The sequence below is a fragment of the Saezia sanguinis genome (genome assembly GCF_963921665.1).
GTDB lineage: Bacteria > Pseudomonadota > Gammaproteobacteria > Burkholderiales > Burkholderiaceae_C > Saezia > Saezia sanguinis.
In genome coordinates, this window is sequence record NZ_CAWUGC010000003.1 from 1 (window position 1) to 57,671 (window position 57,671).

The window sequence follows — 57,671 nt, forward strand, 5'->3', positions numbered from 1 at the left end:
CAATGGCTTTGGCTTCTTCAGAGCGGGCAATGACGCAGCCATCATTGTTGGAGAGTACGACGATAGGACGGCCCTGCAAACTTGGCCGGAATACGCGTTCGCATGAGGCGTAAAAATTGTTCCCATCTAAAAGCGCAAACACAACATCACCTCAACTTCAGGCAGATTGCACTGTATGTATTCACATGGGGTAGCTGATTAGTTCAGCATCGGATGCACCATATGAACCTGTATCATTCGTCAATTTTTCGCAAAATCTCCAGTGGAACCCAACCACTTTGGCCATCAGAGGCGCGGCAGCACCACGCCCAACCGTTCATGGATTTTGAAGCCGTTAATACATCGCCTTCGTCAGTATCCAGTTCACTCGCCGTGTAATCTTCAACAGCTTTGCCATTACAGGTATCAATCCATTCAATGATCTGACCCGGAATCCATCCTTCCTGTTGGTCTGCTGTGGAGCAGAAATACCAGTTATCCCAGCCTTCAGGGCCTTCATATTTCTCTCCAATGACAAGAAGAGCTCCCTTGGCAAAGGTGATTGGTTCGGGGAACTCACTGCGGTGCATGCCAATAGCGATGAATTTCACATGGTCTCCTTGGAGATGAGCATACAGCCTTATGCTGTATTTTTATACAGTATATTGCAAACTGATGAAATTTTCAGCTAGACCTGGAAGCGTTTGATACAGGAGGTCACGACACCCCAGATTTCAACGGTCTGGCCTTCCTTGAAGGTGATCTCAGGATAGGTGGGGTTGGCAGGGCGAAGCCGGACTTTGCCGGGCTTTTTATAGAGATACTTCACAGTGAAATCGCCATCGATCACAGCGACAACGATCTGGCCGTGGGCTGGTTTAATTGCCCGGTCTACAATCAGGGTATCGCCGTCATCAATGCCGGCATCTCTCATCGAGTCCCCGGATACCCGCAACAGGAAAGTGGCCTGGGGGTGTTTGATCAGTTCTTCGGTGAGGTCAATCCGCTTGACATGGAAGTCGTCTGCAGGTGAAGGAAATCCGGCCTGCACGGATGATTCCGCCATCGGTAAGGTCAGCGAGGTAGGATCAATCGAAGTGGGGTTGTCTTTTCTACTGCTCATAGACACTGCATATTATGCCTGCGGGCCTGTATTCAAGATATGGGCGTGGTCATAGTACCGCGATCAGGATTTATTTTGCGGTTTGATCAGCCGTTCACCCTGGTTACGGGCATTGCCGACGGCACGGTCAACCTTGTACCAGGTAAAGTGTTCTGATTGCTGAGAGGCTTCTTCCAGGATTTCTTTGGCCCGTTTAGATGTGGTCGATGGATCCAGCCATTCACGGGCAAGCGCAGGAGGGAGGACGACAGGACGGCGGTCATGGATATCCACCATGCCACCTTGAGCGTCGGCCGTGATGACGACAAAGCCGTCATGTTCAACGTGGCCTGAGAATTCACCAATGGCGGCAAAGAACATGGGTTCTTCGGTTTTAAGGTGAATGTAATAAGGCTGCTTTTTGCCAGGTTCTCCTGTCCACTCATACCAGCCATTGGCAGGGACCACGCAACGGTGCGGCCAGATCGGACGGAAATACTTTGAGTCTGCAACAGTCTCAGAGCGGGCGTTGATCATCGGCGGACGGTTATCTTTGGCCCAGGCTGGTTTCCAGCCCCAGCGTGAAGCTTCAATGGAAATGCCGCGTTCGGTGCTGCAAAAGATTTTGACCAGTGTGGCAGGCGCGACGTTGTATTTTCCGATGGGGATGTTGTCATAACCGCCGAAGAGTTCTTGCTGGGGTTTGAGTGCTTCAAGGTACTCGAAAACTCCGGCAAATTGGACAAAACGACCACACATGTACCCACTGTAAACGATTTAAAAAACAGCGCTATTTTTGTGGGATACGCAAAGATAAATATTACTTGGCTTATTTTAAGTTTCCTTTAGAATGCAAAATTATGAGCGCTCAATTAAGGAGACAAAATGAATAAGACGACTTATGCAAAATTTCAACAGAGATTAGTAGAAATCGTTCATGCTTATCTGAGGCAAAATCCTGAAGCATTGCGTTTAACACAGTCGCATACCGGACATGGAAAAGACAACACAACGCGGCGCAATTATGCTCAGGAGGCTTTAGATACTTTGGTTGGACTTTTGAACGGTTTGAACAACGACGATATTGAAGGTTTTTATCACTGGTGCGGGAAAAATGGCTTAAATACGTAAGCTTTTCTAGAGCTGGGCCGCTATGTCTTTTGCTGTCTTACTGTAGTGGGTATTCTGCAATACTCTTAAGTCACAGTGTCTGCTGATCTTTGTTTGTGTTATTAAATAAACATAAATTTAGGATCTGATGTATAGTGGGTAGCTGGAATGGTTTGTTACTTTAAGTGATTTTTTACTGATTTGTTTAAGGGGCACCATATTTTTATATTTTTTAGGAGCTCCTTAAATGAGTAACAAATTGTACGTTGGTAATTTATCTTATTCTGTTAGTAGCAGTGACCTTGAAAGTGCTTTTGGAGCATATGGTTCTGTTAGTTCTGCTACTGTTTTAATGGATCGTGATACTGGCCGCTCCAAGGGGTTTGGTTTTGTAGAGATGAGTAATCCTAGTGATGCCAAATCTGCTATTTCAGGTCTAAATGGAAAATCATTGGATGGCCGAGATATGATCGTTAACGAAGCAAGGCCTCGTGAAGAAAGGCCTAGCAACGGAAATAGAAGCGGCTTTAATAGAGAAGGTTACGGTAAAAGATGGTAACCTCATCAAATCAATAAAAAGATTAAGTTATAAAAAAAACCACCATCAGGTGGTTTTTTTATTCAAGCGACAAGAAATTTGATTGTGATATATACCGCTTCTGATGCACTCAGGAAGCCTTAAAATTTTTCCGCAATTATTTTATCGACTTCATTTTGGCGGTGGCTTTGGCCTTGTTAACTCGACATGCACCTGCGCCGATTCGCAATCGTCTGTCTGAATGGGGGAGTGAGGTAAACCTGGCGAACGTGATCATCAGTACTCGCTACACGATGGTAAACCCGTTTCCGGGGTATGAGGCGTATGTTGTGGTGCAGCTTCAGTACGGTGGTGGACGGATGAAAAACCCCCGGTAAAGATGGCATATTAGGTCATGCGCCTTGATCGGAACTATAGTATGGCAAACCAATTATAGGAGCAGACATGGGCGTTTCCGATTTTTTGTACATGGCGATCACGCTGCCTGTTTACTTTGCCTTTACGTTATGCTGTTCCATGGCTATAACGTTTATAGCATCTAAACTACTTAACAAGCTGACGTTCCAATTTTTATACAAAAGATGGGGTGTTGCCGCGCTGTCCCTGGTTTGGTACTTTATTTGCCTGTTTTTAACAATACTGCTGACCTGGATCATTTTTTACGCGTTGCTGAGCCTCCTTCCAGTCTCGCTCTCTCTATCCATAGCCGGGACGTTTACATATATAGTAGTGATGGCTTATGTAACATCGTTGATCGCTTCGTTTTTCTTCTACAGGTGGGTGTTCAAAAAAACTGTTTAATCAATGTTTGAAATTCAATTCTGCCTAGTCGTCGACATCACAGACGGCGATACTCTTAAGGCCTGCTGTGGCGAACCTGGAAATTATGAACAAGTGAGGGTGCGCATTGTTTTGCCATAGATGTGCCTGAAAGCAGGTAGGCATTGCTTGGGCCTATGTTCAGTGCGCTAAAACCATCAGCATTTATACGCGGTTCAGGAAGATGTCAAAACCAACAAGCGCGACCTGTGGGTAGATAAAAATACCATTCCACCGCGGGAGTTGAGAAAGAACGGGAGAGGTCAGTGAAGAAAATACTAGCAGTGATATTTTGTGCTTTTGCGATGGTTGGATATACCAAATCATCACCATGCTACTCTCCCAGCGACGTATGCTATAGCGCATATGTTAGCAAGGTGCTGGGAGGCTTTATGCTTAAAATAAGGAAAGATTCAGAAACCGATTTATAGAATATGAACTGTCTTTTGAGGTGGTTTTTTATTCGCCGGATAACGAGGCAGCCGTCTATGATGAGTAGGCGGCTTTTTTATGGGGCAAAAGAAAAGAAGAAATCGTGCTCACCAAAATTTAAAAAATCATCTCAACCGTCAGGAATCCGAAAAGCATGTCGGATGTGAAGATAGCTGCAGCCCACACAGCGAGGGGCAGCTCAATCAACGGCCGGATAAATGGCAAATTAAGTGACAGATGAATGAAATCAATGGGTGTGTACGTAAATGCGATGCAGATATCTGGCCACTGGAGCAGAAAACCTCCTGTTCTACTCGTGAACGCTCGCAGATAAAAAATCCCGCCGTAAAGGGCGGGACAGGGATTTAAGTTAACAAACATTAACTCTGTGTATAAAGAATGGGCTCTTGATACGCAGACGGAGAATACATCTATCAGTGAAGGCTGTCAATGGTATGTAATGTAAAGAAGTCTCATTCACTTTATGTAGTGGCAAAGGCATCAACAGTACTTCAGTTAATTGCAGATCAGAGAAAAATCAACGCCTCACATATTGTGTCTGATAAGCACAACCACGTGGCTGATAAACACGAAAAGTGTGACTTATTTAACGCGTATGAAATCTATAAGCCAAATTGCGCTTGATAGAATGAAAAAAAAGTGCACAAAGAGTACGAGCTCATAAAAAGTGCAATAACAGGTTGGAGATCAAATGAACGGAGCGCATAAAACGGCGAGGAATCAGTCTTTAATGCGATGCGTAATGGCTTCAAAGATAGCAAAAAGTCATTGGTCAGACGCAGCAATCAAAGGCGGGTGGGGATAAAGCTTGCCAATTTGCTGGCGCGACGTCTACGCGTCTGAGCAGTTTGTCCGTTGGGGCTGGACTGGCATTGGGCTATAAGTCTTGGCTTCTGAAATCACGATGACCAATGGACTTACAACAAACTGCATTCCTTTACTAACAGTTCTAACAGTTCGCATCATAGCGGGATAAGTCATTTACGACTATGTGCCCGTCATCGTTGTTCTTTAATTTTGAGCTGCTGGATTGCAATATGGCAGCCACGCAGGGGCAACTTCAACGTTTGATCATTGCAACCAGATATTATTTTCAGGTATTTTTTTGAGAAATAAAACGCTGATTCTTTCTAAGAGATTTTCAAAAATTCAATGGGTATGAAGTTTTGTGTATTTTATATGTGAAAAGAGAGCAGGAGAGATGGAAATGAAAAAAGTTATTCCAAATTCATTGCTGTTATCTTGTTCGGGCGCTACGCTGCTCGGCCAGGTGGTTCCATCTCGGCATGGGCTGGCAGTGGTAAGGAGGTTGCAGTTCTGTGCAAAGGAAGTGGGAAATATCTCATTTTCTTTACAAAGAAAATAGAAATTTTGAGATCAGGCAACAAACGGACAGTGCACATTCATCTATTCAGATAGATGGGTGTCGCCAAACGGGCCGAACCATTTATCGGTGGTTCATATTTGGAAAGCTCGTTTTGGAGGAGACAAAATGAAGCTTGCCAAAGAGCTGCAGAAGTATCTTGATCGAAATGGTTTCATCGTAGATGTACAGGGCCCAGGCCTTAAGGCGCTGGTTATCGATAGAGACGGGAAAGTCATCAGCACAGGAGCCACAGTGCATACAGCAGTAAGAAAAGTTATTTGGTGCGATACATGTTATTGCCAGGAGCATAAGCCGCGAGGTGTGCGCAAAAAGACCGTACGATTTTTGACAGATGAATAGTTTGATCTCACCTTGGGAGCCATAGCATCAACATGGCCAAGTGCTAAAAGAAAGGGCTGAATATGACTGAAAGTGCAGATGAGAAAAGAGCAATTAAAGAACAGGTTACTGATTTGTCACTGGTGCAGGGCAGAGAGCTTTCTATCCTTTGGGATTTAAGTCAGGCAAGAAATGAATTGAGCCGTAAGGATTTCAGCCAGGCATTAATGCACTACCAGTCTGCTCTTTCATCGATATTCAGTTTGGCAAAGTATATTGATAACAACAAGCTTGAGGCACTGCTTCTTGAGATAAAAAGAGTATTGGAAGACATCTACGGCAATGGGGCGCACATTATTACGGGCATACCGAAGTCAATGTTTGAAGAGACTTTTAGGACTGCCAACAAACTTGCAATGAAGAATGGTCTTGATATGCGTACCGATGTGACTGTGCACAACATCCAGATTTTCGAAGACGTGATGGAGTTGGTCAGGCGCTTTCCCAGAGATTCAATGCGAAAAAAGAAACAGGCCAGGCTCCGAAGGGCTGAGTAGCAACAGAATTTTTGTGATGGGGTTTATTCGAAAAGCTCGTTTTGGAGAAAATAAAATGCAGGATTGGTTTTCAAATCGGCTTGTTATCAATGGTGCTCAAGAGCATGTCACTGAGATGAAAAAACTTTTTAGTGCCAATTTGCGCCCAATTCACCAAGAAGCGATTCAGAAAAGTAGAAAACTGTTTGTTGCAGGATGCGCGGGGTTGCTCAGGACCATAAACCCTGTCGGATTCCAGATATATCCTCAATTGGTGCAGGCAGGAATCGGTGCCAATACACCCCAAAACAAAGCGTTTACAGATTGGCTGATTCTGCTGAAAACAGAGCCGGATTTAAATACCAGCATATCCAAAGAGATATGCCTTCTCTATGAAGAAAGCGGATTGGATTTTCGCAGTTGGCAGACGCTGAGTCATACCGAGCAAAACATTGTCAGTGCGCTTTTTTCTCAAAAAAGCGGTGACTGGTTTGATCTTCCGTTCACAGAAAAAGAGATAACCGCACAGCAATGCTGGCAGATGCTTGATGAAATGCCCATATCGTTTGGATTTGATATGCGTTTCCTCATTCCCACGCAGTTGTTTGCGGAAATAAATGGAACATCTGGGAACCTGTTCGATTACCAGTCGACTTTTCACTTATACCATGACCTCTATGAAACCAGATGGCCTCATGGCCTGAATGTGAGGATCAGCCAGCATACAAAGGCAGAGATGGAAATTGACTTTGATACTTTATGGAGCCCGCCTGGAGAACGGGTTATTTCCTCTTTATCAGAAATGTACGGTTGTGACGTCATGCATACTTTTTCGGGGGGAATTCAAAAAATAAGGAAATGTTAAAAATTTCACATATTCCCGTTATCTATTTCGAGAAGACAACAGAAACCAGGCTTTACGTTGCACATCGAAAACGCTATCGTTCCAAGCTAAATGCCACGCATTATGAATTTCTAAAAATGCAAGGTACAAAGGAGTAACTTTACAAATGAAATTAAGGGCAAATCAACCATATTCTCAATCAAGACAATATAAAAATCTGGGGATTCTAACTTCTGCCATTGCAATTGCATTAACCACTGTCGCAGAGCAAGCGCAGGCGGCACAAGTGGTCGCCAACGGCACTTCTGAGACTGCATCGGGGACGTATGATACGGGCACGACCACAGGTACTGCCGGCTATGGTATCTATACGCTCAATAACGGTGTGGTAACCAGTACCGGAACGGTTAATATCGTGACTGGCGGAAGCAGTGTACGTGGCGTTTATGTGGGTACTGGCGGGCAAGTTACGCTTGACCATGATACAACCATTACCCAGACAGGTACCTCCAGCAGAGGGGTTGAAGTTTCCGGAACCACCTCTCTTTTCATTTCGAATGGTGCTTTACACATCAATAGTACCTCGTCAAGCTCTTATGGTGTTTATGTTTCTCAGGGCAAGGCTGAAATGAACGGCGGTGGCAGTATTACAAGCTATTACTATGGCCTGTATGCTGCAAACGCAGCTAACGTGACAGCAAAAGACATGACCATTGAAACCATTGGCACCACTGCGGCTGCTTATATTGTCAGTGGTTCAACTGTGGATTTGACCAATGTGGCACTCATCAATACAGGCAGTTCGAATACGGTTCAGCTATCAGGTGCAGGCAGCAAACTGATTATGAACGGGGGTTCAGTCACGACAAAACTGAATACAACTGCCGGTGCTGCACTGGCTGTAGAACAGGGTGCGGAGTTTGATCTGACAGGTATTGCGATTAATACAAGCACGGATAGTGGGGAAGGCATTGCAGTATCTACCGGTGCTTTTGGCACCATCAGAGACTCGTCGATCACCACTTCAGGCGGGTCCGACGTTGTTGGTGATGCCGGTGCCGGAGCGGTTGGCGTGCGTGCCTACAATGGTGGTTCGGCAACTGTTATCAATACAGATATTATTACGAGCGGTACAGGCAGTGATGGTATTGAGTCACGCGATGCCGGTTCACAAGTCACAATGGTCGGCGGTTCGGTTCAGGTTGCTGCCGATGGAACCATGGGGGTCAGTGCCCGTACGGGAGGTATTGTCCAGATCGGCAATGGCACCCTGGTCACAACATCAGGTCAGGATTCATATGCGCTGTACAGCAGCACAGCAGGCTCTTCTATTGTGGCCGACAATACCAGCGTTGTGACAACAGGCAGCAATGCACATGCTGTGGTGGCTGAGAGCGGCGGGCAAATCCAGCTTAATCAAAGTAATGGGCAGCTAACCAGTACGCAAGGCAATAGCTTATATGCTGAAGGTGGGCAGATTACCGTGGTGCTTGATGGCAGCACGGTACAAAATAACGGTATATTGATTGATGCCCGTGCAGACGCTAGCAATCAGGCGGGCACGGTTGACCTGACCGCCAGTAACCTGACGATGGGCGGAGACATTCAGGCAGATGCGACAAGTATTGTCAACCTGAATTTGCGCAGTGCTGCCTGGAGCGGCAAAGCCACAAATGGCACTGCTTTTGATTTGGACGGTGGCAGTACGTGGAATATGACTGCCAGTTCAGATGTGGCGTCGTTAAACCATGCCGGCGTGATCCGTTATGCCAGCCCTGTCGGCAGAAATTTCAATACATTGACCGTACATAATCAATATACCGGCAACAACGGCACCGTTGTTTTAAATACGGAACTGGGCGCAGACGCTTCGCCAACAGATCGACTGGTGGTTGAAGGCAATACGGCAGGCCAGACCATACTGCAAGTTGTCAACGCAAATGGTGCTGGTGCACTCACCGCAGCAGATGGTATTGAGCTGGTCAGTGTTGCAGGCCAGTCGGACGGCTCATTTAGACTGGGCAACCGGGTTGTTGCCGGGGTCTATGAATATTCACTTTATCAGGGCGGTGTCGGGGCCAATTCAGACAATGGGAATTGGTATTTGCGCTCGACCGGGCAGGTACGCTCAGAAACCGGCGTCTATTTGCGCAACATGGCTGCGGCCAGCACCATGTTTGTTCATACCTTACATGACCGCTTAGGGGAACCCCAGTTTACCGATAAGTACCGGGAGGGAGAACAGGCGCCGGCAGTCTGGGTGCGCATATCGGGCAACCAGACTGACAGCAGGGCTGCAAATGGGCAGATTGATTTGGATACAGACACTTACGTGGTGCATCTGGGCGGCGACCTGGCCCGGTGGAGCAGTAACGGTAATGACCGCATGCATTTTGGTTTGATGGGAGCATATGGCCGCAGTGATATCAACGCAGATACCAGACAGCTCTATACAAACAGCGGATTTAGTGGGACTGCCAGTGGTAAGGTGGATGGCTATAGCGTTGGCGCCTACTTCACATGGTATGGCAATGAAAATAAACCAACAGGTCCCTATATTGATCTGTGGGGACAATATAACTGGTTTAACAATGAAGTCAAAGGCAGCGGACTCGCCAAAGAAAGCTATGACAGCAGCGGCTGGACTGTTTCTGCCGAAGGTGGTTATGCCTTTATCACCATAGATGGACAAACCCGGCAATGGATGATTGAACCACAGGTGCAAATCGCCTTCAACAGCTACAGCGCAGATGATCACCGGGAGATCAACGGCACTTGGGTGAGTAATGGGGATGAAGACAGTATGATCGCCCGCGTGGGTGCCCGTTTTTACAGTCGCGACAAATTGAACGAAAACGCCATCCAACCGTTTGTTGAGGCTAACTGGTGGTACAGCGACCAGCAGAACTCACTATCGTTTAACGGTGTGGCTCTCAGTGATGATACACCCCAAAACACCTATGAACTGAAGGTCGGCCTGCAAGGAGAGATTGCCGACGGCTGGCAGGTATGGGGCCATGTCAATGGGCGCTGGGGGAATAACGGTTATAGCAGCTATGGAGGCATGGTTGGTGTGAAATATAACTTCTGATGTTCAATACTTCTCAAAAGTTAATGAAGTGTTGAGCCCCGGAAATTGGTTGCCCATTATGAATTTTTGATATTGAAGGTTTGCCGATAAGGCCTCAAGTCCAGATGATGGGGCAACCAGATTAAAGAACAGGTTAGATGTATGCATATGCATCTAACCTGTTTTTCTTATTACATGGGTCACGCTGACGCCATTCGCCCGGTTTGTATCGGTCAGCGGCTTGCAAAGCCACTGTATAATTCATTTTCAGCAAATTTTTATTGACAGTGAGCTACCTGATGGCAACCGAAGATTTAATCAATGGGCGATGCGGCTGGTGCGGGACGGACAGCCTGTACATTCAATACCACGATGAAGAATGGGGCCGGCTTGTCACAGATGACAAGGCACTTTTTGAATTCTTCATGCTGGAAAGTGCCCAGGCCGGTTTGAGCTGGATTACCATTTTGCGCAAACGAGAGGGCTACCGGAAAGCCTACTATGATTTTGACGTGCACAAAGTGGCGCAAATGACCGAGCAGGATGTGGAGCGGCTCATGCAGGACGAGGGCATTGTCAGGAACCGGCTCAAACTCAAAGCCGCCATCACCAATGCCAGGCTTTTTATAGCCGTCCAAAAAGAATTCGGCAGTTTTTACAACTACACCCTGTCTTTTTTGCCGGGGCAAAAGCCGATTATCAATCAGCTCAAATCGCTCAAGGACGCACAGGCATCCACGCCTGAGTCAGACGCCATGAGCAGCGACATGAAAAAGCGGGGTTTTAAATTCTTTGGCTCAACAATCTGTTATGCTTATTTGCAGGCCGCAGGGTTTGTGAATGACCATCTGGTGGGTTGCTTTTGCAGAAAATAGAACCACTGATGCTCGTTTAAGAAGAAATAACTTTCTCAGTGCTCTTCATCGTTCAATCTTTTGCAGGTGGCTGGTTTGATGAAGTTACGATCGCTGTTTAAAAAAAGTGATACAGAAATACTTCTGCTTAAGCAAAGCACAAAAGCAATCGTTTTTTATGTGAAAAATGGTAAGGGCTTGCTCTATGAAAAATGCGGATCCTACCAAAATCATGGGCTATGCTGCCTTTTTTGGGGTGCGGTTCCGCTGATTAAATTTCATGGCGATGAGTACATGTGCCCTACTTGCGAACAACTGGTTTGCGCAGGGTATGGGCTGGACAGCACAGAAGAAAGCAAATTACTGCTTGGCCAACTGGGTGAAAAATTAAACGCACCCTATACCGATATTGAAACCTCATTTAATCACTTAAAACCCCTGTTGGGGCTTTTGCAAACAGGGTACTACCAGCTCTCAGATGAGGCACTTTTTCCTACGGATGGAAACGGCCGTTTTTTCTGGGCGATCGATAACACACCATCGGTAAATCCGGCTACAGCCCCAACCTGGGATGCTGACAGATACAGCTACAGCTCGCCTAAACCGCACTATCTGCTGCCAAGTCAGGTGCCTGAGCGGTTCAATATGCACAGGGTGCAGCACTACCAGCAGCAGGACAGTTGCCGTGCGGTTGCTTATTACCACTGTGGCAGCTACCTGTGTACATTGCTTGACGGGCACCATAAAGCCACCGCAGCCGCCCTTCAGGCAAAGCCGGTCAATACCCTTGTCATTTCAGGCCCGCAAAGCATTGTCTACCCGCATGACAAACTCAAGTATTTTCAGTTTTCCCACTTCACCTTAACAGAAAAAGAATGCATCACCAGCTTTAAACAGTTTGTGCGACACAATGATTACAAGCGGATGACGGACGAGGAAACGCAGACCGTCCTGAACCTTCAGAATGCCGCGTTTGACTCCTATCCGTGGAGTGACGATATACTGGCCACATCGGCCCACTATCACGATGCAACGGTACTTGCCGCATTGGAGTTTGCAGGAGACTTATCCGAAAAACGCCTGCATGATATCCTGGCGAACAAGGAAACGGTCTGCGCTTCTACAGTAGGCTACATCATGAACGCCCTTTTTATAACCCAATCCCAGATGGCGGCTCCATTTGCCATGCAGATCTATCAGAGCGGGTTATATAAAGAGTCATGGCAAGATCTGTTTACACAGCTCAGCCAGCATCCATCTGCGGAGGTATCCGAGTTTTTCCTGGAATTTCTCATTGATGACAATGGCGAAAGGCCATGGCTCACAAAAATAGCGAATGCCTATTTGGATGCATTTCCTGAAACCAGCCATTGACTGGCGTGCCTGCCAGACGTAACCTCAAAGGCAACCCCAGAGAGGCAGAGAGGGAATACCGGCAGAGTGTTTTCAGAATGTCCGGCTGTTTAACTGCCGCGCAGTCATCAGCCATCAGCCATCAGCGATCAGCCAGCGGTCAGCGGCACTTCCACCAGTTGTATATGCCTGGGGCCTCTGGGTGAAGCGCCGTAGTAGCGCCTGAACCAGGCGAGCCCGCTTTCTCCTGCCAGATTAACGCGGTAAACACCACCTTTCTCGGTGGCGTGGTACATCCAGATATTCTGGCCGTCTTTCAAAATCAGGCCGACATGGTAAAACGAAATGCCGCCTTTGAATCTGCCGTCCGGTTTGGAGATGGCAAAATAATATATGCGGTCAGCCTGCAACCGGGACAGTATGGCAGCGAAGTCGCTGCTGTCAACGTCAACGCCTCGTAAATCGAGCGCATTCCATAAATGGCTGTCCACGTTTTGGTTTGCATACGGGTTGGGGATCAGTTGACGGGGCAGTCCGTCCGTCAGGTTCAAAATCAGGTCAATTCCAAAATCCCAGTCTTCTCCCATGGGGGCTTCCGGGCCGGAGTCACCCAGCCGGTCGCGCTTGGCTTCATTGAGTGGCAAGGCCTGGCCCCAGATGGCGCGGCTGATGGCGGTCGTCAGGCCGCTGCAATTAAGCCCGGCAGATGCAAATTCCTGGCTTTGATCGGCCCAGCTTGTCCAGCGGCCATGCTCGTCCAGTGCGCCGTCAGCCCGGTAAGGCAGCCCTCTGAAACATTCCATCTTGGCCAGCGGTGTTTGTGCTGTTGCCACACAGGCCTGCGGCGTTTCTGCGCTGGCATGGGCCGACCCGGTCAATAAAACAAAGAAAAATGCGCAGACCCAGATACCGGGCTGGCTCAAAGAAAAACGCATATCGAACTCAAACTTCAAAATGAGGCAATCTGACCACAGGAAAGCATGGCCTTACTGTGCTGTATTCTGCCATCATTCGCAAGATGCAGTTGCCATCCCTATTTTGATGATATGTATGTTGGCAGGACTGCCGGCCTGTTTTTTTATTGCTCTTAACCAGTTTTTAATATTTGGCCGATATCCTTTCATACATGGACGCATTTTTCCTCTGTGGGGAGAAATGCCAGGCTAACCCGGACATGTCTGTTGGATGTGTGCCGTCATCTACTGATAGAGAGGTAAAATATGTTGAAAAATTCTGTGGTTCAAAGTCAATCGGGCAAGCGTGTTCAACCCGGTGTGAGAAAATACGGTTTTATCATGGCGCTGGTGGCGTCGCTGGCGATGCTGGTGCCTGCGGCTGATGTCATGGCCAATGAGGTGAACCGTGTCAATAATGTGGGCGGGTTCAGCGGGCCCGGGCCTGACCTGGTAACCGTGCAGCAGGCTTTGGCCATGCGGGATGACGCCCGGGTTTCCCTGCAGGGCAGCATTACCCGCAGTCTGGGCGATGAAACCTACATGTTTGTTGACGCAACCGGCAGCATTGAGGTGGAGATTGATCACCGTGTCTGGCGCGGGCAGCAGATCACGCCGCAGGATGTGGTGGTTATCTCCGGTGAAGTGGACAGGGAATGGAATCACGTGTCTATCGATGTTTCTTCGGTGGTCAAACCGTAACAGCGCAACACAGGCTTGTGCCGGGGCACTTCGCTTGCGAAAACCGGCAGAGGCGGTTAACCAGGGGGCCGCATGCGTATTCTTCTAATTGAAGACGATCCGATTATTGGTGACGGTATCAAGGCCGGGCTGACCGATCTTGATTATGTGGTGGACTGGTTTACCGATGGCCGCATCGGCCTGCAGGCGGGCAAGAGCGCCGACTACGATGCGGTTGTGCTGGATTTGAGCCTGCCTTCGGTGGACGGGCTGGATATTTTGCAGGCGTGGCGTGCCGGTGGGCAAACGTTTCCGGTGCTGGTATTAACGGCGCGCAGCAGCCTGGAAAACCGGGTGGAAGGGCTGAACCTGGGGGCTGATGATTACCTGGGCAAGCCCTTTGCGCTTGAAGAGCTCAATGCAAGGCTGCGTGCGCTGATCCGCCGCAGCAACGGGACGGCGGCTGCGGTTCTGGTGCATGGGGATGTGACATTTGACCCCGAGCGGCGCCTGGTATGCAAACAGGGCAAAGAGGTTGCACTCAGCCCGAAAGAGATGATGCTGGTGGAGCTGTTTTTGCTGCGCAAAGACAAGGTGCTGTCCAAGGAGCAGATTGAGGAAAAGCTTTACCCATGGGGCGATGAGATTGCCAGCAACGCGGTTGGCGTGCATATCCATCACATCCGCCGTAAACTGGGTGAGGGTTTTATCCAGACCGTTTATGGCCTTGGCTATACCCTGGGAGCACCTGAATAATGGCAAAGCGCACCTGGAGCCTGCGTTTAAGGCTCAGCCTTTTTTTTGCCGTGCTGCTGTTTGTGGCATGGTCGGTGGCGGCGGTATTTTCCTGGTGGCAAAGCAAGCGGCACATTGATACGTTCTTTGACACGCAGCAGATGCTGTTTGCCAAGCAACTGGCTTCAGCCGAATATGTGTCTGTGGCAGGCCATCTTCCTGATACAGACGACATGCTGTCTGACCATGGCGATGAGGGCGATCAGGAGGATGACGCCCTGGCGTTTGCCGTGTTCCGCGCTGATGGCACGCTGTTGCTCAACGACGGGGAAGAGGGCAAACACTTTCCATTCATGCCGCATGCCAGTGGGTTTATCAACATGCATGTGGATGGTGACCCATGGCGCATTGTCTGGCTGACTTCGCTGGATGGGCAGGTGGTTGTTGCTGTCGGGCAGGAGCTTGAATACCGCGACGATATGGCGTTTGCCATGCTTGCCGGCCAGATGCTGCCCTGGGTGTTGCTGCTGCCGGTGCTGCTGTTTGGGCTGGTCTGGATGCTGACGCGCGAACTTGCACCGTTGCGCGGTGTGGCGGGCAACCTGGAAAAACGCCCGCCTGAAGACACTTCCCCCATTGAGATGGATGTTCAATCTGAAGTGCGGCCACTGGTGAATGCGCTCAACAGCCTGTTTGTGCGCATTGACGCCATGCTCCGGCGCGAGCGGGTATTCATTTCTGATGCGGCGCACGAACTGCGCACCCCCCTGGCGGGGCTCAGTGTACAGGCACAGGTGGCGCGCAATGCCAAACAAGCTGAAACCCGCGACCATGCGCTCGCACAGATGCAAAAAGGCATTGGCCGCGCCAGCCGTCTGGTGGAGCAGTTGCTGACGCTGTTCCGGCTTGAGTCTTTGGATGCCGGAAAAAAACAGGCCACCCCCCAGCATTACCTGGGCCAGGCACAGCTGAGATGGGACCAGCTTGTGCAAACGGCGGTCGCGGATTTTGAAGCACAGGCAGAGGCCAAAGGCATCACATTGTCTGTATGCGATGAATCCCAGGAACGCACCGTGCTGGGGCAACCTGAACTGCTGGAAATTTTACTGCGCAACATCATTGGCAATGCAGTCAAATACACGCCCGAGGCAGGAGAGATTGCCGTCTGCCTGAACACCACGGGGCTGACAGTGAGCAACACCAGCACCGGGATGGATGCGGCCACGGTGGCACGGCTGGGCGAGCGCTTTTTCAGGCCTCCGGGGCAAGCCGAATCCGGCAGCGGGCTCGGGCTTTCCATTGCACAGCGCATTGCACAACTGCACGGGTTGAACATGGACATCAACGCCAGCCAGGGGCGGTTTACAGTAACGGTGGCGTTTTCCCCTGCCTGAGCACCTGAGGTTGGCAGGCCCGCCGGTGCTGTTGCAGTCAGCGCCTTATCAGAGCGATGTCAGTGCGCTATTAACGCAGTTGCTGCCATTGCGCAATGGCAGCAGGCAACTCCGCCAATGTGGGCATTTCTGCAATGGGTGCGGGCGCGCCTTCGGGCGCCTGTAGACCAATGCGGTTATGCCAGAATGTCGGAATACCGACTTTCGCGGTGCCAAACAGGTCGTAAGCAGAACCCGCGACAAAAACCGCTTCATCCGCTTTGGTGCCGGCAAGTTCCAGCGCCAGCTGGTAAGGGCGCGGGTCGGGCTTATAAAATCCGGCCTGGTCTGATGTGACCACCACATCAAAAGGCACCCCGACAAGCTCTGCGGCCATATGTCCCAGGCGGTTGGAGCAGTTGGTAACCACGCCCAGCCGGTACTGCTGTTTTAATGTGCGCAGCACAGCGGCTGCTTCAGGCCAGGGGCGAAGGTTTTTCCAGTTGTCGTCAAGTTGCTGCGCCAGGCGGCCATCCAGGCCGGCTTCCAGCGCGGCTTCTCGCACCAGCGTTTCGTATGGGCGGTACGCACCGCAGCCATAGGTGAGTTTCAGGTAAGTCATGCGCCACTTTTTTCCCAGTGCTTCTGAGCCGGCGGTTTCGTTCCAGACCTGCCACGAATCAAGCAGTGCGGTGAGCAGGTCAAACAAAATGATGCGGGTGGTGCTGGCAAGTGAATGGCCAGGTAATGATGGGTTGGCTTGGGGCTGGCTCATGACTCTTTCCTCCAAATGAAATGATGACCTGGGTTAAACCTCATCCACCTGTGCGACAGCGTTGATTTCAATCAGGGCGCCGTAATGCAGCGTGTTGCAGGGCACAATGGTTCGGGCAGGTTTGGCATCTTTCAAAAATTCGCTGTAGACCTGATTAACCACGGGCCACAGCGCGATGTCGGAAATAAAAATCTGCACATTCAGCAGGTTTGGAAGCGATGACCCGGCGCTGATTAATACCGCTTCCACATTCTTCAGCGCCTGCAGGGTCTGGGCCTCAATGCCTTCGGGCAGTACCTTGGAATCCAGCGGAAAAGGCAGTTGCCCTGATACAAATACAAGCTTGCCTGCCACTGTGGCATGGCTGTAGTGGCCTGCGGGCAATGTGACCTGGGGGCTGTTGATTGTTTTCATATAAACCTTTGGTGTTACGAGGGTGTGTTAACACGTTCTAGCCAGTATAGCCAGCGGATGGTTAAGAGTAAATTAAGTATTGGTAACTGTTTCATTAAGCAAAATTGAAATGAAATCGGCCATGCATATATTCTTTTTGAGATGTGGCTATGCAGAGCGGCTGTGCATTCAGCCACGCTTTTTGGCATGGCTTTGCCAGGGCGGCACAGGTGCAAACTGCTGTTTCAGCATAACCATGAAAGCGCGTACCCGTTCCGGGATGCCTTTGCGCTGGTGTGTCAGCGCAATGACCGGCGCATCGGGCAGCTTCCATCTGGGCAGCAGGCGCACCAGAAGGCCTTGTGAAATGGCCTGCTCAACATCCCACTGTGAGCGCATGACAATGCCCAGCCCTGCTTGCGCCCACGTGCGCACCACGTCGCCGTCGTTGCTGGTCAGTGTGGGCGCGATGCGGATGGTCTGTTTTTTGTTTTTCTGCTCAAAACTCCACAACGTGTTGTCTTCGTTGTTTTCCAGCAGGGCAATGCAGGGCAGGTTCAACAAGTCCTGCGGTGTTGACGGTGTGCCGCAGCGCTCAAGCAGTGCTGGCGCCGCACAGATAAAGCGCTGGTTCGGTGCAATGGTATGCGCAATGAGGTTGGAGCTGGAAAGCTCCCCGATGTGCAAAACAAGGTCAAACCGGTCCTGCTCTTCCAGCAGGGGCTGCTCTGAGAGTTTCAGCAGCACTTCAACATCCGGGTACAGGTGGTGAAACTGCGCAACAATGGCCGTCAGGTATTTCCTGCCAAAGCCAAAAGGGGCGTTGATTTTTAAGCTGCCTACCAGCTTGCCGTGCTGTTGCATCACCTCTTCCCAAAGTGCCTTGTGCTGTTGTAGCAAATGCGCGCCTTTGTGGCACAGCAGCTCACCCTCTTGCGTAAAGTGCAGCCGCCTGGCGGTGCGGTCAACCAGATGAATTCCCAGCCGCGCTTCCAGTTGCTTGAGCCTTTGCGTGACCGCAGAAGGGGTGACGTTAAGTAACCGCGCCGCGCCGATCAGTGTGCCGTGTGTTTTGATGGCGAGCAGAAATTGAAGGTCCAGTGTATCAATCATCATGCAACCTGATTTAAGTTTAGAAAAACTAAACCATAGAGTTAAAAAGTATTAATTTATACTTAAAGATACTCTGTTTATACTGGGCACAACATGATGGAGGTCATAATGCCCACGCAAGCAACTCAAATACCGGCTGGCCCCGAGACGCCTTATCTTTTGCTGGATGTGCGTAAGCTCGATGTCAATATTCGGCGCATGAAAGCACACCTGGCGCCGTTAAAGGTGACGTTGCGGCCCCATGTCAAAACGAATAAATCAATCCCGGTGGCAAGCCGCTTTTTTGATACAGCCGCAAAGCCCATTACCGTTTCAACGCTGCATGAAGCGGACTTTTTCTTTCAGCACGGGTTTACGGATATTTTGTACGGCGTGGCGATTGCCCCGAATAAGTTCGGGCACGTCAGAGAGTTGCTGCTGGCCGGGGTCGATCTCAAGCTGATTTTGGATAATACGCAGACTGCCCGGCTTTTGCTGGACTTTGCGTTGCAGCACCGGCTGCCGCTCAAGGTGCTGCTTGAAATTGACAGTGACGGCCACCGCTCCGGCCTGCCGCCGTGCGCGCCGGAAATTGAAGAGATTGTGAAACTGCTGCAAGGCAGCCCGGTGGATATTGTTGGCGTGATGACGCACGCGGGCAATTCGTACAACAGCCGCTCAATGGCAGAAATTGAGCGCTACGCCGACCAGGAGCGCGATGCCGTGGTTGCCAGCGCCGACATGCTCAGGACGCTGGGCGTGCACGTGCGTATGGTGAGCGTGGGTTCCACCCCCACCGCATTATTCAGTAAAGACCTGAAGGGGGTGACCGAAGTCAGGGCCGGGGTGTTTGCGTTTTTTGACCTGGTCATGGCTGGCCTTGGTGTGTGCGGGTTGAATAACATTGCGCTGTCTGTTGCTACCACAGTGATCGGGCATCAGGAAGAAAAAGGCTGGATCATTACCGATGCGGGCTGGATGGCCTTATCGCGTGACCGTGGCACTGCCAGCCAGAAAGTTGACCAGGGTTATGGCGTGGTGTGCAACATGCAGGGCGAGCCGATAGATGATTTGATTGTGGTTGCCGCCAACCAGGAGCACGGTATTATCAGCTCCAGAAGCGGCGGCCCCGTAAACCTGCTGCCGGTAGGCACACCACTGCGCATTCTGCCCAACCATGCCTGCTCCACGGCGGCACAGTATGGTGGCTACCACCTGCTGCATGGTGAAGATGAAGGTGCCGCTTACTGGCCCAGAATCAACGGGTGGGCATAGAGGCCGGCACTGTGCTGATACACTGTGAGGCAGAAAGGCGGGCAGAGCAGGATCAGGTCAGGCGTGCTTCAATTGCGCACACATGTGCTGAATAGCGGATTTGGCCTGCTGAAAATAAGCGTCTTGCGGGTTGGCCTGTAATACGAAATTCACCTTTCCCAGCAGGCTGGCAAGGTACCGCATTACACCATTGTGTCCGTGCGGGAGGTAGGTTTGATCTGCGGTTTGGGTTAAATGGGACTGCACGCCGTATTTCTGACAGAAGTAAATCTCTTTTCTTAACGCCTTGCGGTACTGGACTGGCGCCTGCACTTTTTCATTGACAACCAGGCCGGTTACCAACTGTTGCTGGTGCCGGGTGGAGAGCCTGATTTTCTTCAGGTTAAGGCTAAACCCCATGGCCTGCAAAAAATTCTGCACCTTGTTTTTAACGGCGCGGGCATCCAGGTCGCCGGAAAACACCATGTCGTCACAATAGCGGGTGTAGGTAATGCCGCGTTCGCTGCACCAGCGCCCCATATGGTCGTCAAACGGTTTCAGCACCAGGTTGGATATGGCTGCAGAGGTCGGCGCGCCCTGTGGCAGGTAGTCGCGATAACAGCACAGGTGTGTGAGCAGTGTTCTGACCGAAGGCGGAAAGTAGACATAGGGGAAGGACTGGCTATAAACCATTGGGAACGTGATGGTGCCAAAAAAATCCTCAATATCCAGCCTGAGCACCTGCGGTTGCCTGAGGTGGGGCATTGCATTGGCGAAGACATTGGCTTTGGGATGGTAGGCTGTGGCATGCGGGGAAACAGGCATTTCCGCCAGAACATGGTGCAGGATATTTTTCTGTACCTGCTTGAGCAAAGGGTCGGGTACCAGCAGGTGGCGCGCAGAGCCATCACGCTTGGGAATGACGGCACAGGCATAATGCTTGCCGATGTGCCTGCTGAGCGCATACAGGCAGGCAATCTGTTTTTCACCCGTCCATGCTGTGTTGCCAAACAGCCTGAAAGACAACAACAGTTCCTTGCAGTGCTCAGCGGTGCAGTACTTCCATAAATCGTTGTCTGGCACTTTGGCTCCTATCACACGGGTCGTGAAAAACCCTGGAGAAAAAGGGCAGAGGCAATACGCTAAAGTGATTCCATCATATGTGGAGGTGTACCGAAAAGCCGAAGGCTATGCGCACATGCAATGTGCAGCGGTACATTGGAGCATATGATGGTCTGAGTTTTCCAGGTAACCATTTACCGGCAACGACTCGCTGCCGGTCCAGATGAGGTTGACTCATCCGGATAAGCTATTGCCTCTGCGGCAGATTATATGCAAGAGCACCTGAACAATCAAACCGCCGGTACGCCAAGGGTGTGTTGATGCCCTCTGTATGAATTCGTAAAAAGCACATGGGCACGCAAAGCAGGGCGGGCACGATGCGGCAACATCACATCCGGCATGCTCCGGCATACTCAGGCAGATGGGGGCAAAAACAGGCGTTTAATTACCGTGACATTGTAGAATGCAACAAGGCCGGGCATAGGGTCAAAATACCCTGCGCCAGGCGGCTGATGTGCTGTGCACCGGGCCATGCCAATGCCGGTATACATACCGGTATGGCGCATGGATCAGAACCGGTGAATCGTCAGAAACGCGTTGTTGAACCATTTAGAATGTAGGGGCGGGATTTCTTTTGGGTATATATTTGAAGCATCGTTTGGTGGCCGTGCTGTTGTGGGCATCTGTGCTGATGGGCATGATCGGTATTGTCTGGGCCTGCGGCGGCGGGGGCTGGCCGCCACAGGCGCTCAGTAACAGGGACTGGACACTGCGTGCAACGCCTTACAACAGCCTGTCTTATGAATTAAAACAGATTGGACAACTGACAGCGGAAGACCTGCCACTGAGAAGCGAAGTCGTGCAGCGCCCGGATGTCAGCGCTGAGCAAAAGCAGCAGATTTTACAGATGCGCCAGGCGGCTGATGGCGATCAGGCGTATCAGCTAGGCGCTGGGTTGCCGGAGGATGTCCGGCTGTATACAGCTGCGGCAGTGGATTATCACCTTTATACATCGGGGAATGCAGGCTACCCGGTCTGGGAGCGGGCGCGCAAAAGGTTTGAGGCCGTGTTGGCGTTAAATCCGCAAGAGGCACAACTGCGCTCATCCTGGGCAGCCTTCATGCTTGGGCGCATGCATCTGCGGCAAATCACCATGCCGCAGGCGCAGCCGATAGGTGCTTCATTACAGACTTACCAGCAGGCACAAAGTACAAAAGCGCAGCAGTATTTTCAGCTCACGCGCGAACTGGTGCGCTCAGGCGCCAATGATGCAGAAGGGCTGGCGGTAACCAGCCTGGGGGAAGAGGCCAGGGCACACATCTGGTATTGCAGCTGGCCTGAAATATACAATAGCTCTTTTGAAACACTTCCAACAACCGGGTGCTCTGAATCGTTGCAGGCAGAGGATTTCCGGCAAGCCTTCTCTTTGTATGCCAGGCAGGTACTGGCGCATGATCAGGGCAGCAGTGATGGAGATGGCGGTGGCTACACGTCATTGATATTCGTTTCAGGGTTTGTGTATCGCCATCCGCAGTTGTTTGCACATCTGTTAAACGACCCTGTGGCAAGGCGTGTGCTGGTGACTGACGGCATGCGGCGCACAATCGACCGCAGGGATGGTTCCTATCCGCAGGAAGCCGATGCATTTCGGGACGGGTATCTGAGCACGCTGGCAGATGCGATGGCGGCTTTGCCTGATACCGGGCCTCATGAAGATGCGGACCGATTGGCGGCTTTGGCTTACCGCACCGGGCGCTACGATCTGGCGGCCAGGTTTGTGCAGATATCCGATTCGCCGCTGGTGGCCTGGGTGGGCGCCAAGCTGGCCTTGCAAAAAGGCGACCTGAATGCCGCCGCAGATGCCTATGCACTGGCGTTGCAGGCATTTGCGCAAAATGATTTACCTACCCCCAGCATTGCCCCCGGCAATGAAGCGCTTGTGTATGCCGAGTCAGGTGTGCTGGCGCTGGCACGCAGCGACTACATGCAGGCCATGCAGCTTTTATGGATGGCATACCAAAGAAATGCTGAGTTGGAGGCAGACAATCCGGATGCGTGGTATTTCAATCAGGACAGCGACAGAAAGTTTTTTTACTATGGGGATGCCACTTATCTGGCCGAGCGCATCCTGACCACCGATGAACTCAAATTGTTCGTAGATACGCATGTGCCTGCAACAGACGGTGTCGAATTGACGAGCGGCGCATGTGCCTATCGGCCTGCCAGCGGCAATGACTGCCTGCGCTGGCTGCTGGCCAGGAGGTTGATGCGCGATGCCCGTTATGACGAAGCCGCTTCCTATTTTCCGGCGTCATATGCCAACATGTCTGGCGAGCATGTAGACCTGCCTGCACAGGCGCAGGCCTATGCTCAGGCGTTGAGTGACAGCGGGCGTTTCTGGCAGACGGATATCACAAAGGCGCAGCACCTGTTCAATGCGGCCATGCTTTTGCGGTTGTATGGCAAAGAGCTCATCGGCTACCAGGGACACTTAGGTAATGACAATTGGGCAGGGGTACACAAGGGGCCCCCCATTTCGTATATGCGGCAGACTTTTGCCGCTTCTGACTGGGAGGGGGCGGACGAGCTTGCCCGCTACAACGCAACCGTTTCGCAACCCGAAAAGCGCTGGTATTACCGCCATGTGGCCATTGGTCTGGTGGAACAGGCGGCAGACAAGGTACCTGCCCGCTCGCAGGCCTTTGCCGCCATGCTGTGCCATGCAAGCGGCTGGGGCGATGACGAGAGCAAAAAACGCCTGTATGCACGCTATGTGCGTGAGGGCGCGATGGTGGACTGGGGATTCAACCCCGACTATTGCCCTGAGCCTGACTTTGACAAAGCCCGCCGTGATTACTGGCAACTGACCTATCAGGCGCTGGTCCGCCGGTTTGGTGCGCCTTTAGTATGGAGTGTGGCAGGGGCAGGTTTGCTTGCCTGTTTGTTATTGCCTGTGTGGGCCGGCATCCGTTACAGGAGAAAGCGCGCAGAACCCAAAGCAGGCAACAACGGTTGATCTGGCTTTAACAATGTATTCCGCAATTTTTTCAGCCGGGTGGCGGCATGTGTAAAACAAGATGGAGGCATGGCGTATTAGGCTTTGCCATGCTGTTGCTGGCCTTGCTGGGCGCAGCGTGCAGGCAGGAACCTGTGCAGATGGTGCACGAGGCCTATATCTGGCAGCGCCTGTGGAATCCCGCTGTGGTGGATGCCGTGCACCAGGCCACCCCGGCAATTGGGCAATGGCGTGTTTTGGCCGCTCAGGCCCATTCCGAACGTGGCCTTTATCAGGTAGCGCCTGACTGGGCCGCTTTAACGGCCAGCGGTAAAAGCGTGGTGGCCGTGGTGCGTATTGACGGGCACCTTGGCATGGCAGACGCGGCCTTGTGGGCCGGGCAGATTGCTGACGTGTGGCAAACATGGCATAACGCAAGCACTTTGGTGGTGGGGCTGGAAATTGACTATGATTGCGGCACGCAGCGCCTGGGCGAATATACGCAATTTCTGCGCCTGCTCAGGTCCAAACTGCCGCCCGATGCCACACTGTCCATCACCGCATTGCCTGACTGGCTGAATTCAGCCGATCTTGTGGAACTGCTGTCTGCGGTTGATACCTCCGTTTTGCAGGTGCATGCCGTATCCAGCCTGCAACAGGGCCTGTTTAATGCCGATGATGCATTGAAGTGGGTGCAGGCCTATTCGTTGCAAACACCGCACCCGTTTATGGTGGCGTTGCCGAACTACGGCTCGCGCGTCACTTGGGATGAAAAAGATAACGTTGTTGCCGTTACCAGTGAAGCGCCTTCACACGTGCTGTCGCAACATGCCCGTGAACTGCTGGTGGAGCCGCAGCAGATGGCCGAATTTATCGCCACCTTGCAAAGCAAGGCGGTGCCGCATCTCAAAGGCATTGTCTGGTTCCGGCTGCCAACGGCACAGGACCGGCGGGCCTGGAGCCTGAACACCTGGCTGGCCGTGGTCCGGGGTGACGCTTTGCAGACAGATGTTCATGCTTTCCTTTTGCCTTCGCCGCAGCAACCGGGGCTGTACCAGGTGATGCTTGAAAACAAAGGTGAGGTGGATGCCCCGTTGCCGCTGAAAGTGTTATTGCCAGCAGAGTGCCTTTATGCCGATGGTTTGACCGGCTACAGCCTGGCATCTGAAACCGGCGCCATGCGGCTGGTGCGGCAGCACCCCGGTATGCTGCGTGCGCAACAAACGCGGGAAATAGGCTGGGCCCGCTGTTCAGAGGTACGCGTTTTGCAACTGGGGGTTGAAAAATAGCGCACGCAGCCTGTCGTGCAGCAATTCACGTGTGGAAGAAATATACCAAAGAGTGATCACTTCGTGGAAGAAGCGGCTGTTTCCTGATTTTTAGAATGCTGCCTGACAGGTGCGTGCTGCATTCCACAATAATATGGGCGCGGTTTTTACGGGTTTGCGTGTTTCGCGTCATACACAACCGTTGGCAGTAGCCAAAAACCACCCGGCTGGCCTTTGCACATGCCGGTGGAGGCCATTTGCGTGGCGACCAACTGTTTGCCATCCCACGAGTAGGTTTCCACATACCAGCAGTCGCCGATGCCACGCCCTTTTTGGCCTACAAAGATTTGGCCGTTTTCATAGCCTGTTGCCATGCTGGTAATGAGTTGGGCAGAATTCAAATCGCGGTCAATCAGCCAGAAAGCATCGCCGGTATTGTAGGCGGCAGACCAGCAGGAACGTGATAACAAAGCGTGCTGGTCATTCAGGGGGTAAATATCCAAAGTCTGCTCCTGGTCATCCCGAAGAGAGCATTCTTCTGCATAAGTGTCCTGGGTTAGGGCAATGAGTTTTTCCTGCTGGTTCAGGTAGTATTGCTTCAATGTTTCATCTTCATCACGTGTGGGCGGGATGAGCAGTTCAGGCACAGGCCGGGGTTGAAGTACGCCGGTTTCCGGTTTGTTGCCTGGCCGGATCATGGCACCTGTGGTGCCGACCCGGTTCTGGAATTCATCCATTTTCAAAAAAACAGCGCTCATGCCCTGGCCGGAGAGTATGCCCTGTTCATTGCCATCTGAAAACACAATGGGCTGATCGGTTCTGGCTGCATTGAGCAACGCCTGCACCTGTGCTGCACTGAGGGCAGTCGGGGCGGTCTGGTAATCAATGGTGCCGTGGCTTTTGTCGCCAATTTGGAATTGAATTGTCAGGGGCAGTATGCTTTCATCATCAAAGTCGCGCACATATAGCTCACCACTGACCGCCTGGTTGGCCCCGGCTGCACGGGTCAGCAAAACAGAGATGCCCAGATCCCCCTCTTCACCAAAAGCCTCATAACCGGCAGCACGGCAGGTGCCGGTGTTGTCGCATGCCAGCTCCCAGTCATGATGCGAAAAAGCAATGCCCTGTATTGGTTGCGCCTGCACGGCTGCTGCAAATATATTGAAAATGGCCGCGGTAAAAATCAGGCCGATGTGTTTGATGGTTGTGAGCAATGGTGGATTCATGTTGCAGATTTGTTGCTTGTCAGTCCATTTGAATGTAAAAGGCCAGTATGTGTACTGTGGTGCCGTAATGCCGCATTCTAGCCAGCACTGGGCCGTAAAGGGAAAAACACTGAAATTGATCGGAAATACGACTGAACCGGCCTTGCTGTTTCATAAGGCGGTTGTGCAGACGGCTATATACATACAGCAGCGGTACTGCGGGAATTGGGAAAATAATGCAACCCGTATGCGGTATTGTTAGGCGTTCTTTTTCCTGAACATTCCCAGTGTGCCAATGACAAGCCCTGCGATTGCGGGCAGCACCCACTGCATCGAAACGCCTGCAAACGGCAGCCAGTTGATCGATGCCGGATAGACCTGCGACAACAAACTGACCAGCACGGTCACACCAATGGCAAGCTGGAAGCACAGGTCAGGAATGCCTTTGAACAGCCGGTCAATAAAAATCAGGGCAATCATCACGATGGTAATCGGGTAGATGACCCGCAGCACGGGGATGGAACCCTGGATCACCTGGCTGAGGCCCTGGTTGGCCAGCACAAAACTGATCAGCGTGAAAATGATGGCATAGGTCTTATAGGAGTGTTTTGGCCACAGTTCATAAAAGTAACTGCTGACCGATACGATCAGTCCGATGGCTGTGGTCAGGCAGGCCAGAGTCACCACAATGGCCAGCAGCAGTTTTCCGCCACTGCCGTAGGTTGCGGCGGCCACCTGGGTCAGAATGTAGGTGCCATAGTGCTGCTTGCTGGCAGCCAGCGCCGCCTGTTCCTGCCCGCTGATGGGGTAATGGTTGCCAATCCAGCCCAGTGCCAGGTAAATCAGCGCCAGAAAGCCACCTGCAATCAGCGCGGCTTTGAACGCATTGCTGAATACTTCTTTGTGTGTGTTTAAGCCGGTGGCACGCACGGCTTTCAGTACGATGATGCTGAATGCCACCGCCGCGATGGTGTCCATGGTTTCGTAGCCATCCAAAAAACCGTTCATGAACGGTGCATTGGCGTTGAAGTCGCTGGCAATGTTGGTAACCGGCTCATCCAGTACAAAAAATGCTTTGACGACCAGCGCAATGATGGATAAAAGCAGCAGGGGGGTTAACACTTTTCCAACCACATCGACAATGCGGTTGGGTTTAACGCTCAGCGCAAACACAAGCAGAAAGTAAAGCGAGCTGAATATCAGCAAGGGCGGCTTGAAGCCGCCAATGCGCCAGTCCATCAGAGCAGGGTCTAAAAAGCTGGCTGCCCCCATTTCAAATGCGGTGGCCGCTGTTCGCGGAATAGCAAAAAAAGGCCCGATGGTCAGATAAATGGTGACCATGAACAAAACGGCAAAAGCCGGATGCACACGCCTAGCTTCGCTGTTAAAGCCGTGCTCAGAAAACAGGCCGGCCACCACCCCGATCAGCGGCAGGCCGACGCCCGTCATGATAAAGCCCAGAATCATCCAGTGAAAAGTATCTCCGCTTCTCCAGCCCAGGCTGGGTGGGAAAATCAGGTTACCAGCCCCGAAAAACAGGGCAAACAGCATAAATCCGATGGCAATGGTTTTTTTATTCATGACAGACTGTAAAACGTAACTGCACATTCTTGCGATGGGCCGCAGGAAGCACGCCCTAAAAAGCGGGCTGAAGTGCACCTGATAATGCGGATACGCTAAATGCTCAGCCTGAAAGGATAACGGATGTTGCCCAACAAGGGGCCAAGCGGCTGCTAAAGATGCTGAAACTACTGAGGTACCATCAGGGCTGCCAGCAGCAACTGAATTTTTTCGTGTAGTGCGGCAGGTGGCCTGTGCCGGTTTTTGGCGTGCCTGGGCGAATAGAGACAATGGCAGCCTGACAAAAATTGGCCGTACCAGGGAAATGCGCGATCCCGGTGCTGTCAATAAGATAAAGGTGGTATTTTTTTGATTTGACGAATCCCCGATGATGAGATCGTATCAAGCGCCAGGCCACATGAGGTTGTTTGATGCGACAGCTGTAAGTCTAATTCAAAAATGCAGAGGAGATCTTTATGGGAAAGTCCAATTCAATTGAGCAGCAACAAAAATCCAACCAGGCATTTCAGGAATACGTTAACAGTATGAATAACGAAATGAATAAGCATCTGGCAGAGGCAAAAAGCGCCATAGATGCCCTGATTACCAACCACTACAAGCCTTACCCTGACAAAGCGGAGTTGATTGTCGGTGAATACAGCCATCTGGCAACGGTGAGTGAATGGTCGTTAGGCTCGGTCAACAAAATCCTTGATGCATGCCGCAATGCCATTTTCGGGGCACAGGCGCCCGACGGCACCCAAAAAGGGACTGATGATAAAAAGGTGGATGCCTCCATTGCGGAGCTGAAAAGCCGCGAGCTTTTGATTGCCAATGCTGCTTTTGATGTGGTGCAAAGCACACTGAGTACGATAGGCAGCAGCTCCAGCACATCCATTACCACCAAGACAGACGCCAAAGCCATTGCGCCTGGCATGATGCTTTTTATCTGTGTGATGGAAAATTCCTACAACCGGAAAGATTTTTTTGCCGGTGAAACCATCGTGCAAAATATGTTTGTGTTTCGTGTCTATTACTCCATTAAAGAGGGGGAAAGCGTATCCAAGCTCAATGATTTGCAGGCGTATGAAAACCAGAAAGCGGCATTTCGCTCACTGCTCAAGCAAAACGATGAGAAGGTGGCCTCGCTGGACGTCACCAGCGACAATTTCATGACCGACTTGCAAAAGCTCACGGCTATTTCTGAAACTTTGAACAAAAGGCTGGTGGCAATTAATGAGAAAATTGCGCAACTGTCCTCCTCAAACATGCTCAGGGCCGGCAGGAGTGATGCCCTGGTTCATGATACAGAGGGTGACGCCATCGTACAGCGTATCACCAGTAAACGTGATGCTGCGCTTGCCAGTTACCGAAGGTCTCTTTGATCCGGCTGCTGAGTCAAACTGGGAGCTTCAGTGATGCACACAAAAAAGCATTTGACCTGGCGGGAAAAGCAGATACTGTGTTTGATGATGAAAGGCATGCGCTGTAAACAGATTGCCGATGCTTTGGGCGTTAAGGAACTGACTGTGCGCAAGCAGCGTGCCGGTCTGATGTTCAAGTTCAGTGCCCACAATAGCATGCAGTTGCTGCAGTTGGCTGAAAATTTGAATTTACTTAAGGGGATCAAACCCATGGTGCAAAAAAAATTTATTTGCTGACACCGCGGGAAAAAGAGGTGGCCCTGTTGATTGCCAAGGGTAAGTTCAGCAAGGAGATTGCTAAAACACTTTCGATCAGCATGCATACGGTGTATAAACACCGCGAGAATATTTACCGCAAGATGGGTATCCGGTCTGCATGTGAACTGACCGTATGTCTGCTGGTGAACAAAGGAGAAATCATATGCCGATAGATAAAGGTGCGGCAACACAAGGAGAACTGGGTACAAACTGCACAATCTGTCTGGAAGGCGGTTGCGACGCCAAGCTGGAAGATTGCGGGCATGTATTCCACTGGACATGCCTTGAGGGGCTGATGCAAGCACCGCCCCCGACAAACAGCCTGTGTCCGAACTGCCGGGCACGCATCAGCAACTGGTTTAACCTCAGAGGCGGGCACTGGTGGGATGATTCTTACTGAGTGCGTGAGCGGTAACGTGCATGATAAAAACCACCTGAATAATCAGGTGGTTTTTTGGTTTGATGCGTGTGGTAAAACACGTTTGCCGATGCAGCATACGGATATGCCTGGGGAAAAAGCACCTGGCAGGTACTGCTCATGACTGGTATATGCGGCGGCTGCAAATGCATGTCTGTGTTCAAAATATCAGATTTTGTGCCCAACCAGCGTTGCAACCAGATGTTTGGTCTGGCGGTCGATTTCATCAATGTGTTTGAGTTTTTGCTCCAGGCTTTTAATCAGGCAGGTGTAGATGGTGATTCTCAAATGGGTATTTGAAATCTTATCCTTGTCTTTCAGCCTTTTGGCGCGTTGCTCTTCTTTGCGCAACATGGTTTTCACTTCTGCGATCTGTGCTGGTATGTCTTCCAGCGGGTTGGATTTGGCGTCCGGGTTTTTGTTGGTGTCCTGGCGTTTGCAAAAACTTTTTTTCAACCGGCAGGCAATTTCAGTATTGACGGAGTGGTCGCTTTCAAAAGCGGCGTCCTGCAGTTGGATCGCCAGATCAATCGGGATATCGAACCGCAGTTGCACACGTTCAATGGTGGGTTTTTTCAGCGAAGACAGCACTTTTTTGGCAGGAGCTGAAGGCGGTTTGCCTGTGCGGGTACCCGCACTGGCGCCAGTACCAGCGTTGCTAGAAGGGGTATGCGTCTCATCTGTTGAGTACTCAAATAGCAGTTCTTCAAAGAAGGAGTCATCATGGTCGGACATAAGAATTTTCATTTCCCTTTGTCAAAAGATGCATAAAAAATGCATTGATACGTTTAAGGAGTTTGTCCGCGAAAAAAAGTTCAGCCCCAATATGCACCACAATGGTGAATTAGTAGACATATCGAAGGAAAAATACAATAAATTAAATTGTATTTTGGGCATAATGAAGCGATCATTATGAAGTCAGGGGGCCTATGTCGGTAACAATTGAGATCAAAAGCGCAGGGCTGTTTAAAAAGAAAGTAACGTTTGCAGAGCTGCCAAAGCTGTTGGGTGCAGATATGAAGGTGGGAATCAAAAACCACGCCAACGTATTTGAAGAGACCGATGGCCAGGAGGGCAGTTACTTTACAGTTTATCGGCCGGCGCGTATTGGCCGGGGCTTTGGTGTGGAGTTGAAAAATGGCGGGCGCACGGTGTCGCTTTACCTGAATGACCCGTCTACCGATGGTGATATCAGCGACTACTATGATGCGGTGTTTCGGATTGCCCGGTTTTTAAAGGCCAAACATTACTATAACCAGGACCATGAGGGGCATTCGTTTCTCAGCAAGCTGGCCGATGAGAAAGAGCAGAAAATCGCGTCGACCCGGAGCTTTTTGAAAGGCATTTTCGGTAAATTCGACAACATGACCATCTTCGGGGCCATCAATCCGATTGACCTGCAAGAGCAGATGATCATGCAGGTCAGAGCGGCGGGCACCGATGAAGGGGCGATGCGTATCTATGCGGATTACCTTGACCAAAAGCAGCGCCAGGACTACTACTATGCCAAGGCCACGCTGTATCGTAAAGGCGATCAGGATGCGGTGCTGGGAGTATATACACTGACAGAAGGCGCGTTGTCGGTATTTCCGGTCAGACCCGTGACCGATGCGAACCAGACAGGAAATGTGGATGTGAGCGAGTGGCGGCTGGCACTGGTAGGAGAAGTGAACGGTAGCCTGGGCATGATGGGATGGGTCGGCTTTGACCAGGGCATTGCCTATTTGCAGAAGCTGCCGCATGAGGTGTACGACAAAAGCCATATCATGGTGCAGCTTTCGCATCAGCAGATTCAGGAGTTGCTGGCCCAAGATGCAGTTCAGTAACTCGCCCCGCGTGCAGGCAGATGGCTGCTGTCTGGCGTGATGCCGGCAACTGGCGTTCAGCAGGTGACGGAGAAAACCGGGCAATGTTGTTAAGGCATGCCTGCATCATGCAGATGTGCTCTATCTTACAAATGAAAAAGCCGGTGATAACCCGGCTTTGTGGTGATGAACTGGACGCTGTATTAATCGTGTATATGGCGCAGTGCGGTGGTCTCGTCAGGTTCAAGGTGGATAAACAGGCGATAAAAGCCGATCAGCAGCAGAATATTGGCAAAGACAACGCATGCCTGAATGAGCGCGCCAAACTTGGTGGCAAATACGCCAAGGGCCACCAGACCGATAAAAATCTGTTCAGGCGTAATGATGCTCATAATGGCAATGACGACACCGATGATGGTGATCCAGACGCCGATATTGAGCACAATGCCAACCGTGATCAGCATCAACCCCGGTGCAGGCATATCCAGGCGCTCACGCAGCCGCGTTGTCCGCAAAAACACGATTGTAATGATGATGGCCGCAACAATCGGGATCAAAGAGGCAAGCTCGCTGTCCCAGTATGGCATGCCAAGCGCACGGCGCAAACTGTCCCATGGCAGGTTGTCGATAAATTGAACCAGCAGGATAAGCAGTCCAAGAAAAATCCGTTTCATATTTGTTACCTCGTCAAAATAGGGTGGTCAGCGCAGCAGTTTGGGTTTGCCGTGGGCATTCAGGTTACGGTCACGCAGCGAGATCAAAATGGCTACCAGCAGGACCAGTGAGCCGAGTGCACCGCAGATGGTCAGCAGGTGCTGAAGCGTTGCAAAGATCGGGCTTTTGCTTTGATACGACAGCATTTCCAGCCAACCGGTGGCACCAATCAGGTACGCGCCGATGCAGCCCATCAGCAGTTGTGTTCGCCGTGCAACGTGTTGCACATGGTCCCACAGTTGTGTCAGGAAGATAAACAGCCAGGCCGGAACCAGGGCCAGCACCACAGCAAAAATCTGGTTTCTCATGGGGAAAATTTTGCCTGTCAGCCAGTAGTCAAGTCGGCTGAGAAATGCCACGTCATCAACCAGCTTAGGCAAAGCAAACAGCACCGATATGGTGATGGCCAGCGCAAACAGCACGGCGATTTTGCTTGTCATCGGCAGGGCCGGTATTTTGACTTTGCCTTTGCGGCCAGGTGCGTCCGCTCGTGCTTCAGGCGCAATGTACTTGTCGTAGATAACGCCGCATTTCGGGCACTCATAATCGGGTGCGGTATCAGTACGCTTACGTTCGTAGCGGCATTTGGGGCACACTTTGCCTTTGGGTCTGGAAGACGCAGGTTTTTTCTCTTTTGTGCTGTTGCCGTGGGCCAAAACTGCTGCTGCAGGTGCCGCCGCAGCCGAAGACGGTTTTCTGGCTGCAGAGCGGGTAGCGGTGGCGTCATCCGACAGCGGTTTACGGGCAGCGTGGCTGGCTGCGGGCACTGAAAGCGGCGCTCGTGCAGCGGGTGCAGGTGCGGCGACTTCCTGGTGCAGCGGTTCCAGCGACAGTGCACCGGTGGCAGGTGTTGCAGCCACAGGGGATGAGACCGGCCCGGGAGCAGGTGTTGTGCTGTTTTCCAGCGGCTCCAGTGAGAGTTCATAAAACTCGCCACAGCGCGGGCACTCATAAGCCGGGGCCGTATCTGAGGGCTGGCGGGTATAGTTGCAATGGCGGCACAACGTTATGGACATTGTGGGCTCTCCTTAAAGTGAAGGGTCGACAAATGAATAGCGTCTCAATAACTTGTGTTCAAGCTTGATTGGGCTAGGGCGTGTGAACACATAATACAGGAAGTGCGCTGCACATCAGCCATAGATGGATGCGCGACAAAGCATACGCTATTGTCTGATGGCAGCCCGAAGGGAAAGACGCTCAGACAGCGCCCAGCGGCGTTAGCCCTCGTTTGTGTAGATGGACTACATGGCACTCGGTTTACCTTGCTGGTCATCTGTCTGAACATGCTTTCGCGCTCCTATCATTTTGTATTCACACGCCCTAGTGTAAAAGCCATGTATTGATAAACGGTCCAAAAAATGCAAGGTATAAATTATTGATGCGGTGGGTATCAATATGTTAAACGGTGTGTTGCCATACGCATACAAAGTGCTGTCGGCACGGTGGGTGCCGCTGTATACAATGCGCGGGCATGTGGCATAAATGTGATATAAACAGGGTGCGCGCGAAAAAATAAACAGTATCGGTGGCAATGAAGGGCCGTAAAATCGACCACCCGGCAGCGGTTGAGGGAAACCGCCCGACGCGCACTGAATTGATTGCACCATCAACAAAGCCACCCGCAGGTGGCTTTTGTTTGAGGGCATTGTATTGTGCCTGTTATGCGGCCGGCTGGTTTTCCTGATGTTGCTGCGCCATCCGAATGGCGGCAATTGCCTGAAACAGCGGGTCATCATTGTCTTCGTCAGGTGTTTCCTGCTTTGTCATCTTGTTTTTCTTGGCGTACTGGTCGCATTTTTTCTGCAGGCGCTCCAGCGCAGGCAGCAGTTCTGCCCTGCCCAGCGTGCCGGCGGCTTCGATGCAGATGTCTAGGGCATCCAGGCTGCGCAGCGCTTTTTTCAGTGCGGGAATCACGCGCAGGTCTTTTGCCTGCGCCAGTGCATAGATGGCTTCGGCCCTGACCATTTCGTCTTTGTCATTGAGCAGCTTGACCAGCGCATTGCGGATGGCTGGTGTATAGATGTCTGCAGACTCATCACCATGACAATGCACGGCAAATGCCGCCCAGTCACGAATAGATTTGTCCTTGTCGCGCAGCAGTTTGAGCAGCAGGGCTTGCGTTTCGGGGTGCCTGATATTCATCAGCGCAAATATGGCTGAAAAGCGCAGGTCAAATTCCGGGGACTGCACGGCGTGGCTGATCGCGTCGAGCAGTTCCTGGGCGTACTGCGGTTTTTTGCCAAAATCAAAGTGCCCCAGGGCCGAGAGCGCACCGCTGCGCACCAGGGCGGCACGGTCATTGAGCGCCATGTTCGTTAAGCAGGCCAGCGCTTTTTTCTTGAGCGCAGGGGTCGGCAGTTTGATCTGGCCCAGTATGTAGGCGCTGATATCACGTTGCCGCTTTTTGCCCTGGCTGGCTTCCAGTGCAAATTCAACGGCTTCTTTACCACCCCTGATCTGCAGCTCTGCTGCGGCTGCGTAGAGCTCGTCTTCGTCGAACTCGCGCGAATCGAGCGCAATGCGGTTGACCTCATCCATCAACTGGGTAACCGTGCACTGGCTGAAGTATCTGCGCATGTAGTCATTGCGGTGCATGCGTAACTGTTCTTTGGATAGGGCTTTAGGCATGTGGGAGTCTCCTTTGAGCGCTCATTTTAGGGCGTTTTGCCATTTTGCAGACAATAAGTTGCATCATACATAAAGTAAGGCCAGTGCGCCATGGGCATTACCGGCAGGGTGGTTTCTGGCAACAGGCAAACCGCCGCGCTGTTGACCAGCGGCGGGTGCCTAAAAAAAGCCTGTGCTGCCTTTTACAGCATGGTTTGCAAAAAGGTGCGAGTCCGTTCGTGCGTGGGGTTGGCGAAAAAAGCCCTGGCTTCACCACCTTCGATGATTTTGCCCTGGTCCATGAAGTACACGGCATCAGCCACCTCACGCGCAAAAGCCATTTCGTGCGTGACTATGACCATGGTCATGTTTTCTTCCGCCAGCCGCTGGATTGTGCGTAGCACTTCGCCGGTGAGCTCAGGGTCCAGTGCCGAGGTTGGTTCGTCAAACAGCATGATGTCCGGGTCCATCGCCAGGGCGCGGGCTATGGCTACCCGCTGTTTCTGCCCGCCGGATAGCTGCGAGGGGTAGCTGTCCTGCTTGGCCAGCAGCCCGACTTTCTCCAGCAGCTCCTGTGCTTTGGGCACAATGGCTTCACGTTTTATGCCCTTGACGGTCATTGGTGCCTCGATGATGTTTTGCAGCACAGTCATGTGCGGAAACAGGTTGAACTGCTGAAACACCATGCCCATTTTGGCGCAGATGAGCCGTACCTGGGCATCGGGCGCATACACTGCGCGTGCACTGCCTGCCGGGGTGCTGACCAGCGTTTGCCCTTCAATCACAATCTGCCCGCGGTCAATTGTTTCCAGGTGGTTCAGGCAGCGCAGCAGCGTGCTTTTACCCGAGCCCGACGGCCCGATAATGGCCACCACTTCACCCTTGCTGATGCGCAGGTCAACGCCTTTAAGCACCTCCAGGTGACCGAAGCGCTTGGCAATATCGCTGGCGGTAATGAGCGCTTGCAGATCAGTCGTCGTAGACGGCATAGCGTTTCTCCAGTCGTTGGAAGAACCAGGTCAGCACCAGTGTCATGCACAGGTAAAACACCGCTGCCACCAGAAACGGTGTGAAGTTGGCGTCGCGGTTGACAAAACCACGTGCCACGCGCAGCAGGTCGTTGATTGCCAGCGCGTAGATCAGCGAGGTGTCTTTCACCAGCGTGATGGTTTCATTGCTCAGCGGCGGCAGAATGCGTTTGATCATCTGCGGCAGCACAATGCGGCGCATGGTCTGGGCGTAGGTAAAGCCCAGCGTCTGGGCGGCCTCGTACTGGCCTTTGTTCACGCCCAGAATGCCGCCCCGGAAAATTTCGGCAAAATAGGCGGCGTAGTTCAGCGCAAAAGCCACCACGGCGGCTTCAAAATGCGGCAGTGTGATACCGATGACCGGCATCAGCGGCAATGCATAGCAGATGAACAGCATTTGCAGCAGCAGCGGCGTGCCGCGCATCAGCCAGATGTAAATGTTGACCGCATAGCTCAGCGCGCGGATTTTGGACAGCCGCATTAGCGCCAGCGCCAGGCCCAGCGGAATGGATAGCACCAGCGTGATGCAAAACAGCTTGAGCGTGACAAGGGTGCCTTGCCACAAAGGCCCGATGATTTGGAATATGTAGTCCATTTAAAAGCAGACAGTCATGCAAGAGAGTCGGTCAGCCATGCTTGCGCCAGCAATGCATTGACGCTGAAAAAGCTACAGGATCAGGTCTTCTTCTGATGAAGCCTTTGGCCTGCAGCTTTTTAATTACAGAACCGTCACATTCATTTAACGATATCAGCGCCAAACCATTGTTGGGCAATTTTGGCCGAGGTGCCGTCAGCCTTCATGGCGTCCAGCGCTGCTTGCAGCTTGGCTTGCAGCTCGGTATCTTCCTTGCGCAGGCCTACACCATATTCTTCAGTGCCGAAATTGTCTTCCAGCACGGTGTATTCACCAGGCTTTTGAGCCACGTAATAACGGCCCACCACTTCGTCCACCACCACGGCGTCCACGCGGCCAATGGCCAAGTCCATCAGGGCGGTCACGTTATCGGCATATTTTTTCAGCTCGCCAATCGCATCGGCGGTTTCGGTGTCAGCCTCTACCGCGTCCACCGCGCTGCTGCCGTCCTGCACGCCAACCACCCGGCCAGTCAGGCCAGCCTTGTCGGTGATTTCAGAGCCGGCTTTGACAATGATGATCTGGTGGTTTTCCATGTAAGGATTGGAAAAGTTCATAACCTGTTTGCGTGCTTCGGTAATTGTCATGCCGTTCCACAGCAGGTCAACACGCTTGCCGGCCAGTTCAGCTTCCTTGGTGCTCCAGTCGATCGGTTTGAACTCGGCTTGCAAACCCATGCGTTTGGCGGCTTCGCGTGCCATGTCAATATCAAAGCCGACCAGTTCGCCCCTGTCGTCACGGAACCCCATGGGGGGGAAGTTGTCATCCAGCCCGATCACAATTTTGGCTGGTGCCGGTGCAGGAGCCGGGGCGGGTGCGCTCTGGCTGCTTTCGCTGCCTTTGTCACAGGCCGATAACAGCATGGCAGAGGCCGCGAGCAATCCTAAAACTAACTTTTTCATCATGATCAAATGGTCCTTCAAATGGTTCAATGGTTTTCAAAAAGCGGTTTCTGGACAACGCTCGCAAAAAGCACATATTGTCGGTGAAACTCTTGATATTGCTGCACAATTTGCCTTCAACCTGCATGGGCAGACGGCCCTTAACACTGTTGTATCCGCAGGCGCCCCGCCTGCAATGCCAACGGCATAACTTCTCATTATATGAATACTGCGGGCCAAGGGTAAAAAAGCGGGCAAAAGGGGAATAAAACGCATAAACAATCCATTTAACCCCTGGCGGCCGGTTGCGGCGTATAAGCCATACAGTCCCCTGCAATGTGCAGGGGCATACATCTGGTATACATCTGGCATGAATCAGTTAAAAACCTGTTCAAGGTTTGCCAAAAGGGGAGGGCAATGGGAAGAATCATCGTGTTGCTGCGGGCACTGAGCTGTGGTATTTCAGGCGAAGTCAGATGAATATCAATCACAATGCCGGTGAATGGCAAAAAGCGGGAGGGTATGTCAAGTGGGGTGTCAAGTGAAAAAAGTATGGATCTGGATAGCGTTGCTGATGGCCGCCATACCTGCCTTGGCGCAGGATGCTGGCAGCAGAAATACGGCCAGCCTTGTTGAAGGGCACTGGGCCATGGCAGGTGAGTTAATCGGAATGCCGGAAGGGGAGTCTTATCAACTGACGGATATTGCAGCTATGCGTTCTTCAGGCAGAATGCGCGGTGAATTCCTCTATGGCAACCAGGTGCGGTTTGAACCGGATCTGACGTTCAGAAGCTATTACACAGCACCATGCGGCAACGACTGCTTTCCTGCAGTGTACGGCAGGTATGACGTGGTGGATGCCCACCATATCCGGCTGCATTTGCTGCGCATGGAGCAGCACGGCATGTGTGGCAATTACAGTAAAACAGTGGATGTGGCTCTGGGCACCTATCGGGTGGAGGAAACGGGGGATGGGCTCCGTTTGCTCAGAGTGCCCGAATAAGCATAAGCCGCGGACTGGCGCAGCTTCTTTAAGCCGATCGGAAAGTCAGCAAAGAGGCCACAGGGCGTATGCACTGATAACAATGCATACCCCCAGGCCTTTGTCTACGCTGCTTCTTATCAGAACGAGAACCGCCACCCGGCATTAAGAGCCCATGGCTGCTTGAAGTTCCCCCCGCTGGAGCGCTCAAAGTCCACATAGACACTGTGCTGCTCATTCAAGCGGGCCGTCACCCCGGCACCATACACCCAGCGCGTGCCGCCAAAACTGTCTGTGAGGTAACTGTTATTGGCGGTAAACCCGATGTCTCCGTCAAACTCCTTGATGTAAGACACCTTGCCGTAGACATTGAACGGCGTGTCGCCGGATTTGACCTCATAGCCCGCCAGTGTGCCAATACGCCCCTGCGTTGTGGCGATGCTGTCCACATGCACCACCACCCCGTGCGAGCCGTAGAAGCTGCCGCTGCCCTGGTGGCTGTAGCTGAGCTGCAGTTGCGGTTCCAGGTAAAACCCTTCGCGGCTGGCCTGGTCAAAGTGGAAGCGTTTGCCCACCTCCAGCGATAAGCTGGCGCCATTGGTGCTGACATCGCTGCCGGTCACATAGCCCAGGCTGCTGTCAAGCTGGCTGTATTCGTTTTTCATCCACGAGTACTTGACCACCGCGTCCACATAAAAGCCGCCGTCTTCCACAAAGGTGGCATACAGGCCCAGGGTTTTGAGATCTACATCACCATTGCCGGTGTTGCCATAGTCCAGGTCGCCCTTGCTGTAGCCGAACATGCCGCCGGTATAAACGCTCCAGCCCTCAAGCTGGTTCCATTGGTAGTCGGCCCCGATCTGTATGCCCTGGTAGTCCATGTCAAAGCCACGGACGTAGCGTCTGGCGCCTGATTCAAACTTGCCGCCATAACCTCGTACCCACAGGCCCGCAGCACGCGGGTTGGCCCTGAGGTCGCCCAGGCGTTGCATCAGGGTGTGGTTTTCCATCATGGAAAGCAGATAAGCACCCGAGAAGGTGTTGACCTGGCCGGATACCGCATCTGATATCTCGCCGGTGGCGTACAGCTCCCAGCTTTGGGCCCAGGGGCTGCCGGTGGTGTCTGCCTGACGCAGGCCGTAGCGCCAGGCGCCAATATCAACCGGCTCAACCAGGTAGAAGCTGCCGCCGGTATTGGCGGTATAAACCAGCGGCAGGGTTTCACTGCCGGTGGTGTTGGTGGCACCGCTGTTAACAACAAACAGGCCATGGGTGCCGGAAGTGGTGCCGCTGACTTCCAGCGTATCGGCCTGAGCGGCCAGCAGGTCGGTCTTCATGACAAAAAAGCCACCCAGGCCACCGGCCATCTGCCCGAGGTTGGTCACGCTCAAACGGGTGCCCAGGGGGGCTGCGGTATAGTCGACAAAACCCTGGTGCAGGTTGAGCGTCGTGAGCGCAGAATCCTGGGTGATGTACCAGCGGGAGTTCAGGCCTTCCAGCGCCAGGGTATTGGTGGCATTGGTGGCAGAGGTCTGGGTATAGCCGGTAAAGAGGGAGGTGTCGCGCAGGGTGAGGTCGATGGTGCTGTTGTCATCGGCCACGATGGCCCCGCCACTGATGTTGAAGACGCCATCCCCGGTGACCGCAGCGTTGTTGCCTGCGCCATTCTGTCCACTGGCATAGATGGGGTCGGAGGTTTTGGAAGCGTCAACCGAAATGGTGGCACCATGCAGGTAGATATGCCCCCCGTCCAGGGCGGTGAGGCCATAGGCATTTTGTCCCTGGGCGCTGATGGCAGCGTTTGCCCCCAGTGATACCTGGCCGCCTTCGGCCTGTACCGCGTGCGAGGCGTCTCCTGTGGTGCTGACCGTGGCGCTGTTGCCGGCCGTGATGATGGAGGCATCACCCAGCGCGTAAAGCCCGGTGGATTGCGTGCCGGTGGTGGTGACGCTACTTCTTTCACCTATGGATGTATAACCGCCGCTGAGGGCAAATACGGCATGAGCGTCGCTGCCTGTGGCCGTTACCTGCAACTGATCGCCTGTGTTAACCTGTGCGCCGCTGCCATTGGCAACCAGGCCATACGCCTGTTGGCCAGCGGTGCTGACCATGTTGGCGTTGCCTAAATTGACGGTGGTATTGGGCTGGGCCCGTACGCCGTAGGAGCCGTCGCCGGTGGTGTCAATGGTGACGCCGGTGCCGGTTTCAATGACGGCGGCATTGCTGTATGCATACAGCCCGGTAGATTGCGTGCCGCTGGTGATGACATCGCTTTCGTCACCAATGAAGACGTAACCGCTACTGGTGGCATAAACGCCTTCGCTCTGGTCGCCACTGGTGGTGATGGTGGCATCGTGCCCGACCCTGGTTTCGGAGCCGGCACCCGTGGCATAAAGAGCGATGGCCAGGTCACCGGAAATGGTGATGCTGGCATCTTCACCAATGGTCAGTTTGGCGCCTGAGCCGGCACCGCCGCCGTTGGCAGAAGCACCTGTTGCAGTCAGAACCGCACGGTCACCAATGGTCAGAACCGAGTTGGCCTCATTGGAATAAACGAGAGTGGCTTCGTCTCCGGTGGTGGAGAAGTAAGCATCATCGCCAATGATGATGGTACCGCCGCGGCGTGTCTGAGCGCCGCGCGAACGCAGGCCCGAACTTTCAAATACAAAAAAATCGCCCACATGGATTTCCGACGCGCCGCCGTCACCGTCGGACTGCATGCCGTAGGAAATCTGGCCCGATGTATTGATGGTGACGTGATCACCCAGTGTCACGATGGCGCCGCTGTGCGAGCTGACCCCCAGCGTGGAATTGCCGCTGGTCACGATTGTGGAGTCGTCATCCAGTGTGACCTGTGAATTGCTTTGTGCATTGATGCCGTGGCCCGAGGTGCCGCTGGTGGTGATGAGGCTGTCTGCGCCCAGATTCACCACAGAACTGTTGAGGGCACTGATTGCGTAGCTGTTGTTACCGGTCGTGGTGACCGTTATTTTGCCCCCGCTGATGTTAGAGCTGGCAAGCGCTGTGATGCCGTACGAATATGTTCCCTGGGTGCTGATGCTGACATCTTCCCCCATGACCACAGTACCGCCGGACGCGTAAATACCAATGTTGTTGGTTGTGGTACTGCCCGCAAGGGTCTGGATTGTGCTGCCCGAACCGATTTCAATGCGGCTGCTACCACCGGCAAACACACCATAGTGCGCGCCATAACTGTCGCCTGAACCATCATTGGTGATGCTAGCGCCAGACCCGATCACGATGCTGCTATAGTCCCAGGCCGCCTGAATGGTGCCGCTACCGGATGCATTGTTTCGCAAAATAGCGTTATTGCCCACTGTGACGTTTCCGCCCAGGTAAGAAACAATTGCCATGCCGCTTGCTGCTTTTAAAGCATAGACTTCGGCATCATCGCCCAACAGAATGGTGCCCCCGTTGGCATAAACACCCACTGCCATTTTTGAGGCCGGGTCAGCCGAGTTGCTCACAACGACCTTGCTGCCGCTGAAATCAATGAGGCCGCCTGTGAAAGTGCGCAGGCCGTAGTTGCCACTTGCCGGGTCGGTGGCTTCACCCTGAACGATGACCGTGATGACCGTGCCGCTGCTGGCAGTGGCGGTTTGCCCATTGTTCGCCGTCAGCGCGTTTGTATTGTCGTTGGTATTGGGCAGTGTGATGGTGGTATTTGTGGCAAAGCTCTGGTTGCCGCTTATCGGGCCGGTGATGCTGGCCTGCCCGTAAGCCGCGCCTGCGGCAAACAGGCCTAAAGCAGCCAGGCAGGCCTTATGCACAAGGGCTTTGCTCCAGTGTGCAACATGTTTGTGGTGAGCAGACTTGGGGGAGGTATGGCGCACGGCTGTGCTGCTTTGAGCCTTGTGGTTTTTTGCCAGCTCGGATGCAACAACCAGTTGGTTTTGAGAGCGGCTCCATACGATGCGATAGGTCGTATTCATGATACTGCTTGCCCTGTAAAAATAGATGAAAGAACGAACTCTACGGTTCTTTATTTTTTAGAAAAGCAGTTAGTCTTTCCTAAGAAAATAGTACAGAGGTTTTGATTGATCAGGTATAAACAGAACAACATGCACACAGAAATGCGTGAAATAAGTCACGTTTTTTCGTTGTTTTTCTGTTGGTATACCTATTGACAGCAGCGGTTTGAACAAAACGAAATTCGGTATAACTTTCGGATTTAAAAGGTATAACCCGTGGTTTTAGAAAAACCTGTCTGGTGCAGTTGGTGCCATACTGCACAGCGATACAGAATACGTGCCTGGGAATGTGCCTGAGAAGAGTATGAGTATGTAAGGCGATAGGTAAGGCAATAAGGCAGCGCAATGGCAAGAACACCGCTGCGGGGGTTAGGACATCATGATGGTGTCAGGCCCGGCCGGATATGAGATTGAGATGGGTTTGATACGGGACTGGAGAGATGCTTTGCGGCCTGCAAGCTCAGGCCGGGAGTGCTTCACCAGTGTTGTATATGTTGCTGTTGCATACAGGAGTCCCTGGCCTGTTGACTGGTGAAGCGGGCGGCAGGGTGAAATCAGTTCAGCGTGAATGACAGTTTGATTTCTGCTTTGAACAGCTTGCTCACCGGGCAGTTCTGCTCGGCGTTTTTCGCAATCTCAGCAAATTTGGCCTGCTCAATACCAGGCACCTGTGCCTTGACCGTTAATTGGGAAGTGGTGATGGTGCCGCTGGCGGGGTCCAGCGTGATATCGGCCTGGGTGTCAATCTGTTTGGGTGTAAAGCCTTCTTTGGTCAGCAGGCTGCTGAGCATCATGGTAAAACAACCTGCATGTGCGGCCGCCAGCAGCTCTTCGGGGTTGGTGCCAGCACCGTTTTCAAAACGGGATACAAAAGAATAAGGTGTGCTGCTCAGGGTTTTGCTTTGGGTGGAAAGCGTGCCCTGGCCTTCTTTGATGGTGCCTTGCCAAACTGCGGTTGCGCTGCGTTTCATATTTAAACCTCCAGTGTTTGTGTGAGTGATGATCGTACAAAGAGTATAGGCGGCAGGGCGGATCATGTCGGGGGCATGGTTATCAGTCGGTGACCGCATATATCACTGATGGAATGATGTGCTGTCGGTTTGGGATGTGCTAAAACAGAAAATGATATGCTGTCCATTAAAACCGTATTGTGCAGATAGGATGAACACATGCTGAAATCTTGCTCAGAATAATCCGGGTATCAATGCCTCAGAAGCTCTGCGGCTGATGCAGACGGGTGTTATCAGTCAAGGATGGGAAGTATTCAGGATGGGGGGCTGTATTTGCGAAATTCGTATGGATGCCGGCACAGTCATTGAAACAGAAGTGGTGAATATGTCGGATTCGTGAGGGGCTTGTGATGAAAGCCTTGGTTTGTATTGTGGGCAGGATTATTTTTCATATGCTTTATATTAGAAAGGCCATATGTCCAGGGTATGGGGTCGTATATTTAAGAGTGCAGTTTATATTTTAGGGGGCATTATTTTGCTGGGCATACTGCTTATCGGTGTGGATACGTTTCAATATCACCAGGCCCATCGTAAAGCGGAGCAGTTCTGCGCTCAGTATCTTTTTGGGGCACCCGTTGATGTAACGCAGGTTATGCATAGTGCTGTACAGGCAGGGGCCGATCCGCGCCAGGCACACTTCATGTCAGATCAAAAAAGCGCAGTATATGAAAATCAACAATCATTGGATGCGCTGAAAGGGCCGCAAACCGGTAAGGTCATCATGGTGTGGAAAACGCTTTTAAGCAGCAGGTGTGTTTGCAGCATTGAGGTCACTGAAAACCAGGTAGCACGGGCACATACGCGGTATCTGGACTGACAGAGCGCAACGCCAGCACCCGTTGGCTATTCAGTATGAACAGCCGCCAGGTGCCGGGTATGCATTTCAAATCTATACAGGCGTGGCTAAATACTGGCGATCAGCCCGCCATCCACCCGGATCACAGAGCCTGTAATATAGCTGGCGCGTTCGCTGGCCAGAAATGTCACCATATCGCCGTATTCCTGTGGTTTGCCGTAGCGGCCCACTGGAATGGAGGCAGTGCTTTCTGCTGCCACTTCAGCAACCGGACGGCCTTCGCGCTGCGCCTTGGCTTCGTCCAGATAGGTGATGCGTCCGGTGGCAATGCGTCCGGGCAGCACGATGTTGGCAGTAATGCCATCACGCCCCACTTCACGCGCCAGTGTTTTAGACCACCCCACCAGCGACAGGCGCAGCGCGTTGGACAGCCCCAGATTGGCAATGGGAGCAATCACGCCGGACGATGTGCTGGTGATGATGCGGCCCCATTTGCGCTCACGCATACCGGGCAGTACCCGGTCGGTAATGGCAATCACCGAAAGCACCATGCTGTCAAAGTGCGTCCGCCAGAGTTCGGCTTTTTGTCCATGGGCTGGTGTGGGTGGCGGGCCACCGGTGTTGTTCACCAGAATATCGACCGGCCCCAGTTCGGCTTCAATCTGGCGCACTTTGTCATCAATACAGTTCAGGTCGCCCAGGTCCCATTGCAGCGCCATGGCTTTTTGCCCAGCCTGGGTGATTTTGTCAACGGTGGCCTGTGCGTTGGCCTGCTGGATATCGGCCACTGCCACTTTCACGCCTTCACCGGCCAGCGCCTGCGCAATGGCGCCGCCCAGACCGCCACCACCGCCCAGTACCAGGGCCACTTTGTTTTTGATTCCAAGTTCCATGAATATTGATCCCGTTTTTGTTGTTACATGCATCGGCCGCATGAATTCATGAGCGATGCGCGTTTGCTTGTTATTTACACCAGCCCATTTTATGCGGGAGCGTATGCCCGTAATGACCGGATGTTTATCGCACTGACGATGGTCATGGTAAGGGCTGTGCCAGTGCCGCTGCTGTCTATAGACATATTGGTTATAAAAAAATAAAAAAATGATGGTTTGAGATTGCACAAAACGGGTGAACAATGGTTCTCCTTCTTCGTATTGTGGGGCAATCATGTTTTCTCGGGCTATGGGTCTCTTTCAGGCAGTTCAGGTGTAAGTCATGGACTACCTGCCGCTTTTTCATAACCTTAAACAACGCCGCGTGCTGGTGGTGGGTGGCGGCGAGGTGGCTTTGCGCAAGGTGCGCCTGCTGCTGGATGCCGGTGCGCAGGTGCGTGTGGTCAGCCCGCAGGTGAATGCCGCGTTGCAGGAAATGCTTGCCATCCCATATAACCATCTGCATAACCATCTGCATAACCATCCGCATAGCAATCCGCATGGAAATCAGCATGGAAATCAGCATGACAGTCTGCATGAGGTGGTGGAGCGTGCTTACCAGCCGGGTGATATGCAGGGGTGTTTTCTGGTGGTTGCCGCCACCGATGACCGGCGGCTCAATGAACAGGTTGCGTACGATGCCAATGCGCGCGGCATTCCGGTCAATGTGGTGGATCAGCCTGATTTGTGCAGCGTGATTTTTCCGGCCATTGTGGACCGCTCGCCGCTGATGGTGGCGGTATCCAGCGGGGGGCACTCCCCGGTGCTGACGCGTTTGCTGCGTGCCCGGCTGGAAAGCTGGATTCCAGCTGGCTATGGCCGCCTGGCACTGCTGGCTGGCCGCCTGCGTGAAAAGGTCAGGCAGTGGCTGCCCGATATCACAAGCCGCCGCCGCTTCTGGGAGCAGGCCCTTCAGGGCCCTATTGCGCAGGAAGTGCTGGCCGGGCGTGAGCGCCGCGCTTTCCGCTTGTTTGAACAGGCTTTGCACACACCGCTGCAACCGCCGCAGGGCGAGGTGTATCTAGTGGGGGCCGGCCCTGGCGACCCGGAGCTGCTGACCTTTCGTGCGCTGCGCCTGATGCAGCAGGCCGATGTGGTGCTGTATGACCGGCTGGTGGCGCCTGCCATTGTCGATATGTGCCGGCGTGATGCCGAGCGCATTTATGTGGGCAAACGCCGCGCTTACCATGCGCTGGCACAGCAGGAGATTAACCAACTGCTGATTGACCTGGCCCTTCAGGGCAAACGCGTATTGCGCCTGAAAGGGGGCGACCCGTTCATTTTTGGCCGTGGCGGGGAAGAGATTGAACGGCTTTCCGAACACCATATTCCGTTTCAGGTGGTGCCGGGCATTACCGCTGCCAGTGGTTGTGCCGCGTATGCCGGCATTCCGCTGACGCACCGCGACCATGCGCAATCGGTGCGCTTTGTCACCGGGCATTTGAAAGACGGTACGGTTGAACTGCCCTGGGCGGAGCTGATTGCACCGGGGCAGACGCTGGTGTTTTACATGGGGCTAGTGGGTCTGGGTGAAATCTGCCGGCAACTGGTGCTGCACGGCATGCAGGCCACCACGCCGGTGGCGCTGATTGAGCAGGGCACTACCGCAAACCAGCGTGTGTTTACCGGCACGCTCCGTGACCTGCCCGACACCATTTCACAGCATGATGTGCATGCGCCCACGCTGATCATTGTGGGCTCGGTCGTCACACTGCATCAGCGGCTGAACTGGTTTGAAGGCCATACCAGTGGTGTGGATGTGTCGTTCAGTTACTGAGCGTGTCCACGCTGAAGAAGGGCATGCGAAAAGGCTCTGCCCCTTGGGGTCAGGGCGGATGCACCGGGTTGGATTGCTGATGCTATAGATCAATTTGTTATAACGGCATTTAAAAAAGATAGTTTGAATTTGGAGCAAAAGAATGAACAATTGTACTCATAGAAATTTTGCATGAACATCATCCCATGAATGCCACAGCCTTTTTACTTACAGCCGCATCCACAGCCGCTTTGCCGCATGCATGCGATGCGGGCCGCCGTCCTATAAATGGCAATATGGATGAGCATGTGCATGACCGGGTTGCGATTTTCCGGCGGCGAATGCATGCATGTCCTGCCGGCATGTGTTGTTGCTGATATCAGCATATGTATTACTGAATCGCAAGATTCACATTTGTTTGTTAAAAAACTTTTCCACGCATGGTGCATGGACGTGCCATGCTGCGCCCAACAAAAACAGGACTGATCATGAATTTCAAACGTATTGCCAAAACCATTACCACTTTACTGGCCGCCGGTGTCACTGCCTTGTCTGCTGGTGCATTGACAAGCGCCTATGCACAGGGTGCGCAGGGAACACAGGGCGGGGCGGTGACGCTGCTCAATGTATCCTACGACCCCACGCGTGAGCTGTATCAGGCGTATAACAAGGCATTTGCCGCACACTGGAAAGAGACCACTGGGCAGACAATCACGGTACAGGCATCGCACGGCGGCTCGGGCAAGCAGGCACGTGCGGTGATTGACGGGCTGCAGGCCGATGTGGTGACGCTGGCGCTGGCTGGCGACATTGACGCGCTGAACCTGCAGCAGCCGCTGATCGCCAAAGACTGGCAGGCCCGGCTGCCGCACAACAGCACGCCATATACATCAACCATTGTTTTTCTGGTGCGCAAGGGCAACCCGCAGGGCATTCATGACTGGGACGACCTGGTGAAAGACGGCGTGGAGGTGATCACGCCCAACCCCAAAACATCGGGCGGCGCACGCTGGAACTTCCTGGCGGCCTGGGCCTATGCCAAACACCGCTATGGCAGCGATGAACGCGCGCTGGAATTTGTGACCGAGCTGTATCGCCATGCACCGGTGCTCGATACCGGCGCCAGGGGCTCCACCATCAGCTTTGTGCAGCGTAACCTGGGCGATGTGCTGATTGCATGGGAAAACGAGGCCTATCTGGCACTGGCCGAACAGGGTGGCGACCAGTTTGAAATTGTCACACCATCGCTTTCCATTCTGGCCGAGCCGCCGGTCGCGGTGGTAGACAGCGTGGTGGACCGCAAAGGCACGCGTGAAGTGGCCACCGCCTACCTGAACTACCTGTACAGCGACGAAGGGCAGCGCATTGCCGCGCAGAACTTCTACCGCCCGCGCGATGAAAAAATTGCTGCCGAATTCAAGAGCCGTTTTGCCGAGCTGAAACTGGTGACGATTGACCAGGAATTCGGCGGCTGGGACAAGGCGCAGCCGTACTTCTTCAATGATGGCGGCGTGTTTGACCAGATCTTTGAAAAGATCAACCACTGATACGCGCACAAAGCATAACAGCGCATAACAGAGAAAGGAATCAGCCCCCATGTCTTCGCGTCGCACTTCCATTCTGCCCGGCTACGGCCTGACGCTGGGCTGCACGCTGACCTGGCTGTCGCTGATCGTGCTCATTCCGCTGGCGGGCATGTTCATCTATGCCAGCCAGATTGACATGGCGCAGTTATGGAAGCTGCTCACGCACAGGCAACTGCTCGCAGCACTCAAGCTCTCGCTTTACACCGCGCTGGTGGCGGCGTTTGCCGCTTCCATGCTGGGCGGGCTGCTGGCCTGGGTGCTGGTGCGCTACCAGTTCCCCGGCAAAAAGCTGATGGATTCAATGATTGATCTGCCTTTTGCACTGCCCACCGCGGTGGCAGGTATTGCGCTGACCGCGCTGTATGCACCGCAGGGGCCGATCGGTTCGGTACTGCCGTTCAAGGTGGCGTATACGCCGCTGGGCATCATTGTCGCGCTGGTGTTTGTCACCATTCCGTTTTCGGTGCGCACTCTGCAACCGGTAATACGTGATATTCCGCGCGAAACCGAAGAGGCCGCGCGCTGCCTGGGCACCAAACCGTGGCAAACGTTTGTCTATGTGCTGTTCCCGGCGCTGTTCCCGGCCTGGCTCACCGGATTTTCACTGGCGCTGGCGCGCGGCATTGGCGAATATGGTTCGGTGGTGTTCATTGCCGCCAACATTCCGTATAAAACCGAGATACTGCCGCTGCTGATTGTTTCCAAGCTCGACCAGTTTGACTACGTGGGCGGCACGGTGGTTGGGGTGCTGATACTGCTGATTTCATTTGTGCTGCTGTTTGCCACCAACCTGATACAGCGTTACATCAAACCGGCCAGCCTGCTGTGGATGCTGCGCCGCCTGCGTCTGCCCGCGCTGGCGGGTAAAGGCCTGGCGGATAAAAGTCTGGCGAATAAGGAGGCTGCATGAAACAGCAGGCCGCACTGTCTCAAAATACCGCTGGGCAATCTGCCGGGCATATTCCCGGCAAAGTCTCTGGCAAAGTTCCCGGCAGGTTCTCCGGCAAATTGTCCGGGAGGTCTTCTGAAAAACTTTCCGCAACATTCACCAAACAGCGCCTGAGCGCCGCTGTGCTGATTACGCTCGCGTGGCTGGTGTTTGCACTGGTGTTCATCAGCCCGCTGCTGGTGGTGCTGTTGCAGGGCTTTTCAAAAGGGCTGGGTGCTTTTGCGGCGGCCATCAGCGAGCCTGACGCCATTGCCGCATTCAAACTCACGCTGCTGGTGGTGCTGATTTCGGTGCCGCTGAACATGGTGTTTGGTGTGGCGGCAGCCTGGTGCGTGAGCAAGTACGAATTTCGCGGCAAAAGCGTTCTGGTCACGCTGATCGACTTGCCGTTTTCCGTCTCGCCGGTGGTGGCAGGCCTCATCTATGTGCTGCTGTTCGGCTCGCAAAGCCTGTTTGCCGGTTTCCTTACTACGCACAACCTGCAGATTGTGTACGCTGTGCCAGGCATTGTGCTGGCCACCATTTTTGTCACGTTTCCGTTTGTGGCGCGCGCGCTGATTCCGCTGATGCAGGAGCAGGGCTCGCAGGAGGAAGAGGCCGCCCGCGTGCTGGGTGCAAGCGGCTGGCGCATTTTCTGGCATGTCACACTGCCCAACATCCGCTGGGCGCTGTTTTACGGCGTGGTGCTGTGCACCGCCAGAGCCATGGGCGAGTTTGGCGCGGTGTCGGTGGTATCGGGCCACATTCGCGGGCAGACCAATACGCTGCCGCTGCACATTGAAATTTTATACAACGAATACAACATGGTGGCCGCTTTCAGCGTGGCTGTGCTGCTGCTGGGCATGGCCATGGTGGTACTGCTGGTACGCCAGTACAGTGAAGCGCGAATTCAGCGTGCCCGGGGCAGAAAGAAGAGTCAATACAAAGAGGTGCAATTATGAGCATAGGCATTCATCAGGTCAGCAAGTGGTTTGGCGACTTTCAGGTACTCAAGGGCATTGACCTGCAGATCAACAGCGGCGAACTGGTGGCGCTGCTCGGGCCTTCGGGTTGCGGCAAAACCAGTCTGCTGCGCATCATTGCCGGGCTGGAGCAGCCCGACGAAGGGCAGATTGATTTTCATGGCGAAGACGTCAGCGGGCACGATGCGCGTGAGCGCCATGTGGGCTTTGTCTTTCAGCACTATGCGCTGTTTCGCCACATGACGGTGTTTGACAATGTGGCTTTTGGCCTGCGCATGAAGCCGCGGCGCGTGCGCCTGCCCGAAGCGCAGATTCGCGAGCGCGTGCAGCACCTGCTGCAAATGGTGCAACTGGAGTGGCTTGGCAAGCATTACCCCGATGAACTCTCCGGCGGGCAGCGCCAGCGCATTGCACTGGCCCGCGCGCTGGCGGTGGAGCCCAAAGTGCTGCTGCTCGATGAGCCGTTTGGCGCGCTGGACGCCAAGGTGCGCAAGGAACTGCGGCGCTGGCTGGCCCGGCTGCATGAAGAAATTCATCTGACCAGTGTGTTTGTCACGCACGACCAGGAAGAAGCGATGGAAGTGGCCGACCGCATTGTGGTGATGAACCAGGGAAAAATCGAGCAGATCGGCTCTCCGGCGCAAATCTACAACCAGCCTGCAAGCGACTTTGTCTACCACTTTCTGGGCGACGCGAACCGCTGCGTGCTGGCCGGTGAGGCGGTGTTTTTCCGCCCGCACGAGGTGCTGCTTTCTGCCGCCAACCAGGCCGGGTTTTATGAGGCGGTGGCGCTGGACATTCGCCCGCTGGGCGCAGTCACGCGTGTCACGCTGCAACCTGCGAGCCAGGCCGATACGGTGCAGGCACAGCTGGCCCGGGACGACCCCAGCCTGAGCCTGCTGCAGCAGGGGCAGCGGGTGTATTTCAAGCCATTTCCGCAGGCGGTCAATTTTTCCTGATTGCTTTTCCTGATGTTCAACCTGTAACTGTTCCCATAAGAAAAATCACGACAAAAAGAGTAAAACGATGTACACCTATACCGACTTTGACAAACAGATCATCCGCCAGCGTGCAGCCCAGTTCCGCGACCAGCTCGGGCGCTGGCAAAGCGGCCTGCTCAGCGAAGACGAATTTCGCCCGCTGCGGCTGCAAAACGGCTGGTACGTGCAGCGCCATGCGCCCATGCTGCGTGTGGCGGTGCCTTACGGCGAACTGTCCTCAAAGCAGTTGCGCCAGCTTGCGCACATTGGCCTGAGCTATGACCGGGGTTACGCCCATGTGACCACAAGGCTGAACGTCCAGTTCAACTGGATACCGCTGGACCAGGCGGCCGACGTGATGGATTTGCTGGCAGACGTGAACATGCACGGCATACAGACCAGCGGCAACTGCATTCGCAACATATCGACTGATGCCTATGCCGGTATTTCGGTAGACGAAGCGGTGGACCCGCGCCCCTACTGCGAACTGCTGCGCCAGTGGAGCACGATGGAGCCGGAGTTCACCTTTTTGCCGCGCAAGTTCAAAATTGCCGTGACCGGTGCGGCTGAAGACCGTGTGGCGCTGCGCTGGTATGACGTGGGGCTGCAACTGCTGCGCAACGCGCAGGGCGAAGTCGGCTTTACCGTGTATGCGGGCGGCGGCATGGGGCGCACGCCCATCATTGCCACGCAGATACGCGACTTTCTGCCATGGCATCAGGTGCTGAATTACCTGCAGGCGATTGTGCGTGTGTACAACCTGCATGGCCGGCGCGACAACATGCACAAGGCGCGCATCAAGATGCTGGTGAAAACGCTGGGGCAGCAGTTCATAGACGATGTGGAGCGTGAGTATGACGCCATCATTACGCACGAAGGCGGGCCGCACACCATTGCACAGGCAGAGCTGGAGCGCGTGCAGGCCGGTTTTCCGGCCACGCCGCCGGGGCTGAAAGCTGCGGGTGAAGAAGCGGGCAGCGTGGGAGTCAGTACAGGGCCTGTCACCGAAGCTGAAGCCCTGGCCTACCAACGCTGGCTGGAGCGCAACGTGAAAGGCCACCGGGTACCAGGGCTGCGTGCGGTGAACCTTTCGCTCAAACGTGTGGGGCAAGCACCGGGCGATATCACCAGCGCGCAGATGCTGGCTGCGGCTGAACTGGCCGATGCATTTTCTGCCGGTGAACTGCGTACCACGCACGAGCAGAACCTGGTGCTGCCGTGGGTGCATGAGCAGGATTTGCCCGCAGTGTGGCGGCTGGCGAAAAAGCACGGCTTTGCCGCGCCCACCATCGGCCTGCTGACTGACATGATCACCTGCCCGGGCGGGGACTTTTGCGCGCTGGCCAATGCGCGCTCCATCCCCATTGCGCAGGCGCTGATGGAGCGCTTTGAAGACCTGGACGAACTCTACGACATTGGCCCGCTGGGGCTGCACATATCAGGCTGCATCAATTCATGCGGACACCACCACAGCGGGCATATCGGTATTCTGGGCGTGGACAAGGACGGGCAGGAATGGTACCAGATCAGCGTGGGTGGCTCTGACGGCAGTGAGCTCAGCGGCGCGCCCGTGCCGGGCAAGGTGATTGGCCCCTCGTTTGCCGGAGATGAAGTCACACCCGCCATCGGTGCAATGATCATGACCTATCTTGGGCTGCGCGAAGGGCGCGAATACTTTATTGATACACTCCGGCGCGTGGGCGCTCAGCCGTTTAAGGACGCTGCCAACGCGGTGCGCCAGACAACCGGGGCTGCCAGTGCCGACAAAGAAGAGGCTTACGCATGAGTTCAATTGCGCAGGAACCGCTTCCGATTGATTTGCTGGATAAAGCGCCAGACGAAGGCGCCACGCTCAGCGCGTGGCTGGCCGGGGAGCAGGGCGGCGGCACGATACTGCTGGTTCCCGAAGATGACGTGCTGCAACTGCAGGGGCACCTTGCTGGCGTGCAGACGGTGGTGCTGCAGTTCCCGAAAGCCACCGATGGGCGCGCTTTCAGCCAGGCCAGGCTGCTGCGCCAGCGGCTGGGTTTTACCGGGCACCTGCTGGCTGCGGGCAGCTACATGATTGACGAACTGCCGCTGATGTGGCGCTGCGGCATTGACCAGGCGATTTTACCGGCAGGCCAGAGCCGGGCCGATGTGCAGCGTCTGTTTGGCCTGTTCACTGATTTTTACCAGGGCGATGTGCACGAAACCCGCCCGGCTTTTTCCCGTGGTTTTGCACGGGGCACTGCGCACGGCACTCTCTCAGCGAAAAAAGGCGGCTGACGATGAAAGCGATTGACCTGTACGCGCACCGCCACCACGCCGGTTTTGAGCAACTGGTGCAAACGACCGAGCAGTTGCTGCAGGACGTCTGCCAGCGCTATACCCCGCTGGTGCAGGCCACCAGCCTGGGTGTGGAAGACATGGTGATTACCGACCTGATCTGCCGGCTGAACCTGCCGGTGCAGCTTGCCATGCTCGATACCGGCGCGCTGCATGTGCAGACGCTGACGCTGAAAGACACGCTGGAGCAGCACTACCAGCGTGAAGTGAAAGTGTACCGCCCTGATGCCGCGCACCTGGCGCAATTTGTGGCGCAAAACGGCACGAAGGCCATGTACCAGAGCGTGGCGCTGCGCAAGGCCTGCTGCCAGGTGCGCAAGCTGGAGCCGCTGCAGCAGATGCTGGCCGGGCAGGCCGGCTGGATTACCGGGCTGCGGCAGGAACAGTCGGACGCGCGCGCGCATGTCGATGCGGTGCAGGACGATACGCAGCCACATGCCCAGCCGCGCGTCAAAATCAGCCCGCTCAAAGACTGGAACCTGGGTGACGTGTGGCACTATGTGCAACTGCACGGCGTGCCTTACAACCCGCTGCATGACGCGTTTTACCCCAGCATCGGCTGCGAGCCATGCACCCGGGCCATTACGCCGGGTGAAGATTTTCGCGCCGGGCGCTGGTGGTGGGAACTTGAGGGCAGCAAAGAGTGCGGCCTGCATGCGCATGCAGCGCAGGCCTTGCCCGATGTGGCGGCCGTTCCTGTATCAGTTTTAAAAAAACAACCTGTTTGAATCATAGAGTGAAGAACACATCATGGATATGCCCATTGCCCTACAACCCCGTTTAAATTCCGAAACCGCTGTTCCTGCTCCTGCTTCTGTGACAGCACCCGTGCCGCCGCATCTGCGCGGGGACTTGCAGCAGAACGCGCACCAGCATTCGCAGCAGGGTTTGCACCTGAGTGATCTGGAAGAGGAGGCCATTTTCATCATGCGCGAAGTCGCCGGCGCTTTCGAACGGCCTGCGCTGTTGTTTTCCGGCGGGAAAGATTCATGCGTGATGTTGCGGCTGGCTGAAAAAGCATTCGGTGCCGGGCGCTTCCCGTTTCCGCTGCTGATGATTGACACCGGCCACAACTTTCCTGAGGTGACTGAATTCCGCGACCAGCGCGCGGCGCAGTTGCAGGCCGATCTGATCGTGCGCAGCGTGGAGGATTCAATGCGTCGCGGCACCGTGCGGCTGGCGCACCCGCTGGAAAGCCGTAATGCGCACCAGTCGGTCACGCTGCTGGAGGCGATTGAGGAGTTCGGCTTTGACGCGCTGATGGGCGGCGCGCGCCGTGACGAGGAAAAAGCACGCGCCAAGGAGCGCATTTTCTCGCACCGCGACGGTTTTGGGCAGTGGCAGCCCAAGTCGCAGCGGCCCGAATTGTGGTCGCTGTTCAATACCCGGCTGCTGCCGGGCGAGCACTTCCGGGTGTTTCCCATTTCCAACTGGACCGAGCTGGATGTGTGGCGCTATATCGCGCAGGAGGAAATACCGCTGCCTGGCCTGTATTACGCGCACCAGCGCGAAGTGGTGCCGCGCAAGGGGCTGCTGGTGCCGGTGACACCAGTTACACCGGTGGCGCAGGGCGAGCAGGTGGAAGTGAGAACTGTGCGTTTTCGCACCGTGGGCGACATGACCTGCACCTGCCCGGTGGAAAGCCGGGCCGCCACCGCGCAGCAGATTGTGGTGGAAACGGCGGCGGTGACCATCAGCGAGCGCGGCGCCACCCGCATGGACGACCAGACCTCGGAAGCGTCAATGGAAAAACGTAAAAAAGAAGGATATTTCTGATGAGCACAGCCACCAGTACAGTCACCCATACCGCTACGGGTACAGTCACGGCCCTAGGCCCGCAAACCCTGGGGCAGAGCATACCGGCTGCTGTGCCGGCGCTGCGTTTTTTGACCGCAGGCAGTGTGGACGACGGCAAAAGCACGCTGATCGGCCGTCTGCTGCTGGACAGCAAATCCATTCTGGCCGACCAGCTGGCGGGCCTGAAAAACAGCAGCCACGGCGCGGCGGAAATGGATCTGGCGCGGCTTACCGACGGCCTGCAGGCCGAGCGCGAGCAGGGCATTACCATTGATGTGGCGTACCGCTACTTTGCCACGCCGCAGCGCAAATTCATCATTGCCGATGCGCCGGGGCACGAGCAGTACACACGCAACATGGTCACTGCAGCCAGCAGCAGCGACGCTGCCGTGGTGCTGGTCGATGTGACCAAACTGACCTGGCAGCAGCAACCGGTGCAACTGCTCGCGCAGACGCGCCGCCATGCACTGCTGGCACACCTGCTGCGGGTGCCTTCGCTGGTGTTTGCCATCAACAAGCTGGACGCGGTCAACAACCCGGCACAGGCGTTTCGCAACGTCAAGACTGCATTGCTCGCGTTTGCCGAACAGGCCGGTATTGCGGTAGCCGGTATTGTGCCGATCTCTGCGCTCAAGGGTTTTAATGTGACCCATGACGGCAAAGGCAAGGGTGAAGGAGCCAGAGAGTTTTATGGTATTTACGACGGCCCGACCCTGCTGCAATTGCTCACCGGGCTGCCGTGCGCATCTGCCGAAACACAGTTGCCGTTTTCCTTTCCGGTGCAGTGGGTGGAAAAACCGGGCAGGCAGGCCGCTGCTGAATCAGCCGGTGCCGGGGTTAGTAAGCAACCGCCGGCCCAGGCCGGGCGGCGCATCTTCTGGGGCCGCATTGCCACCGGGCAGGTGCGGGTGGGCGATACGCTGCGGGTACAGCCTTCGGGCCAGCCGGTACAGGTGGTGCGCCTGCTGGCCAGTGCATTAGCGTCAGGGTCTGAGCTGGATGAGGCTGCCGCAGGCGCTTCGGTGGGGGTGGTGCTGGACCGTGAGGTGGATATTTCACGCGGTGACTGGCTGGTTGCGCAGGCCGCCGCGCCGCTGGTTCAACAACCCCGCGTGACGCTGGCCTGGCTGGATGATGAGCCGCTGGTGGTAGGGCGGCTGTACTGGGTGAAACACGGGCACCGCTGGGTCAAGGCCAAAGTGGCTGCCATTGAACACAGCCTGAATATCCAGACCCTGCAACCCGAGCCTGCGCAGCAGTTGCAGGCCAACAGCATTGGTGAAGTCACGCTGCAACTGCAACAGCCGTTGCCGCTGCTGCCTTATGCGCAGTCACGCCAACTGGGCGCGCTGATTGTGGTGGACCCGGCCAGCAACCGCACCGCCGGGGCGGCTATGGTTAAGACAGTTGCCAAGGCAGCCTGATGTCAACGCTGACTGATTTTTGTGATGGCATGTGCGATGCATGCCGCCTGCCTGCGCACGGGTTGTGCGGGCGTTCCCGATTGATTTATAAAGGCCAGATGATATGAGCAGTTTTCACCATGAAACAGTTTTGTCCGTACACCACTGGACAGAGCGCCTGTTTTCATTCACCACCACGCGCGACCAGGGGCTGCGTTTTTCCAACGGGCATTTCACCATGATCGGCCTGATGGTGGAGGGCAAGCCGCTACTGCGTGCGTACAGCATTGTCAGCCCGAATCATGAAGAAACGCTGGAGTTTCTGAGCATCAAAGTGCCCGATGGCCGCTTTACCTCACGCTTGCAGCATATACAGCCGGGCGATACCATCATTGTCGGTAAAAAGCCCACCGGTACGCTGCTGGTGGACTACCTGCTGTCGGGCAAGCGCCTGTACCTGCTGGCTACCGGAACCGGGCTCGCAGCTTTCATGCCGGTGATCCGCGACCCGCAGACGTATGAACGCTTTGAGCAGGTGATACTGGTGCATGGCGTGCGGCAGGTGAAAGAACTGGCCTACAAAGACTATATTGAACAGCAGTTGCCGCAGCATGAATTCCTGGGCGAGCTGGTCAGCAGACAACTGCTGTACTACCCGACCGTGACGCGCGAGCCTTTTGAAAACCAGGGGCGTATCACCACCGGCATTGAAAGCGGCGT

The 57,671-nt window shown here is 53.9% G+C and carries 51 protein-coding genes and 1 pseudogene (1 of these 52 running past the window's edge); 31 read left to right on the plus strand and 21 right to left on the minus strand.

Annotated elements, in window-relative coordinates; all coding sequences use genetic code 11:
* The 4 genes and pseudogenes from AACY98_RS02780 to AACY98_RS02795 all read right to left on the minus strand — a co-directional run.
* Window positions 1-142, minus strand: a pseudogene (locus AACY98_RS02780) (Y-family DNA polymerase); the annotation flags it as partial.
* Window positions 143-233: 91 nt separating this feature from the next.
* Window positions 234-590 (minus strand): SH3 domain-containing protein, encoded by a 357-nt coding sequence (locus AACY98_RS02785; RefSeq protein ID WP_339801317.1) that lies wholly within the window; start codon window positions 588-590, stop codon window positions 234-236.
* Window positions 591-667: 77 nt separating this feature from the next.
* Window positions 668-1,102, minus strand: coding sequence for a LexA family protein (locus tag AACY98_RS02790; RefSeq protein WP_339801320.1), 435 nt, complete (start codon window positions 1,100-1,102; stop codon window positions 668-670).
* Window positions 1,103-1,165: 63 nt separating this feature from the next.
* On the minus strand, window positions 1,166-1,840 hold the full coding sequence (locus AACY98_RS02795; RefSeq protein ID WP_339801322.1) for an SOS response-associated peptidase: 675 nt from the start codon (window positions 1,838-1,840) through the stop codon (window positions 1,166-1,168).
* Window positions 1,841-1,966: 126 nt separating this feature from the next.
* On the opposite strand from AACY98_RS02795, the gene AACY98_RS02800 reads away from it, so the two are divergent.
* The 7 genes from AACY98_RS02800 to AACY98_RS02830 all read left to right on the plus strand — a co-directional run bounded on the left by AACY98_RS02800 (window position 1,967) and on the right by AACY98_RS02830 (window position 12,384).
* Window positions 1,967-2,212, plus strand: a complete 246-nt coding sequence (locus tag AACY98_RS02800) for a hypothetical protein (protein WP_339801325.1) — start codon at window positions 1,967-1,969, stop codon at window positions 2,210-2,212.
* 226 nt (window positions 2,213-2,438) lie between these two features.
* On the plus strand, window positions 2,439-2,750 hold the full coding sequence (locus AACY98_RS02805; RefSeq protein WP_423817509.1) for an RNA recognition motif domain-containing protein: 312 nt from the start codon (window positions 2,439-2,441) through the stop codon (window positions 2,748-2,750).
* 3,039 nt (window positions 2,751-5,789) lie between these two features.
* Entirely contained in the window at window positions 5,790-6,263 is a 474-nt protein-coding gene (locus tag AACY98_RS02810) for a hypothetical protein (protein WP_339801327.1), read from the plus strand.
* A gap of 16 nt (window positions 6,264-6,279) precedes the next feature.
* Entirely contained in the window at window positions 6,280-7,107 is an 828-nt protein-coding gene (locus AACY98_RS02815) for a DUF1281 domain-containing protein (protein WP_339801329.1), read from the plus strand.
* Between the two features lie 145 nt (window positions 7,108-7,252).
* Entirely contained in the window at window positions 7,253-10,177 is a 2,925-nt protein-coding gene (locus tag AACY98_RS02820) for an autotransporter outer membrane beta-barrel domain-containing protein (RefSeq protein ID WP_339801332.1), read from the plus strand.
* A 278-nt stretch (window positions 10,178-10,455) separates the two neighbouring features.
* Window positions 10,456-11,031 carry a DNA-3-methyladenine glycosylase I gene (locus AACY98_RS02825; protein WP_339801335.1) on the plus strand — a complete coding sequence of 192 codons (576 nt, stop codon included), beginning with the start codon at window positions 10,456-10,458 and terminating at the stop codon, window positions 11,029-11,031.
* Window positions 11,032-11,304: 273 nt separating this feature from the next.
* On the plus strand, window positions 11,305-12,384 hold the full coding sequence (locus AACY98_RS02830; RefSeq protein WP_339801337.1) for a hypothetical protein: 1,080 nt from the start codon (window positions 11,305-11,307) through the stop codon (window positions 12,382-12,384).
* A 128-nt stretch (window positions 12,385-12,512) separates the two neighbouring features.
* Here the strand turns inward: AACY98_RS02830 and AACY98_RS02835 are convergent, their stop codons facing one another.
* Window positions 12,513-13,298 (minus strand): hypothetical protein, encoded by a 786-nt coding sequence (locus AACY98_RS02835; RefSeq protein WP_339801340.1) that lies wholly within the window; start codon window positions 13,296-13,298, stop codon window positions 12,513-12,515.
* A 285-nt stretch (window positions 13,299-13,583) separates the two neighbouring features.
* On the opposite strand from AACY98_RS02835, the gene AACY98_RS02840 reads away from it, so the two are divergent.
* From AACY98_RS02840 to qseC, 3 genes are all read left to right on the plus strand, one after another.
* Window positions 13,584-14,018, plus strand: a complete 435-nt coding sequence (locus tag AACY98_RS02840) for a YgiW/YdeI family stress tolerance OB fold protein (protein WP_339801341.1) — start codon at window positions 13,584-13,586, stop codon at window positions 14,016-14,018.
* Between the two features lie 72 nt (window positions 14,019-14,090).
* Window positions 14,091-14,753 carry a response regulator gene (locus tag AACY98_RS02845; RefSeq protein WP_339801343.1) on the plus strand — a complete coding sequence of 221 codons (663 nt, stop codon included), beginning with the start codon at window positions 14,091-14,093 and terminating at the stop codon, window positions 14,751-14,753.
* Window positions 14,753-16,126, plus strand: a complete 1,374-nt coding sequence (gene qseC, locus AACY98_RS02850) for a quorum sensing histidine kinase QseC (RefSeq protein WP_339801345.1) — start codon at window positions 14,753-14,755, stop codon at window positions 16,124-16,126. The genes AACY98_RS02845 and qseC overlap by 1 nt, the downstream gene beginning before the upstream one ends.
* Window positions 16,127-16,196: 70 nt before the next feature.
* On the opposite strand, the gene AACY98_RS02855 is transcribed toward qseC, so the two are convergent.
* The 3 genes from AACY98_RS02855 to AACY98_RS02865 all read right to left on the minus strand — a co-directional run bounded on the left by AACY98_RS02855 (window position 16,197) and on the right by AACY98_RS02865 (window position 18,386).
* Window positions 16,197-16,880, minus strand: a complete 684-nt coding sequence (locus tag AACY98_RS02855) for an HAD-IA family hydrolase (RefSeq protein ID WP_339801348.1) — start codon at window positions 16,878-16,880, stop codon at window positions 16,197-16,199.
* A gap of 33 nt (window positions 16,881-16,913) precedes the next feature.
* Window positions 16,914-17,294, minus strand: coding sequence for a RidA family protein (locus tag AACY98_RS02860; RefSeq protein ID WP_339801350.1), 381 nt, complete (start codon window positions 17,292-17,294; stop codon window positions 16,914-16,916).
* Between the two features lie 168 nt (window positions 17,295-17,462).
* Window positions 17,463-18,386, minus strand: a complete 924-nt coding sequence (locus AACY98_RS02865; protein WP_339801608.1) for a LysR family transcriptional regulator — start codon at window positions 18,384-18,386, stop codon at window positions 17,463-17,465.
* 108 nt (window positions 18,387-18,494) lie between these two features.
* Here AACY98_RS02865 and AACY98_RS02870 point away from each other — a divergent pair, with 108 nt between their 5' ends.
* A complete protein-coding gene (locus AACY98_RS02870; RefSeq protein ID WP_339801353.1) occupies window positions 18,495-19,640 on the plus strand; it encodes an alanine racemase in 1,146 nt (381 codons plus the stop codon).
* A gap of 57 nt (window positions 19,641-19,697) precedes the next feature.
* Here AACY98_RS02870 and AACY98_RS02875 read toward each other — a convergent pair whose 3' ends face one another.
* Entirely contained in the window at window positions 19,698-20,702 is a 1,005-nt protein-coding gene (locus tag AACY98_RS02875) for a reverse transcriptase family protein (protein WP_339801356.1), read from the minus strand.
* A gap of 625 nt (window positions 20,703-21,327) precedes the next feature.
* On the opposite strand from AACY98_RS02875, the gene AACY98_RS02880 reads away from it, so the two are divergent.
* Both AACY98_RS02880 and AACY98_RS02885 read left to right on the plus strand, forming a co-directional pair.
* The gene (locus AACY98_RS02880) at window positions 21,328-23,697 is read left to right on the plus strand and encodes a hypothetical protein (protein WP_339801358.1); all 2,370 of its coding nucleotides are present in this window, start codon (window positions 21,328-21,330) and stop codon (window positions 23,695-23,697) included.
* Between the two features lie 47 nt (window positions 23,698-23,744).
* On the plus strand, window positions 23,745-24,965 hold the full coding sequence (locus AACY98_RS02885) for a DUF3142 domain-containing protein (RefSeq protein ID WP_339801361.1): 1,221 nt from the start codon (window positions 23,745-23,747) through the stop codon (window positions 24,963-24,965).
* A gap of 146 nt (window positions 24,966-25,111) precedes the next feature.
* On the opposite strand, the gene AACY98_RS02890 is transcribed toward AACY98_RS02885, so the two are convergent.
* Together AACY98_RS02890 and brnQ are read right to left on the minus strand one after the other, a co-directional pair.
* Entirely contained in the window at window positions 25,112-26,170 is a 1,059-nt protein-coding gene (locus AACY98_RS02890; RefSeq protein ID WP_339801363.1) for a DUF1176 domain-containing protein, read from the minus strand.
* Window positions 26,171-26,407: 237 nt separating this feature from the next.
* On the minus strand, window positions 26,408-27,730 hold the full coding sequence (gene brnQ / locus AACY98_RS02895; protein WP_339801366.1) for a branched-chain amino acid transport system II carrier protein: 1,323 nt from the start codon (window positions 27,728-27,730) through the stop codon (window positions 26,408-26,410).
* A 455-nt stretch (window positions 27,731-28,185) separates the two neighbouring features.
* Between brnQ and AACY98_RS02900 the strand changes: the two genes are divergently transcribed.
* The 4 genes from AACY98_RS02900 to AACY98_RS02910 are packed head-to-tail and all read left to right on the plus strand — an operon-like array spanning window position 28,186 to window position 29,791.
* On the plus strand, window positions 28,186-29,094 hold the full coding sequence (locus AACY98_RS02900; protein WP_339801369.1) for a hypothetical protein: 909 nt from the start codon (window positions 28,186-28,188) through the stop codon (window positions 29,092-29,094).
* Window positions 29,095-29,127: 33 nt separating this feature from the next.
* Window positions 29,128-29,370 (plus strand): response regulator transcription factor, encoded by a 243-nt coding sequence (locus AACY98_RS02905; RefSeq protein ID WP_339801372.1) that lies wholly within the window; start codon window positions 29,128-29,130, stop codon window positions 29,368-29,370.
* Window positions 29,371-29,387: 17 nt separating this feature from the next.
* Window positions 29,388-29,564: a response regulator transcription factor gene (locus AACY98_RS15000; protein WP_369126763.1), complete on the plus strand. Its 177-nt coding sequence runs from the start codon at window positions 29,388-29,390 to the stop codon at window positions 29,562-29,564.
* A complete protein-coding gene (locus tag AACY98_RS02910; RefSeq protein ID WP_339801375.1) occupies window positions 29,555-29,791 on the plus strand; it encodes an RING finger domain-containing protein in 237 nt (78 codons plus the stop codon). Before AACY98_RS15000 ends, AACY98_RS02910 begins: the two co-directional genes overlap by 10 nt.
* A 186-nt stretch (window positions 29,792-29,977) precedes the next feature.
* On the opposite strand, the gene AACY98_RS02915 is transcribed toward AACY98_RS02910, so the two are convergent.
* Window positions 29,978-30,544, minus strand: coding sequence for a hypothetical protein (locus AACY98_RS02915; protein WP_339801377.1), 567 nt, complete (start codon window positions 30,542-30,544; stop codon window positions 29,978-29,980).
* Window positions 30,545-30,738: 194 nt separating this feature from the next.
* On the opposite strand from AACY98_RS02915, the gene AACY98_RS02920 reads away from it, so the two are divergent.
* The gene (locus AACY98_RS02920) at window positions 30,739-31,635 is read left to right on the plus strand and encodes a DUF4299 family protein (RefSeq protein ID WP_339801380.1); all 897 of its coding nucleotides are present in this window, start codon (window positions 30,739-30,741) and stop codon (window positions 31,633-31,635) included.
* 182 nt (window positions 31,636-31,817) lie between these two features.
* Here AACY98_RS02920 and AACY98_RS02925 read toward each other — a convergent pair whose 3' ends face one another.
* From AACY98_RS02925 to AACY98_RS02950, 6 genes are all read right to left on the minus strand, one after another.
* Complete coding sequence (locus AACY98_RS02925) at window positions 31,818-32,288, minus strand: hypothetical protein (RefSeq protein WP_126980765.1); 471 nt, start codon at window positions 32,286-32,288, stop codon at window positions 31,818-31,820.
* Window positions 32,289-32,315: 27 nt separating this feature from the next.
* On the minus strand, window positions 32,316-33,344 hold the full coding sequence (locus AACY98_RS02930) for a hypothetical protein (RefSeq protein ID WP_339801383.1): 1,029 nt from the start codon (window positions 33,342-33,344) through the stop codon (window positions 32,316-32,318).
* Window positions 33,345-33,987: 643 nt separating this feature from the next.
* Window positions 33,988-34,956: a HEAT repeat domain-containing protein gene (locus AACY98_RS02935; RefSeq protein WP_339801385.1), complete on the minus strand. Its 969-nt coding sequence runs from the start codon at window positions 34,954-34,956 to the stop codon at window positions 33,988-33,990.
* A 182-nt stretch (window positions 34,957-35,138) separates the two neighbouring features.
* A complete protein-coding gene (locus AACY98_RS02940; RefSeq protein ID WP_339801388.1) occupies window positions 35,139-35,924 on the minus strand; it encodes an amino acid ABC transporter ATP-binding protein in 786 nt (261 codons plus the stop codon).
* On the minus strand, window positions 35,905-36,558 hold the full coding sequence (locus AACY98_RS02945) for an amino acid ABC transporter permease (RefSeq protein WP_126980769.1): 654 nt from the start codon (window positions 36,556-36,558) through the stop codon (window positions 35,905-35,907). The genes AACY98_RS02940 and AACY98_RS02945 overlap by 20 nt, the downstream gene beginning before the upstream one ends.
* 140 nt (window positions 36,559-36,698) lie before the next feature.
* Window positions 36,699-37,499, minus strand: coding sequence for an amino acid ABC transporter substrate-binding protein (locus AACY98_RS02950; protein ID WP_339801610.1), 801 nt, complete (start codon window positions 37,497-37,499; stop codon window positions 36,699-36,701).
* A 520-nt stretch (window positions 37,500-38,019) separates the two neighbouring features.
* Here AACY98_RS02950 and AACY98_RS02955 point away from each other — a divergent pair.
* Window positions 38,020-38,481 carry a hypothetical protein gene (locus tag AACY98_RS02955; RefSeq protein ID WP_339801391.1) on the plus strand — a complete coding sequence of 154 codons (462 nt, stop codon included), beginning with the start codon at window positions 38,020-38,022 and terminating at the stop codon, window positions 38,479-38,481.
* A gap of 119 nt (window positions 38,482-38,600) precedes the next feature.
* On the opposite strand, the gene AACY98_RS02960 is transcribed toward AACY98_RS02955, so the two are convergent.
* From AACY98_RS02960 to AACY98_RS02970, 3 genes are all read right to left on the minus strand, one after another.
* A complete protein-coding gene (locus AACY98_RS02960; RefSeq protein ID WP_339801393.1) occupies window positions 38,601-42,413 on the minus strand; it encodes an autotransporter outer membrane beta-barrel domain-containing protein in 3,813 nt (1,270 codons plus the stop codon).
* Between the two features lie 593 nt (window positions 42,414-43,006).
* Complete coding sequence (locus AACY98_RS02965; RefSeq protein ID WP_339801395.1) at window positions 43,007-43,423, minus strand: OsmC family protein; 417 nt, start codon at window positions 43,421-43,423, stop codon at window positions 43,007-43,009.
* Window positions 43,424-44,365: 942 nt separating this feature from the next.
* The gene (locus AACY98_RS02970; RefSeq protein WP_339801398.1) at window positions 44,366-45,151 is read right to left on the minus strand and encodes an SDR family oxidoreductase; all 786 of its coding nucleotides are present in this window, start codon (window positions 45,149-45,151) and stop codon (window positions 44,366-44,368) included.
* Window positions 45,152-45,199: 48 nt separating this feature from the next.
* On the opposite strand from AACY98_RS02970, the gene AACY98_RS02975 reads away from it, so the two are divergent.
* The 12 genes from AACY98_RS02975 to AACY98_RS03030 all read left to right on the plus strand — a co-directional run.
* Window positions 45,200-45,355 carry a hypothetical protein gene (locus AACY98_RS02975; RefSeq protein WP_339801402.1) on the plus strand — a complete coding sequence of 52 codons (156 nt, stop codon included), beginning with the start codon at window positions 45,200-45,202 and terminating at the stop codon, window positions 45,353-45,355.
* Window positions 45,356-45,473: 118 nt separating this feature from the next.
* On the plus strand, window positions 45,474-46,967 hold the full coding sequence (gene cysG / locus AACY98_RS02980; protein ID WP_339801405.1) for a siroheme synthase CysG: 1,494 nt from the start codon (window positions 45,474-45,476) through the stop codon (window positions 46,965-46,967).
* A gap of 467 nt (window positions 46,968-47,434) precedes the next feature.
* On the plus strand, window positions 47,435-48,493 hold the full coding sequence (locus AACY98_RS02985; protein ID WP_339801408.1) for a sulfate ABC transporter substrate-binding protein: 1,059 nt from the start codon (window positions 47,435-47,437) through the stop codon (window positions 48,491-48,493).
* A gap of 49 nt (window positions 48,494-48,542) precedes the next feature.
* The gene (cysT, locus tag AACY98_RS02990; RefSeq protein WP_339801410.1) at window positions 48,543-49,442 is read left to right on the plus strand and encodes a sulfate ABC transporter permease subunit CysT; all 900 of its coding nucleotides are present in this window, start codon (window positions 48,543-48,545) and stop codon (window positions 49,440-49,442) included.
* Window positions 49,443-49,540: 98 nt separating this feature from the next.
* The gene (cysW, locus tag AACY98_RS02995; RefSeq protein ID WP_423817511.1) at window positions 49,541-50,422 is read left to right on the plus strand and encodes a sulfate ABC transporter permease subunit CysW; all 882 of its coding nucleotides are present in this window, start codon (window positions 49,541-49,543) and stop codon (window positions 50,420-50,422) included.
* Window positions 50,419-51,402 carry a sulfate/molybdate ABC transporter ATP-binding protein gene (locus AACY98_RS03000; RefSeq protein WP_339801416.1) on the plus strand — a complete coding sequence of 328 codons (984 nt, stop codon included), beginning with the start codon at window positions 50,419-50,421 and terminating at the stop codon, window positions 51,400-51,402. The genes cysW and AACY98_RS03000 overlap by 4 nt, the downstream gene beginning before the upstream one ends.
* A 67-nt stretch (window positions 51,403-51,469) precedes the next feature.
* Window positions 51,470-53,209, plus strand: a complete 1,740-nt coding sequence (locus tag AACY98_RS03005; protein WP_339801419.1) for a nitrite/sulfite reductase — start codon at window positions 51,470-51,472, stop codon at window positions 53,207-53,209.
* Window positions 53,206-53,691: a DUF934 domain-containing protein gene (locus tag AACY98_RS03010; RefSeq protein ID WP_339801421.1), complete on the plus strand. Its 486-nt coding sequence runs from the start codon at window positions 53,206-53,208 to the stop codon at window positions 53,689-53,691. Before AACY98_RS03005 ends, AACY98_RS03010 begins: the two co-directional genes overlap by 4 nt.
* Before the next feature lie 2 nt (window positions 53,692-53,693).
* Entirely contained in the window at window positions 53,694-54,479 is a 786-nt protein-coding gene (locus AACY98_RS03015; RefSeq protein WP_339801424.1) for a phosphoadenylyl-sulfate reductase, read from the plus strand.
* Between the two features lie 22 nt (window positions 54,480-54,501).
* Window positions 54,502-55,527 carry a sulfate adenylyltransferase subunit CysD gene (cysD, locus tag AACY98_RS03020; protein WP_339801427.1) on the plus strand — a complete coding sequence of 342 codons (1,026 nt, stop codon included), beginning with the start codon at window positions 54,502-54,504 and terminating at the stop codon, window positions 55,525-55,527.
* Window positions 55,527-56,972, plus strand: coding sequence for a sulfate adenylyltransferase subunit 1 (locus AACY98_RS03025; protein ID WP_339801430.1), 1,446 nt, complete (start codon window positions 55,527-55,529; stop codon window positions 56,970-56,972). Before cysD ends, AACY98_RS03025 begins: the two co-directional genes overlap by 1 nt.
* Window positions 56,973-57,075: 103 nt before the next feature.
* Window positions 57,076-57,671, plus strand: partial view of a ferredoxin--NADP reductase gene (locus tag AACY98_RS03030; RefSeq protein WP_339801433.1) — the 5' portion only. The gene runs 178 nt beyond the window's last position; the window shows 596 of its 774 coding nt (coding positions 1-596); the start codon lies at window positions 57,076-57,078; its stop codon lies beyond the right edge, outside the window.

Coding starts and splice junctions, on each gene's coding strand:
- AACY98_RS02790 (WP_339801320.1), bottom strand. CDS start 1,102: ATGAGCAGTAGAAAAGACAACCCCACTTCGATTGATCCTACCTCGCTG.
- AACY98_RS02795 (WP_339801322.1), bottom strand. CDS start 1,840: ATGTGTGGTCGTTTTGTCCAATTTGCCGGAGTTTTCGAGTACCTTGAA.
- AACY98_RS02800 (WP_339801325.1), top strand. CDS start 1,967: ATGAATAAGACGACTTATGCAAAATTTCAACAGAGATTAGTAGAAATC.
- AACY98_RS02805 (WP_423817509.1), top strand. CDS start 2,439: ATGAGTAACAAATTGTACGTTGGTAATTTATCTTATTCTGTTAGTAGC.
- AACY98_RS02810 (WP_339801327.1), top strand. CDS start 5,790: ATGACTGAAAGTGCAGATGAGAAAAGAGCAATTAAAGAACAGGTTACT.
- AACY98_RS02815 (WP_339801329.1), top strand. CDS start 6,280: ATGGGGTTTATTCGAAAAGCTCGTTTTGGAGAAAATAAAATGCAGGAT.
- AACY98_RS02820 (WP_339801332.1), top strand. CDS start 7,253: ATGAAATTAAGGGCAAATCAACCATATTCTCAATCAAGACAATATAAA.
- AACY98_RS02825 (WP_339801335.1), top strand. CDS start 10,456: ATGGCAACCGAAGATTTAATCAATGGGCGATGCGGCTGGTGCGGGACG.
- AACY98_RS02830 (WP_339801337.1), top strand. CDS start 11,305: ATGTGCCCTACTTGCGAACAACTGGTTTGCGCAGGGTATGGGCTGGAC.
- AACY98_RS02835 (WP_339801340.1), bottom strand. CDS start 13,298: ATGCGTTTTTCTTTGAGCCAGCCCGGTATCTGGGTCTGCGCATTTTTC.
- AACY98_RS02840 (WP_339801341.1), top strand. CDS start 13,584: ATGTTGAAAAATTCTGTGGTTCAAAGTCAATCGGGCAAGCGTGTTCAA.
- AACY98_RS02845 (WP_339801343.1), top strand. CDS start 14,091: ATGCGTATTCTTCTAATTGAAGACGATCCGATTATTGGTGACGGTATC.
- qseC (WP_339801345.1), top strand. CDS start 14,753: ATGGCAAAGCGCACCTGGAGCCTGCGTTTAAGGCTCAGCCTTTTTTTT.
- AACY98_RS02855 (WP_339801348.1), bottom strand. CDS start 16,880: ATGAGCCAGCCCCAAGCCAACCCATCATTACCTGGCCATTCACTTGCC.
- AACY98_RS02860 (WP_339801350.1), bottom strand. CDS start 17,294: ATGAAAACAATCAACAGCCCCCAGGTCACATTGCCCGCAGGCCACTAC.
- AACY98_RS02865 (WP_339801608.1), bottom strand. CDS start 18,386: ATGATTGATACACTGGACCTTCAATTTCTGCTCGCCATCAAAACACAC.
- AACY98_RS02870 (WP_339801353.1), top strand. CDS start 18,495: ATGCCCACGCAAGCAACTCAAATACCGGCTGGCCCCGAGACGCCTTAT.
- AACY98_RS02885 (WP_339801361.1), top strand. CDS start 23,745: ATGTGTAAAACAAGATGGAGGCATGGCGTATTAGGCTTTGCCATGCTG.
- AACY98_RS02890 (WP_339801363.1), bottom strand. CDS start 26,170: ATGAATCCACCATTGCTCACAACCATCAAACACATCGGCCTGATTTTT.
- brnQ (WP_339801366.1), bottom strand. CDS start 27,730: ATGAATAAAAAAACCATTGCCATCGGATTTATGCTGTTTGCCCTGTTT.
- AACY98_RS02900 (WP_339801369.1), top strand. CDS start 28,186: ATGGGAAAGTCCAATTCAATTGAGCAGCAACAAAAATCCAACCAGGCA.
- AACY98_RS02905 (WP_339801372.1), top strand. CDS start 29,128: ATGCACACAAAAAAGCATTTGACCTGGCGGGAAAAGCAGATACTGTGT.
- AACY98_RS02910 (WP_339801375.1), top strand. CDS start 29,555: ATGCCGATAGATAAAGGTGCGGCAACACAAGGAGAACTGGGTACAAAC.
- AACY98_RS02915 (WP_339801377.1), bottom strand. CDS start 30,544: ATGTCCGACCATGATGACTCCTTCTTTGAAGAACTGCTATTTGAGTAC.
- AACY98_RS02920 (WP_339801380.1), top strand. CDS start 30,739: ATGTCGGTAACAATTGAGATCAAAAGCGCAGGGCTGTTTAAAAAGAAA.
- AACY98_RS02925 (WP_126980765.1), bottom strand. CDS start 32,288: ATGAAACGGATTTTTCTTGGACTGCTTATCCTGCTGGTTCAATTTATC.
- AACY98_RS02930 (WP_339801383.1), bottom strand. CDS start 33,344: ATGTCCATAACGTTGTGCCGCCATTGCAACTATACCCGCCAGCCCTCA.
- AACY98_RS02935 (WP_339801385.1), bottom strand. CDS start 34,956: ATGCCTAAAGCCCTATCCAAAGAACAGTTACGCATGCACCGCAATGAC.
- AACY98_RS02940 (WP_339801388.1), bottom strand. CDS start 35,924: ATGCCGTCTACGACGACTGATCTGCAAGCGCTCATTACCGCCAGCGAT.
- AACY98_RS02945 (WP_126980769.1), bottom strand. CDS start 36,558: ATGGACTACATATTCCAAATCATCGGGCCTTTGTGGCAAGGCACCCTT.
- AACY98_RS02950 (WP_339801610.1), bottom strand. CDS start 37,499: ATGAAAAAGTTAGTTTTAGGATTGCTCGCGGCCTCTGCCATGCTGTTA.
- AACY98_RS02960 (WP_339801393.1), bottom strand. CDS start 42,413: ATGAATACGACCTATCGCATCGTATGGAGCCGCTCTCAAAACCAACTG.
- AACY98_RS02965 (WP_339801395.1), bottom strand. CDS start 43,423: ATGAAACGCAGCGCAACCGCAGTTTGGCAAGGCACCATCAAAGAAGGC.
- AACY98_RS02970 (WP_339801398.1), bottom strand. CDS start 45,151: ATGGAACTTGGAATCAAAAACAAAGTGGCCCTGGTACTGGGCGGTGGT.
- AACY98_RS02975 (WP_339801402.1), top strand. CDS start 45,200: ATGAGCGATGCGCGTTTGCTTGTTATTTACACCAGCCCATTTTATGCG.
- cysG (WP_339801405.1), top strand. CDS start 45,474: ATGGACTACCTGCCGCTTTTTCATAACCTTAAACAACGCCGCGTGCTG.
- AACY98_RS02985 (WP_339801408.1), top strand. CDS start 47,435: ATGAATTTCAAACGTATTGCCAAAACCATTACCACTTTACTGGCCGCC.
- cysT (WP_339801410.1), top strand. CDS start 48,543: ATGTCTTCGCGTCGCACTTCCATTCTGCCCGGCTACGGCCTGACGCTG.
- AACY98_RS03000 (WP_339801416.1), top strand. CDS start 50,419: ATGAGCATAGGCATTCATCAGGTCAGCAAGTGGTTTGGCGACTTTCAG.
- AACY98_RS03005 (WP_339801419.1), top strand. CDS start 51,470: ATGTACACCTATACCGACTTTGACAAACAGATCATCCGCCAGCGTGCA.
- AACY98_RS03010 (WP_339801421.1), top strand. CDS start 53,206: ATGAGTTCAATTGCGCAGGAACCGCTTCCGATTGATTTGCTGGATAAA.
- AACY98_RS03015 (WP_339801424.1), top strand. CDS start 53,694: ATGAAAGCGATTGACCTGTACGCGCACCGCCACCACGCCGGTTTTGAG.
- cysD (WP_339801427.1), top strand. CDS start 54,502: ATGGATATGCCCATTGCCCTACAACCCCGTTTAAATTCCGAAACCGCT.
- AACY98_RS03025 (WP_339801430.1), top strand. CDS start 55,527: ATGAGCACAGCCACCAGTACAGTCACCCATACCGCTACGGGTACAGTC.